The 56,591-nt window shown below is 57.0% G+C and carries 56 protein-coding genes and 1 riboswitch (2 of these 57 cut by a window edge); of the genes, 20 read left to right on the top strand and 36 right to left on the bottom strand.

The features are described from left to right. The 18 genes from MWU60_RS06635 to MWU60_RS06720 all read right to left on the bottom strand — a co-directional run. A protein-coding gene (locus MWU60_RS06635; RefSeq protein ID WP_247226421.1) for a C4-dicarboxylate ABC transporter substrate-binding protein crosses the window boundary here: on the bottom strand, positions 1-524 show its 5' end (the start). The gene continues 685 nt to the left of window position 1, outside the view; only the first 524 of its 1,209 coding nucleotides appear in the window; the start codon lies at positions 522-524; its stop codon lies beyond the left edge, outside the window. A gap of 201 nt (positions 525-725) precedes the next feature. Then, the gene (ettA, locus tag MWU60_RS06640) at positions 726-2,381 is read right to left on the bottom strand and encodes an energy-dependent translational throttle protein EttA (protein WP_247226423.1); all 1,656 of its coding nucleotides are present in this window, start codon (positions 2,379-2,381) and stop codon (positions 726-728) included. Between the two features lie 87 nt (positions 2,382-2,468). Next, positions 2,469-2,840, bottom strand: a complete 372-nt coding sequence (locus MWU60_RS06645; RefSeq protein ID WP_247226424.1) for a VOC family protein — start codon at positions 2,838-2,840, stop codon at positions 2,469-2,471. 34 nt (positions 2,841-2,874) lie between these two features. Then, a complete protein-coding gene (locus MWU60_RS06650; RefSeq protein WP_247226425.1) occupies positions 2,875-3,723 on the bottom strand; it encodes an MBL fold metallo-hydrolase in 849 nt (282 codons plus the stop codon). A gap of 35 nt (positions 3,724-3,758) precedes the next feature. After that, a complete protein-coding gene (locus MWU60_RS06655; RefSeq protein WP_247226426.1) occupies positions 3,759-4,709 on the bottom strand; it encodes a type IV pili methyl-accepting chemotaxis transducer N-terminal domain-containing protein in 951 nt (316 codons plus the stop codon). Positions 4,710-5,077: 368 nt separating this feature from the next. After that, positions 5,078-6,016, bottom strand: a complete 939-nt coding sequence (locus MWU60_RS06660) for a type IV pili methyl-accepting chemotaxis transducer N-terminal domain-containing protein (protein ID WP_247226427.1) — start codon at positions 6,014-6,016, stop codon at positions 5,078-5,080. Positions 6,017-6,293: 277 nt separating this feature from the next. Then, positions 6,294-7,373: a BMP family ABC transporter substrate-binding protein gene (locus tag MWU60_RS06665; protein ID WP_247226428.1), complete on the bottom strand. Its 1,080-nt coding sequence runs from the start codon at positions 7,371-7,373 to the stop codon at positions 6,294-6,296. A gap of 31 nt (positions 7,374-7,404) precedes the next feature. Continuing rightward, a complete protein-coding gene (locus MWU60_RS06670) occupies positions 7,405-8,319 on the bottom strand; it encodes an ABC transporter permease (RefSeq protein ID WP_247226429.1) in 915 nt (304 codons plus the stop codon). A 13-nt stretch (positions 8,320-8,332) separates the two neighbouring features. Next, positions 8,333-8,683 (bottom strand): hypothetical protein, encoded by a 351-nt coding sequence (locus MWU60_RS06675; RefSeq protein ID WP_247226430.1) that lies wholly within the window; start codon positions 8,681-8,683, stop codon positions 8,333-8,335. Next, on the bottom strand, positions 8,680-9,759 hold the full coding sequence (locus MWU60_RS06680; RefSeq protein ID WP_247226431.1) for an ABC transporter permease: 1,080 nt from the start codon (positions 9,757-9,759) through the stop codon (positions 8,680-8,682). The genes MWU60_RS06675 and MWU60_RS06680 overlap by 4 nt, the downstream gene beginning before the upstream one ends. A 48-nt stretch (positions 9,760-9,807) precedes the next feature. Further along, the gene (locus MWU60_RS06685; protein WP_247226432.1) at positions 9,808-11,331 is read right to left on the bottom strand and encodes an ABC transporter ATP-binding protein; all 1,524 of its coding nucleotides are present in this window, start codon (positions 11,329-11,331) and stop codon (positions 9,808-9,810) included. Beyond that, entirely contained in the window at positions 11,328-12,065 is a 738-nt protein-coding gene (gene xdhC / locus MWU60_RS06690) for a xanthine dehydrogenase accessory protein XdhC (RefSeq protein ID WP_247226433.1), read from the bottom strand. Before xdhC ends, MWU60_RS06685 begins: the two co-directional genes overlap by 4 nt. Further along, positions 12,062-14,449, bottom strand: coding sequence for a xanthine dehydrogenase molybdopterin binding subunit (gene xdhB, locus MWU60_RS06695; RefSeq protein ID WP_247226434.1), 2,388 nt, complete (start codon positions 14,447-14,449; stop codon positions 12,062-12,064). The genes xdhC and xdhB overlap by 4 nt, the downstream gene beginning before the upstream one ends. After that, positions 14,446-15,801, bottom strand: coding sequence for a xanthine dehydrogenase small subunit (xdhA, locus tag MWU60_RS06700; protein WP_247226864.1), 1,356 nt, complete (start codon positions 15,799-15,801; stop codon positions 14,446-14,448). The genes xdhB and xdhA overlap by 4 nt, the downstream gene beginning before the upstream one ends. Positions 15,802-15,978: 177 nt before the next feature. Further along, entirely contained in the window at positions 15,979-16,143 is a 165-nt protein-coding gene (locus tag MWU60_RS06705) for a hypothetical protein (RefSeq protein ID WP_247226435.1), read from the bottom strand. Continuing rightward, on the bottom strand, positions 16,140-16,442 hold the full coding sequence (locus MWU60_RS06710; protein ID WP_247226436.1) for an SRPBCC domain-containing protein: 303 nt from the start codon (positions 16,440-16,442) through the stop codon (positions 16,140-16,142). Before MWU60_RS06710 ends, MWU60_RS06705 begins: the two co-directional genes overlap by 4 nt. Positions 16,443-16,488: 46 nt before the next feature. Continuing rightward, the gene (locus MWU60_RS06715; protein ID WP_247226438.1) at positions 16,489-16,965 is read right to left on the bottom strand and encodes an SRPBCC domain-containing protein; all 477 of its coding nucleotides are present in this window, start codon (positions 16,963-16,965) and stop codon (positions 16,489-16,491) included. Continuing rightward, positions 16,958-17,287: a metalloregulator ArsR/SmtB family transcription factor gene (locus tag MWU60_RS06720; RefSeq protein WP_247226439.1), complete on the bottom strand. Its 330-nt coding sequence runs from the start codon at positions 17,285-17,287 to the stop codon at positions 16,958-16,960. Before MWU60_RS06720 ends, MWU60_RS06715 begins: the two co-directional genes overlap by 8 nt. 106 nt (positions 17,288-17,393) lie before the next feature. Here MWU60_RS06720 and dnaE point away from each other — a divergent pair, with 106 nt between their 5' ends. Continuing rightward, the gene (dnaE, locus tag MWU60_RS06725; protein WP_247226441.1) at positions 17,394-20,891 is read left to right on the top strand and encodes a DNA polymerase III subunit alpha; all 3,498 of its coding nucleotides are present in this window, start codon (positions 17,394-17,396) and stop codon (positions 20,889-20,891) included. A gap of 27 nt (positions 20,892-20,918) precedes the next feature. Here the strand turns inward: dnaE and MWU60_RS06730 are convergent, their stop codons facing one another. Further along, the gene (locus MWU60_RS06730) at positions 20,919-23,201 is read right to left on the bottom strand and encodes an adenosylcobalamin-dependent ribonucleoside-diphosphate reductase (RefSeq protein WP_247226448.1); all 2,283 of its coding nucleotides are present in this window, start codon (positions 23,199-23,201) and stop codon (positions 20,919-20,921) included. Between the two features lie 214 nt (positions 23,202-23,415). Here MWU60_RS06730 and MWU60_RS06735 point away from each other — a divergent pair, with 214 nt between their 5' ends. The 3 genes from MWU60_RS06735 to MWU60_RS06745 are packed head-to-tail and all read left to right on the top strand — an operon-like array spanning position 23,416 to position 26,264. Continuing rightward, the gene (locus tag MWU60_RS06735) at positions 23,416-23,847 is read left to right on the top strand and encodes a DUF1489 domain-containing protein (RefSeq protein ID WP_247226449.1); all 432 of its coding nucleotides are present in this window, start codon (positions 23,416-23,418) and stop codon (positions 23,845-23,847) included. A 46-nt stretch (positions 23,848-23,893) separates the two neighbouring features. Beyond that, positions 23,894-25,426, top strand: a complete 1,533-nt coding sequence (locus tag MWU60_RS06740; RefSeq protein ID WP_247226451.1) for an AMP-binding protein — start codon at positions 23,894-23,896, stop codon at positions 25,424-25,426. A 55-nt stretch (positions 25,427-25,481) separates the two neighbouring features. Further along, a complete protein-coding gene (locus tag MWU60_RS06745; RefSeq protein WP_247226457.1) occupies positions 25,482-26,264 on the top strand; it encodes a YkgJ family cysteine cluster protein in 783 nt (260 codons plus the stop codon). A gap of 1 nt (position 26,265) precedes the next feature. Here MWU60_RS06745 and hisG read toward each other — a convergent pair whose 3' ends face one another. Genes hisG through MWU60_RS06765 form a run of 4 tightly spaced genes read right to left on the bottom strand, consistent with a single transcriptional unit; the run spans position 26,266 to position 30,105 of the window. Beyond that, positions 26,266-26,958: an ATP phosphoribosyltransferase gene (hisG, locus tag MWU60_RS06750; protein ID WP_247226865.1), complete on the bottom strand. Its 693-nt coding sequence runs from the start codon at positions 26,956-26,958 to the stop codon at positions 26,266-26,268. Beyond that, entirely contained in the window at positions 26,955-28,028 is a 1,074-nt protein-coding gene (locus tag MWU60_RS06755) for an ATP phosphoribosyltransferase regulatory subunit (protein ID WP_247226459.1), read from the bottom strand. Before MWU60_RS06755 ends, hisG begins: the two co-directional genes overlap by 4 nt. Then, positions 28,028-29,593, bottom strand: a complete 1,566-nt coding sequence (hisS, locus tag MWU60_RS06760) for a histidine--tRNA ligase (protein ID WP_247226460.1) — start codon at positions 29,591-29,593, stop codon at positions 28,028-28,030. The genes MWU60_RS06755 and hisS overlap by 1 nt, the downstream gene beginning before the upstream one ends. 53 nt (positions 29,594-29,646) lie before the next feature. Further along, a complete protein-coding gene (locus tag MWU60_RS06765) occupies positions 29,647-30,105 on the bottom strand; it encodes an Lrp/AsnC family transcriptional regulator (protein WP_247226462.1) in 459 nt (152 codons plus the stop codon). A 108-nt stretch (positions 30,106-30,213) separates the two neighbouring features. On the opposite strand from MWU60_RS06765, the gene MWU60_RS06770 reads away from it, so the two are divergent. Both MWU60_RS06770 and MWU60_RS06775 read left to right on the top strand, forming a co-directional pair. Beyond that, complete coding sequence (locus MWU60_RS06770; RefSeq protein ID WP_247226463.1) at positions 30,214-31,005, top strand: phenylalanine 4-monooxygenase; 792 nt, start codon at positions 30,214-30,216, stop codon at positions 31,003-31,005. A gap of 9 nt (positions 31,006-31,014) precedes the next feature. Beyond that, positions 31,015-31,218 carry a SlyX family protein gene (locus MWU60_RS06775; RefSeq protein ID WP_247226464.1) on the top strand — a complete coding sequence of 68 codons (204 nt, stop codon included), beginning with the start codon at positions 31,015-31,017 and terminating at the stop codon, positions 31,216-31,218. 386 nt (positions 31,219-31,604) lie between these two features. Here MWU60_RS06775 and MWU60_RS06780 read toward each other — a convergent pair whose 3' ends face one another. Then, positions 31,605-32,408: an isoprenylcysteine carboxylmethyltransferase family protein gene (locus MWU60_RS06780; RefSeq protein WP_247226465.1), complete on the bottom strand. Its 804-nt coding sequence runs from the start codon at positions 32,406-32,408 to the stop codon at positions 31,605-31,607. 120 nt (positions 32,409-32,528) lie between these two features. Between MWU60_RS06780 and MWU60_RS06785 the strand changes: the two genes are divergently transcribed. Together MWU60_RS06785 and MWU60_RS06790 are read left to right on the top strand one after the other, a co-directional pair. After that, positions 32,529-32,744, top strand: coding sequence for a DUF2805 domain-containing protein (locus tag MWU60_RS06785; protein WP_247226466.1), 216 nt, complete (start codon positions 32,529-32,531; stop codon positions 32,742-32,744). Positions 32,745-32,784: 40 nt separating this feature from the next. Beyond that, positions 32,785-34,113: an AarF/ABC1/UbiB kinase family protein gene (locus MWU60_RS06790; RefSeq protein ID WP_247226468.1), complete on the top strand. Its 1,329-nt coding sequence runs from the start codon at positions 32,785-32,787 to the stop codon at positions 34,111-34,113. Here MWU60_RS06790 and MWU60_RS06795 read toward each other — a convergent pair. The 6 genes from MWU60_RS06795 to MWU60_RS06820 all read right to left on the bottom strand — a co-directional run bounded on the left by MWU60_RS06795 (position 34,110) and on the right by MWU60_RS06820 (position 39,692). After that, positions 34,110-35,165 (bottom strand): iron ABC transporter permease, encoded by a 1,056-nt coding sequence (locus MWU60_RS06795; RefSeq protein WP_247226470.1) that lies wholly within the window; start codon positions 35,163-35,165, stop codon positions 34,110-34,112. The genes MWU60_RS06790 and MWU60_RS06795 overlap by 4 nt on opposite strands. 3 nt (positions 35,166-35,168) lie before the next feature. Further along, positions 35,169-36,113 carry an ABC transporter substrate-binding protein gene (locus tag MWU60_RS06800; RefSeq protein WP_247226473.1) on the bottom strand — a complete coding sequence of 315 codons (945 nt, stop codon included), beginning with the start codon at positions 36,111-36,113 and terminating at the stop codon, positions 35,169-35,171. 11 nt (positions 36,114-36,124) lie between these two features. Then, a complete protein-coding gene (locus MWU60_RS06805) occupies positions 36,125-36,904 on the bottom strand; it encodes an ABC transporter ATP-binding protein (RefSeq protein ID WP_247226475.1) in 780 nt (259 codons plus the stop codon). Next, complete coding sequence (locus tag MWU60_RS06810) at positions 36,901-37,308, bottom strand: DUF1636 domain-containing protein (RefSeq protein WP_247226476.1); 408 nt, start codon at positions 37,306-37,308, stop codon at positions 36,901-36,903. The genes MWU60_RS06805 and MWU60_RS06810 overlap by 4 nt, the downstream gene beginning before the upstream one ends. 119 nt (positions 37,309-37,427) lie before the next feature. After that, positions 37,428-37,647, bottom strand: a riboswitch (cobalamin riboswitch). Between the two features lie 84 nt (positions 37,648-37,731). Beyond that, positions 37,732-38,070 (bottom strand): hypothetical protein, encoded by a 339-nt coding sequence (locus MWU60_RS06815; protein WP_247226478.1) that lies wholly within the window; start codon positions 38,068-38,070, stop codon positions 37,732-37,734. A gap of 11 nt (positions 38,071-38,081) precedes the next feature. Beyond that, positions 38,082-39,692 (bottom strand): choline dehydrogenase, encoded by a 1,611-nt coding sequence (locus MWU60_RS06820; RefSeq protein WP_247226481.1) that lies wholly within the window; start codon positions 39,690-39,692, stop codon positions 38,082-38,084. 90 nt (positions 39,693-39,782) lie between these two features. Between MWU60_RS06820 and MWU60_RS06825 the strand changes: the two genes are divergently transcribed. From MWU60_RS06825 to MWU60_RS06840, 4 genes are all read left to right on the top strand, one after another. Continuing rightward, complete coding sequence (locus MWU60_RS06825) at positions 39,783-41,015, top strand: TRAP transporter substrate-binding protein (protein WP_247226483.1); 1,233 nt, start codon at positions 39,783-39,785, stop codon at positions 41,013-41,015. Between the two features lie 120 nt (positions 41,016-41,135). Beyond that, complete coding sequence (locus MWU60_RS06830; RefSeq protein WP_247226485.1) at positions 41,136-41,804, top strand: TRAP transporter small permease subunit; 669 nt, start codon at positions 41,136-41,138, stop codon at positions 41,802-41,804. Further along, positions 41,804-43,162, top strand: coding sequence for a TRAP transporter large permease (locus MWU60_RS06835; protein ID WP_247226487.1), 1,359 nt, complete (start codon positions 41,804-41,806; stop codon positions 43,160-43,162). The genes MWU60_RS06830 and MWU60_RS06835 overlap by 1 nt, the downstream gene beginning before the upstream one ends. Positions 43,163-43,172: 10 nt before the next feature. Further along, positions 43,173-43,952, top strand: coding sequence for an IclR family transcriptional regulator (locus tag MWU60_RS06840; protein ID WP_247226488.1), 780 nt, complete (start codon positions 43,173-43,175; stop codon positions 43,950-43,952). Here MWU60_RS06840 and MWU60_RS06845 read toward each other — a convergent pair. Together MWU60_RS06845 and MWU60_RS06850 are read right to left on the bottom strand one after the other, a co-directional pair. After that, positions 43,949-44,614, bottom strand: coding sequence for a hypothetical protein (locus tag MWU60_RS06845; RefSeq protein ID WP_247226489.1), 666 nt, complete (start codon positions 44,612-44,614; stop codon positions 43,949-43,951). The genes MWU60_RS06840 and MWU60_RS06845 overlap by 4 nt on opposite strands. Positions 44,615-44,626: 12 nt before the next feature. After that, positions 44,627-46,027: a selenium-binding family protein gene (locus MWU60_RS06850; RefSeq protein WP_247226490.1), complete on the bottom strand. Its 1,401-nt coding sequence runs from the start codon at positions 46,025-46,027 to the stop codon at positions 44,627-44,629. Positions 46,028-46,273: 246 nt separating this feature from the next. Between MWU60_RS06850 and MWU60_RS06855 the strand changes: the two genes are divergently transcribed. After that, positions 46,274-46,996, top strand: coding sequence for a transcriptional regulator FnrL (locus MWU60_RS06855; RefSeq protein WP_247226491.1), 723 nt, complete (start codon positions 46,274-46,276; stop codon positions 46,994-46,996). A 104-nt stretch (positions 46,997-47,100) separates the two neighbouring features. Here MWU60_RS06855 and MWU60_RS06860 read toward each other — a convergent pair whose 3' ends face one another. Beyond that, a complete protein-coding gene (locus MWU60_RS06860; protein WP_247226492.1) occupies positions 47,101-48,126 on the bottom strand; it encodes a serine hydrolase domain-containing protein in 1,026 nt (341 codons plus the stop codon). A 117-nt stretch (positions 48,127-48,243) separates the two neighbouring features. Beyond that, positions 48,244-49,077 (bottom strand): universal stress protein, encoded by an 834-nt coding sequence (locus MWU60_RS06865; RefSeq protein WP_247226493.1) that lies wholly within the window; start codon positions 49,075-49,077, stop codon positions 48,244-48,246. A 221-nt stretch (positions 49,078-49,298) separates the two neighbouring features. On the opposite strand from MWU60_RS06865, the gene ccoN reads away from it, so the two are divergent. Genes ccoN through ccoP form a run of 4 tightly spaced genes read left to right on the top strand, consistent with a single transcriptional unit; the run spans position 49,299 to position 52,742 of the window. After that, positions 49,299-50,894: a cytochrome-c oxidase, cbb3-type subunit I gene (gene ccoN / locus MWU60_RS06870; protein ID WP_247226496.1), complete on the top strand. Its 1,596-nt coding sequence runs from the start codon at positions 49,299-49,301 to the stop codon at positions 50,892-50,894. A gap of 13 nt (positions 50,895-50,907) precedes the next feature. After that, the gene (gene ccoO / locus MWU60_RS06875) at positions 50,908-51,669 is read left to right on the top strand and encodes a cytochrome-c oxidase, cbb3-type subunit II (RefSeq protein WP_247226501.1); all 762 of its coding nucleotides are present in this window, start codon (positions 50,908-50,910) and stop codon (positions 51,667-51,669) included. Positions 51,670-51,681: 12 nt separating this feature from the next. After that, positions 51,682-51,873 (top strand): cbb3-type cytochrome c oxidase subunit 3, encoded by a 192-nt coding sequence (locus tag MWU60_RS06880; RefSeq protein ID WP_247226502.1) that lies wholly within the window; start codon positions 51,682-51,684, stop codon positions 51,871-51,873. Continuing rightward, positions 51,870-52,742 (top strand): cytochrome-c oxidase, cbb3-type subunit III, encoded by an 873-nt coding sequence (gene ccoP / locus MWU60_RS06885; RefSeq protein ID WP_247226504.1) that lies wholly within the window; start codon positions 51,870-51,872, stop codon positions 52,740-52,742. The genes MWU60_RS06880 and ccoP overlap by 4 nt, the downstream gene beginning before the upstream one ends. Before the next feature lie 155 nt (positions 52,743-52,897). On the opposite strand, the gene MWU60_RS06890 is transcribed toward ccoP, so the two are convergent. Beyond that, positions 52,898-53,476, bottom strand: a complete 579-nt coding sequence (locus MWU60_RS06890) for an outer membrane beta-barrel protein (RefSeq protein ID WP_247226506.1) — start codon at positions 53,474-53,476, stop codon at positions 52,898-52,900. Between the two features lie 306 nt (positions 53,477-53,782). After that, complete coding sequence (locus MWU60_RS06895; protein ID WP_247226507.1) at positions 53,783-54,283, bottom strand: Lrp/AsnC family transcriptional regulator; 501 nt, start codon at positions 54,281-54,283, stop codon at positions 53,783-53,785. A gap of 165 nt (positions 54,284-54,448) precedes the next feature. Here MWU60_RS06895 and trxB point away from each other — a divergent pair, with 165 nt between their 5' ends. The 3 genes from trxB to MWU60_RS06910 form a co-directional block, all read left to right on the top strand. Further along, complete coding sequence (trxB, locus tag MWU60_RS06900; RefSeq protein WP_247226508.1) at positions 54,449-55,414, top strand: thioredoxin-disulfide reductase; 966 nt, start codon at positions 54,449-54,451, stop codon at positions 55,412-55,414. Positions 55,415-55,417: 3 nt separating this feature from the next. After that, entirely contained in the window at positions 55,418-55,867 is a 450-nt protein-coding gene (locus MWU60_RS06905) for an RES domain-containing protein (RefSeq protein WP_247226509.1), read from the top strand. A 222-nt stretch (positions 55,868-56,089) separates the two neighbouring features. After that, positions 56,090-56,591, top strand: partial view of a bifunctional sulfate adenylyltransferase/adenylylsulfate kinase gene (locus tag MWU60_RS06910; RefSeq protein WP_247226510.1) — the 5' portion only. Its footprint extends 1,208 nt past the window's final position; the window shows 502 of its 1,710 coding nt (coding positions 1-502); it begins with the start codon at positions 56,090-56,092; the stop codon falls past the right edge of the window.

A 56,591-nucleotide genomic window follows, 5' to 3' on the forward strand; every position in this document is an offset into this window, starting at 1 on the left:
GAATCTACGCCTAAAAAAGGCAACTCCATAACCGTGATCGAAGGGTTCTTCTCTGGGTGATAGCCCGCACAGAACTGTGCCATCTCAAACGTACCGGCGGCAATTCCATCAAGGTTTTCCCGGCTTGGTGAGAGACCACCGTAGGAAAGCGCCAGCGTGAACTCACCACCGGTTTTGTCGTCTATAAGCTCAGCGATCCGTTCAACATGCTCAGTGAATGCACGCCGTGAACCCCACAATGAGACGTCCCAGACAACAGGTCCATCTGTTTCAGCTTGGACATTGGGACAACCGTCGCCGGTGCAAACGAACCCTTCTGCTGTCACACGTAACGGGCCGATGTTTGTTTCGATGATGTAGGTGTCACCGGTGAAATCAAGCAACTCTCCAGTCACTGTGAGAGAACTATCAACAGAAGTCAGGGTAACTTCCTGCGCTACGCCGGGGACGGCTGCCACACACAATGAAGCAGTGAGCACGCCAGCCTTCCAGGATCCTGGGAACAGAATTTTCATATTTTCCATCTCGATTACCTATGCCTCCCAAAAGCTTGGAGGACTTATGTTCTAAAATTTCATTATTGAAATCATGGTAAATTCGAAAAATGGCAAAAAAGCGAACATAGTGGCACTTTTTTGGTGATGATTTTTGACTGCCGTTTTTCCTTTGGTTTTGGGCTTTTAAAGAAGCGATCCAGCGCCAGCATGTACTGTTTCGTCCCAGTATTACCGCACGAATTTCTTGTGCTTCATCCGCTTCGGCTCCAACGCATCGGCACCTAGCCGTGCCTTCTTGTCCTCTTCATAATCCGTGAAAGCCCCTTGAAACCACTCCACATGCGCGTCCCCTTCAAAGGCGAGGATGTGTGTGCAGATACGGTCGAGGAAGAAACGGTCGTGACTGATGACCACGGCACAGCCGGCGAAGCTGACCAATGCGTCTTCCAGCGCGCGCAGCGTTTCCACGTCGAGGTCGTTGGTCGGTTCGTCAAGCAACAACACATTGCCGCCAGATTTCAGCAGTTTCGCCATATGTACCCGGTTGCGTTCACCACCTGATAGCAGGCCGACTTTCTTTTGCTGGTCGCCGCCTTTGAAATTAAACGCCGAGCAATAGGCGCGGCTGTTCATTTGTGCATCCCCCAGTGGAATGATTTCAGCCCCGCCGGTGATTTCTTCCCAGACTGTTGCGTCTGCGGAAAGAGCGTCACGGGATTGGTCGACGTAGGACAGCTTGACGGTGTCGCCATACTCTACGCTGCCTTCATCGGGTTCGGCTTGGCCTGTCAGCATGGAAAACAGCGTCGACTTACCCGCGCCGTTCGGTCCGATCACGCCAACGATGCCGCCGGGGGGCAGGTCGAATGTCAGGTTTTCGATCAACAGCTTGTCACCCATGGCCTTTTTCAGCCCGTCGACTTCGATCACTTTGGAGCCCAGTCGCGGACCATTTGGGATAATGATCTGGGCGCGGCCCATCTTTTCGCGCTCGGACTGGTTCGCCAGATCGTTGTAGGCGCTGATACGGGCTTTGGATTTGGCTTGCCGCGCTTTGGCGCCCTGCTGCATCCATTCGAGTTCGCGTTGCAGCGTGCGTTGTTTGGATTTGTCGTCTTTCGCTTCGCGCTCCAGCCGTTTGGCCTTCGCCTCCAACCAGCTGGAGTAGTTACCTTCATGCGGGATGCCGGAGCCACGGTCGAGTTCCAGGATCCAACCTGTGATGGCATCAAGGAAGTAACGGTCGTGGGTGACGATCAGAATGGTGCCTTTGTAGTCAATCAGGTGCTGTTGCAGCCACGCGATTGTTTCCGCGTCAAGGTGGTTGGTTGGTTCGTCAAGCAGCAACATATCGGGGGCATCAAGCAGCAGTTGGCAAAGCGCCACGCGGCGCTTTTCACCGCCCGAAAGCGTGGTGACATTGGCATCGTCCGGTGGGCAGCGCAGGGCCTCCATCGAGATGTCGATTTGTGCGTCGAGGTCCCAGAGGTTCTGTGCATCAATCTGGTCTTGCAACTGCGCCATCTCGTCGGCGGTTTCTTCGGAATAGTTCATCGCCACTTCGTTGTAGCGATCAAGGATCGCCTTTTTGTCGGCCACACCCAGCATGACGTTTTCACGGACCGTCAGGTTTGCATCCAGTTCGGGTTCCTGCGGCAGATAACCCACGCGCGCGCCTTCGGCGGCCCATGCTTCGCCTGCGAAGTCCTTGTCCTGGCCTGCCATGATCCGCATCAGCGTGGATTTACCGGTGCCGTTTACACCGACGACACCAATTTTCACGCCGGGCAGGAAGTTCAGGCGGATGTTTTCAAAGACCTTTTTCCCACCAGGATAGGTTTTGGACACGCCGTCCATGAAATAGACGAATTGATTGGCAGCCATTGGGGACGCTCCGATAAGATCAGGGTTTTGCCTTAGATAGCGATGGTGCAGGGCGGGGGCAATGCGTAGTCGCGCGTGAAGGCGCGATTACGGTTTCGGCATTTCCTGCCACAGCTCGATGGGGTTTCCTTCTGGGTCACTCAGATGGGCAAAGCGCCCATTAGGATGGCGTTCCGTGTCGACCGCCACTGTGATCCCAGCCTCGCGCAGAGCAGCCACTGTCGCGTCCAGATCAGCGACGCGGAAGTTGATCATCCACTGCTGCTCGGGGCGGCCGAAATAGGTGGTGTCCTGTTTGAACGGGGCGAAGACGGTTGTCCCGCCCTCTTGCGTCCAGGCCGGATCATCGTAGCTCTCGGTGACCTTGGTGATCCCGAAGGTTTCATCGTACCAACGGCCAAGCGCGTCTGGGTCTTTCGCCCGAAAGAAGATGCCGCCGATGCCCAGAACCTTGATCATTCATGCCTCCGCGCGCGTTGGTGCCATGCTATGTTCAAATATGGATCACCATGCCGTCTTTGCCCAGCCATAACGACCCGTCCCAGTGTTTACGCACTTCTGCTTCCCAATGTTGGTCGGTGAAGTCAGGGTCGCCATCGGGGACGAAGTGGTTGAGTGCGAGTTGCTTTACACCAGCATCCTTTGCAATGCGGCCGACGTCTGCGGCATCCGTATGGCTGCGCAGGATGTGAGTGCGGAGGCGCTCATCACCGTTCGTCATCCGCGCGCAGAGCGCTTCGACCCCATCGCGCAGCATGGCTTCATGGACCAGCAGGTCGGCCCCTTTCGCAAAGGCGGCCATTTCGGGTATGTAGGCTGTGTCGCCGGACAGGACGACTGCCTTGTCGCCCGCTTCAAAGCGCAGCGCAAAGGTGTCGGTGATGGGGGGATGGACGTTGCGCATGGTGTGCAACGTGATGTTTCCAAACGTCGTGGTGTTTTGGATGATTTGAATATCAGCGAGGCTATTGAAATCGCAGCGCCCTTCGTCGCGGATGCGCAGGTCGATATCGAAACCCATGCTGTCCTGAAAGCCCGTCCAGTAACGGTCCAAGCCCTTGGGCCCGATGACCGGGATCGTGCGGTTCAGACCCGCAGTCCAGGCCGTGTGGAAGAACGGGCCGAGTTCGAGGTAGTGATCGGAATGCAGATGCGTGATGACAATCAGGTCGATATCCGTCAGGGCAACACCCTGATCACAAATGCCGCGCGTGACGCCGAGGCCCGCATCCACCAGAATAGTCATACCGCCAAGCTGTAGCAGCATTGAGGTTGGCATGTTTGACCCCGGCCTGATGGCAGGGCCACCTTTGACCCCCATCAAAGCGAGGCTATCAGGCATGGCAACGTTCCTCGTGAGGCTTAACGCACTCTGCGTCAAAGCCCCATTTTGGACGCCTCTGCATAAAGCGCAACCGCTTCATTCATGCCTGCCGTCAAATTGTTGGCCTCGTCAAACAGAACCCCAAGCTGATCGGGATTCAAAGCCTGTCCCGCCAGGACGATATCGACTTTGCTTTGAACAAGCCGCCAACTCATGATGTCGTCATCGAGATGGGCCGCGATTTCCGGGGTTGGCGGCGGGCGCACGCCGGCTGCAGGTAATCCATCACGCAAGGCCATGATGGACGTGTCAAACATTTTTGCTGTCTTGGCCAGGTCCTCAAGCGTCCCTTCGACCTCAATACCGGCACTGAGCATGCAGATATCTTTCGATGTGCGCTGCGCCAGCATCCGCTGTCGACCCGCGATATCAATTACAACCGCGTCCGCGAAGAGCAAAGCGGCGGGGTTGGCGTATTCTGAAGTGATTTGACTGACCAGAAGTTTCGCCATCTCCAAAACGGGTTCGGACTGTTGCTGTAACAGCAGAAGGCTTTCCTCACTGTGATCCCCTACAGCAATTTGTTGTGCAAGGTCACTGAAAGGGGTCCATAGGTCGTTAAGGCGGTCGATCACTGCATTCGTGCGCGCGTTCTCTTCCGGGCCGATGATGCCAATATCTGGGTTGCCGTTTTGCAAGGCACCAATGATCAACGCGAATTCATCCATCGCCGCGTTCAACATGGCTGTTGTGGTTTCGGTTTTGATGCCTGCGTCAACATAGCAAGCTGCTGCAGGAATGCGCTGGCTTAACATGCGCAGTTTTCCAGACAAGTTAATGCGCTCGCTGCCGCCGACGTCGTCGACGAAGTTGTCGCCCAATGCTGTCTGATTGCTATCTGCGCTTGCGAAAGACGCGATGCCGACGGTTAGAACTGCAAAAATGGTTGCGCGCATCGGGCGCGAAAGCAAGGCCCAGTACTCACTGGTTGGCGAATACTTCATATGCATTGTCCTTGCTTGGGGCCAGCGAATGCGCCGGCGGAAAAATTTTACTCGTTACCCAAGAACAACCGACCCTGGCAGTTCCTGAACAATACTCAAACGTTTGCGATGTTACTCGCTGCACTTGTTACCTTCACTCAATACAACTTTGCATTGACCAAGGGTCATATAAATCCCTTACGCGCGTAAAATATACAAAAGTACAGTACAAACAGTATGTTAGCCATATTTTCGACGGATAATTGCCATTTTAACGACATAAAACTACAGCGGATGACATAGTTTTTGCACTTTCTCCTCCGTCCGATGATAAACGCTATCTCGCGCTGCAGTTGCGGCTTTTTGCGCGGGGGGACGCAGCAATCGGTTCAAAGATCAAGTTTTGACGCTTCAGAATATGATCCGACGACAGTGTTCATCTCGCCCGTCATCGCATTTGCACCATTGAACATGATCTCGAGCTGCTCTTCATCAAGCGTACCGCCTTCCAGGGCCATATCAACGATGGGTTGCAGTGTCGCCCAACGGGCGATCACGACATCAAGTTCATCAGCGATCTGTTGGGTGGGCGGTGCCTTGATGCCGACGCTCGCCTCGCCCATCCGCAAAATCGTTAAAGAGGTGTCGAACATGTCACGCGCGGCTTGCAGTTCAGCCCGCGCAGTATCTGTGTTCAGTCCATTCGCCAGCAGGCAAGCGTTCTTTGACATGCGCTGGGACAACATGCGCTGACGGCCTGCAATGTCGATGGCTATGGCATCGGCAAACAGCAATTCTGCCGGGTTTGAGTATTCCGTTGAAATGATGCCGACGACCAGTTTGGCCATTTCAAGCAGCGGGCCGCTTAGCTCCGCCATTTTCGCGACGTCGGCTGTTGTACCATCGCCCGCCGCCACCCGATCCGCCAGCGCCCCAACAGGTGTCCACAGATTGGTCAACCGTTCCAGGCCCGCCAATGTCCGGGCGCGTTCTTCAGGCCCAATGATCCCCAGATCAGGGTTGCCGACCTCCAATGCCTCCTTGATGACAACGAACTCAGCCGCTGCTGCGTTGAGCACGGCAAGGCTGTCTTCGCGGTCAATACCTGCGTCCGCATAACAGGCCGCCGCCACAACGCGCTGGCTAAGCATGCGCAGTTTTCCTGCAAAATCGACCCGCTGACTTGCGCCGATATCTTCTATGAAGTTGCCTGAAGTAGACGCGGCTTGCCCTGTGGCGGGATTGTTTGCAAATGCAGTGGTACTCAATACACTGGCTGCGAAGACAAGCGCCATTGATGGAAACGTCTTGGAATTGCGAATTTTCATGGGGGACTTTCTCGTCGCAGACAGGCCGTGCTTCATGCATTTGAACGGTTGTCCTGCGCTCACTTTCACTGGTTACTGCCTTCGGGCCCCACCCGCCGAGGACAAAGGTTACGATTACTTTAACGCGATTTTAGAGTGGTCACCGTACCGATCAAGATGCAAGCCACTAACCTGTACAAAAGAACAGGCTTCGACTGCCAATACGCGCCATTCGCCCGAATAAACAAAAAAGGCCCTGCAAAACGCAGGGCCTTCACGCTGACATCGATCAAATGTCTTATTGCGGAATATCGCCGGTGAGGCCTTCAACATAGAAGTTCATGCCAGCCAAAGTGCCATCGTCGGCCACTTCGCCATCTGCCAACCAGACAGAGCCATCCTGCTTGTTGATCGGACCGGTGAAGGCGTGGTATTCGCCGGTGCGCAGACGCTCGATCAAAGCTTCGGCAGAGGCCTTGATCTCGGCTGGAACCGCATCAGAGATTTCGCCGATAGCCACCATGCCCGGGCCGATCCCGTCCCATGTGTCTGTACTTTCCCATGTGCCATCAATGACCGCTTGTGTGCGCGCGATGTAGTAGGGCGCCCAGTCATCAATGATGGAGGACACGCGTGGGAATGGCCCAAATTCCGCCATGTCAGAGGCCTGACCGAATGTCACAACATTGCCCGCGGCCTGTGCTGCGGCTTGCGGTGCGGTCGAGTCTGTGTGCTGCAAGATAACGTCCGCGCCTTGTTCAATCAGAACGCTGGCAGCTTCGGCCTCTTTCGCCGGATCAAACCATGTGTAGGCCCAGATGATCTTGAACTCGACATCAGGGTTTACTTCCTGCGCGTGGATAAAGGCCGCGTTGATGCCCCGGATCACTTCCGGGATCGGGAAGGACGCGATATAGCCGATGATATTGCTTTCAGTCATTTGACCCGCGATGTGCCCTTGGACGGCGCGGCCTTCGTAGAAGCGGGCCGAATAGGTCGAGACGTTGTCGGCGCGTTTGTAACCTGTCGCGTGCTCGAACTTCACATCAGGGAACTTTTCAGCCACGGCGATGGTCTGGTCCATATAGCCAAAGGATGTGGTAAAGATCAGGTCAGCACCCTGCAACGCCATCTGTGTCATCACGCGCTCGGCGTCAGCACCCTCTGGGACGCTTTCGACAAAGACGGTCTCTACTGCATCCCCGAAATGCTCTTCCACGGCCAGACGACCTTTGTTGTGCTCATACGTCCAGCCGCCATCGCCGATTGGCCCGACGTAGACAAAGCCAACGGTTGTCGGCTCGTGACCGTCAGCAGTGGCCCCTGTTGCAAGGCCAAGCGCGAGCGTTGCTCCGGCCAGAAGTGTTTTCATTGTCATGTGTTTCCCCTTGGTGGTCTTAAGTGTCGCCTCAACGTGAGGCATGGAATGATTGGCCCAGTGACCCGGGCGCACGTCCGGCTCGCATAATAACAAGAACCGCGATGGTGGCCAGATAGGGTGCCATAGAAAGATACTCGACCCCAATGGCGGCCCCGGCTGCCTGTAGGTTCAACTGCAAAACAGTCACCCCGCCGAACAAATAGGCACCCAGCAAAAGCCGCCCCGGTCGCCAACTGGCAAAGACGACGATGGCCAGCGCGATCCAGCCCGCACCTGCCGTCATGCCTTCGGTCCATTGGGGTACGCGCACAAGGCTGAGGTACGCGCCGCCAAGCCCGGCGCAGGCCCCGCCGAACATGATGGCGAGCATCCGGACGCGCACCACATGATAGCCCAGCGCATGTGCCGCTTCGTGGTTTTCACCCACGGCGCGCAGGATCAACCCGGCGCGCGAATACTTCAGGAAAGCCCAGACGCCGCCGACGATTGCTAGGCCGACATAGACCATCGGGTCGTGCTGAAAGATGACGGGACCAATGACCGGAATGTCACCCAGCAACGGGATGTACCAGTCGGGAAACTCCGGCGCTTTGATCCCGATGTAGCCTTGGCCCATGAGTGCGGACAGCCCCAGACCAAAGAGCGTCAGCGCAAGACCTGTGGCCACTTGGTTCGACAGCAGAAACTGCGTCAGAAAGCCAAAGATCAGCGACAGGAGTGCACCGCCAATAGCGGCCCCCAGAAATCCCAGCCAGGGAGAGGTGGTCGCAACCGCGACCACAAACCCGCACACCGCCCCGGTAATCATCATGCCCTCAACACCAAGGTTCAGGACACCCGCGCGCTCCACCACCAATTCACCAATCGCGGCCAGCAGGATAGGCGTGGCCGCAACCATCAGAGAAGCGAGCAAAAGAACGGGATTGATAGAGGAGAGGTCCATCAGCGGCACCCCATTAAGATGAAAGCCATGAAAGCGCCTCTTTGGGCAGAATAAAGACAGCGGTGAAACCCAAGATCACCCCAAAGACCCAGCCAAAACGAACGAACCAATGCGGTTTGCCCGCTCTTGCTTTGTTCTTCGCGGCCATCACCCCGGTACCCCATCCAATGCGGTCAAAAAAGCGGCTCAAAGCAGTGTCAAACAGTAAGACGAGGCCAAAAAGACCAGCGATAAACGCAGAAGAACCCAGCGCAATCCACCAACCGGTCGACCCGGCCAATTCGACAGTATACCCAGCAGCGATACCCAAAAAGAACCCAATGGCAGGTCGTGCGATGCCATTGATGATATTGTCAAAGCTCATGCAATTTTCCTCGCCCAAGTTATCCGGTAGTTTGTCAGCACATCCACGGCCAACAAAAAGAATAGCAGCATGCCTTGCAATATCTGGATCGCTGCAATCGGCAGGCCAAGGTTGGATTGGGCGATCTCGCCCCCGATGTATGTCAACGCCATCAGTCCACCGGCCAGCAAGATACCAACCGGATGCAAACGGCCAAGGAAAGCCACGATAATCGCGGTAAACCCATAGCCCACATTAAAGTCGATACTGATTTGCCCGGCGGGGCCGGCGACCTCAAACAGCCCAGCAAGACCTGCCAGCGCACCAGAAATCGCCATACAGATCAAGACCAGCAGACCGGGGTTCACCCCGGCAAACCGCGCAGCCCTCGGACTTTGCCCCGACAGCCGGACGTTGAAACCAAAGATATGCCGAGACAGGGCTACATAAGCGACGATCACCGCAAGAAACGCGGTAAGCACCCCCCAATGCATGCCGCTGCCTGCAATGATCTCAAGGTTCGCCGCACTTTCATATTGCGACAGGTTCCGGCTGCCCGGAAAACCCATGCCATCAGGATTACGCAGGGCACCAAGAGCCATCGAAGCAAGGAGCTGTTCGGCAACGTAGACCAGCATCAAGGAAACCAGAATTTCATTCGTACCGAACCGGACCCGCAAAAGCCCCGGGATCATGGCCCAAAGGAGGCCGCCGCTGGCACCGGCAATGACCATCAAAGGAAAGATGATGAAGCTTTCCATAGGATAGAAAGCCAACCCCACCGCCGCACCACAGATTGCGCCAACAATGTATTGCCCCTCAGCGCCGATGTTCCAAATACCGGCACGGAACCCAAACGACAGACCAATGGCAATCAGCACCAAAGGCGCGCCTTTGATGAGCAGTTGCGGGCGATAGAACCATGCAAATTCCGAAAACAAAGGATCAAGAAAGATCGTGCGGATCGTCACGAGCGGGTCCTGACCAAGGGCCGCAAACAACAGCCCGCCAAAAAACATCGTCAAAACAACAGCAACAACCGGGGTCGCAAAAGTCCAGCCCCGCGATGGCTGCGGACGCTTCTCAAGCATGATCATGCGCCGCCGCCCATCTTTCCATGTCCCTTTAAACTTCTGCCGGAGGCTCTACGCATCAACATGGGCCACCTCCATGTCATGGGCACCACCCAGCATCAGGCCGATCTCTTCTACCGTCAGACCCTTCGCGGGACGCGGGTTAGACAACCGCCCTTCATTCAAAGCGGCAAACCGGTCTGAGATTTCCATCAACTCATCCAAATCCTGACTGATTACGATCACAGCCGCCCCTTTTGCGGCCAAATCCAGCAAAGCCTGCCGGATCGCCGCCGCCGCTGATGCGTCAACACCCCATGTGGGTTGGTTCACAACCAATACTTCCGGCGCTTGCATGATTTCGCGTCCAATCACAAACTTCTGCAAATTTCCACCAGACAGCGACCGTGCCGCGTTCTGCGGCCCCGGCGTGCGCACATCAAAGGCGGCAATCACGCCTTCGGCAAATGTGCGGGCCTTACCCCAGTGCAGGAACCCCTTGGTGGTCAGTTTTTCCCGCGTCATGGCCGTCAGAATTGCATTCTCGGTCAGGCTCATATCAGGGGCTGCAGCATGCCCCATCCGTTCCTCAGGTGCTGCCAACAGACCCATCTTGCGGCGCGCATTAGGGGGCAGATGGCCAATAGCGTCGCCCTTGTAGCTGATCATTGTCTTGCCGGTCCGCATCTCACCCGAAAGGGCCGCGACCAATTCGTCCTGCCCGTTGCCAGCGACACCGCCAATGCCCAGTACCTCGCCTTTGCGTACTTCCAGAGTGATATCCCGCAAAGGGGTCCCAAACCGGTGCGGTGCCTTCGCACTCAGACCATTCAGCGCCAGCACAGTTTCTCCGGCTGGCTTATCCGCCTTTTCCGGCACATGCAGTACCGTGCCCACCATCAGTTCCGCCATATCACGGGCTGAGGTTTGGCGCGGATCGCACTCCCCCACAACCTCGCCCAAGCGCAGGACCGTGGCATTGTCACAAAGCGCGCGGATCTCTTCGAGCTTATGCGAGATGTAAAGGATCGCCGTCCCTTCGGCACTGAGCTGGCGCAGGGTTTCAAACAGGATATCAACTTCTTGCGGGGTCAGAACCGACGTGGGTTCGTCCATGATCAACAGCTTGGGGTCCTGCAAAAGGCAGCGGATGATTTCCACGCGTTGCCGTTCCCCGGCCGACAGTTCCCCGACGATCCGATCAGGATCGAGCGGCAACCCATATTGATCAGACACCGTGCGGACCTTTGCCGCAATCTCGGCCTGAGGCGGCGGGTTTTCCATCCCAAGGGCGATGTTTTCCGCCACATTCATCGCATCAAAGAGCGAGAAATGCTGGAATACCATCGCAACACCTGCCGCCCGTGCGGCCCGTGGCTCAGGCGGCTGAAACGGTTGACCCTCCAGCGTCATGGTCCCGCTGTCTGGTTTCACCAAACCATAAATTGTTTTCACCAATGTGGACTTGCCCGCACCGTTTTCCCCCAAAAGCGCATGCACCTCACCGCGTTCGATATTGAATGACACGTCCTTATTGGCGACCACCCCAGGATAGGCCTTGGTCAGGCCGGACAGGCGCAAAAGCGGTTCAGTCATGCAGTGCGGTCCTTCGTGGCGCGTTTCCCCGCGCTGATCATGGCAGTTGCGACGCCAAGCGCAATCTCTGCGGGGTGTTTTCCAAGGCGCGGATCGCCGATAGGACACGCGATGCGCGAGATTTGCGCGTGGCTATGCCCCAATGCCGCGAGCCGGGACCGGAAACGCGCCCATTTCGTTGCTGATCCGATCAATCCAACACTGTGAAAATCGTGGTTCAGCACAGCATGACAGAGTGCGAGGTCGATTTCATGGCTGTACGTCAGAATCAGGTGATCCGCGTCATTGGGTGCATGTTTGACCACCAACGTGGGATCGACAGCGACCAGAGTTGTCACGCCCGTCTGCGGAAAGCGATCGGCCGCCGTATCAACCCAGGTGATGTCATAATCCGGCAGGGGGGCCATCACGCCGACCAAAGCACGGCCCACATGCCCGGCCCCATAAATCCAAAGCGGGCGGGCAGGGGGCATGGTCATCGCCTCCGCCTCTTCCCAAAGCAAGCTCACTGATCCGCCGCAACATTGCCCCAGCGCTGGGCCAAGCGGCATCGTCGCCCGGTGTAGCCTGCGCCCATCGCGCAACATGCGCCGGGCCTCCGCCATCGCTTCCCATTCCAGTGTCCCACCGCCGATGGTGCCTTCGATGTGGTCTGCCCAGACGAGCATCTGAGTGCCCGCCTCACGCGGCACGGACCCTGCGGTCTTGGTCACGGTAATGCGGATGGCCGTCATGCGCGCGCCCGTTTCACAGCGCGCAGCACCTCTTCGGCGGTAGCGGGCGCTTGCAGATCAGGGTAGGCGGGGCCGCAGGCGGCGACGGCGTCTGAGAGTGCCAGAAACGCGGAGGTGCCCAGCATGAAGGGCGGCTCGCCCACCGCTTTGGACCGATAGATCGTCTGTGCCGGGTTGGGTTGATCCCAGAGGGTGACGTTGAAGATATCAGGACGATCCGAGCAGGCAGGGATCTTATAGGTCGCAGGCGCATGGGTGCGCAGGCGGCCCTTATCATCCCAGACCAGTTCTTCGGTAGTGAGCCAACCAGCCCCTTGCACATATCCGCCCTCAACCTGCCCGATGTCCAAGGACGGGTTCAGCGACGCCCCGGCATCATGCAGAATATCGGTGCGTAGGATGCGATTTTCACCGGTGAGCGTGTCGATGACCACCTCGGTCACGGCAGCCCCTTGGGCGAAGTAAAAGAACGGTGTGCCTTCGCCTTTGATACGATCCCACGCCAGATCGGGCGTTTTGTAAAACCCGGTAGCCGACAGGCTTACACGGTTGAGGTAGGCGGTCTGGACGGCCTCGGCAAAGGTCATCTGGGCATCACCGACAAAGACCTGCCCGTCTTCAAAACGGACATTTTCGGTGCGGGTCTGATGCAGTTCAGCCAAGCATTCCGCAATTCGTTCACGGATGATGTCGCAGGCATTGGCAACGGCCATGCCGTTTAAATCAGTACCAGAGGATGCGGCTGTCGCCGATGTATTGGGCACCTTGCCTGTATCAGTCGCAGTGATCTTGACCGCGCCCACTTCAATCCCGAACCGATGTGCCGCCACTTGGGCGACCTTCTGAAACAGACCTTGCCCCATCTCGGTCCCGCCGTGGTTCATATGGACAGAACCATCCTGATAGACATGCACCAAAGCACCGGCCTGATTGAGGTGGGTCAACGTAAAGGAAATGCCAAACTTCACAGGGCTGAAGGCGATACCCTTTTTCAGCACAGACTGCCCAGCGTTCCAGTCAGCAATCGCAATGCGGCGGGCATGATAGTCTGATGAGGCCAGCAACGCCTCTGTCATCTCATGCAGAATGAAATCCTTGACCTGCATGTGATAGGGCGTGGTCTGGACATCTGCTTTCGGCGAATACTGCCGTGTGTAGCGCGTGCCGCGCCCTACTTTCTCATGTTCCGAAATACCTTCGGGGGGGCGCGCAGCGCGGGGGGCAGACAGCCCCCCTCCCTCCATCGCGTCATAATAATTGCGCTGACGGATCAGCACCGGATCAAGCCCGAGTTCAGCGGCGATATGGTCCATTACCCGTTCAATCCCAAGCACCCCTTGCGGGCCGCCAAAACCGCGAAAGGCAGTGGCGGATTGCGTGTTGGTTTTGAACCGGTGCGAGGTGATCCGTGCGGTTGGTAGATGGTAGGCGTTGTCTGCATGCAGCATGGCCCGGTCCGCGACGGGCAGCGACAGGTCCAACGCCCAGCCGCAGCGCGTCATTTGCGTGAAATCGACACCTGTCAGGCACCCTTCGCCATCAAAGCCCGCGTCATAGCTGATCCGGAAATCATGCCGCTTGCCGGTGATCATCATGTCGTCATCGCGGTCATAACGCATTTTGCAAGGCCGACCGGTCGCGCGCGCGGCAACGGCACAACTGACAGCCAGTGCATTGCCTTGGCTTTCCTTGCCGCCAAAACCACCGCCCATGCGCCGTACTTCACAGCGGACGGCATGCATCGGTGCGCCCAGCGCTTCGGCGACCTTGTGCTGGATTTCGGTCGGATGCTGGGTTGAGCTATGGACCACCATATCCCCACCTTCCTGCGGCAAGGCAAGGGCGGCTTGGCCTTCCAGATAGAAGTGTTCCTGCCCGCCCATTTCAATGGTGCCTTGTACGCGATGCGTGGCCTCTGACAGTGCCTGATCCACGTCGCCTTTGGTCCAGATGCGCGGTCCGTCCTCAAACCGGCTATCGGCGGCGATGGCATCGTCGATGGTCAGGATGGGGGTGTCTTCGGCGTAGTCCACCGATGCCAAACGCGCGGCCTTGCGCGCGGCGAGGTGGGTTTTGGCGACCACAAGGAAAAGCGGCTGCCCAAGGTAGTGCACAGTGCCGGTTGCCAGCAGCGGCTCATCATGGATCGAGGGTGAGACATCGTTGGCAAAGGGCAGATCATCCGCTGTCAGCACCGCGACGACACCGGGCGCGCTTTTCACCTTTGCGAGGTTTATCGCGTTGATGGTGCCGCAGGCAATCTCGGCGGTGCCGAATGCCAGATGCAGGGTCCCTGTCGGCGTTGGAATATCGTCGATATACCGCGCAGCGCCTGTGACATGCAGGGCTGCGGCGTCATGGGGCAGGGCTTTGGCGACGCTCATGGTGTCACCTCCAACACGGATGTGGCCTGCCCGGTCATTTCGGCGAAGTAGCGGTGCAGCAGGTTCTGCGCGACCTCAAGCCGGTAGGCGGCACTGGCGCGCATGTCAGACATGGGGGTGTAGTCTTTGCTGAATTGCGCGGCGGTCTTGGCGATTGTTTCAGCCGTCCACGGCTGCCCGACTAATGCAGCTTCGACCTGATGCGCCCGGTGCGGGGTGCCGGCCATGCCACCAAAGGCGATGTGGGCTTCGGCCACGCTGCCGTCCGTGACTGTGATATTAAAACAGCCGCAAACGGCCGAGATGTCTTGATCAAACCGTTTTGAGATTTTGTAGCAACGCAGGTTTGGTGCGGACCTTGGGATCGTCACACCTGTCACCAGTTCGCCGGATGCGCGATCTTGCTTGCCGTAGGCGACAAAGAAATCCTCAACGGGCATGTCCCGCGTTTGCGTTCCATGACGCAGATGCAATGTCGCCCCGATCGCGATCAGCGCAGGCGGGTTATCCCCGATGGGCGATCCGTTCGCGATATTCCCGCCGATCGTGGCTGCGTTGCGGACCTGTTCAGATCCATAGCGCCGGATCATTTCGGCGTAGGAAGGGTGATCGTCACCTATGGCCGCCAAAACCTCGGTCATTGTCACGGCCGCGCCAAAGTGAATGGTATCGTCGGTCTGCGTGATCGCACGCAGTTCCTTGCAGCGGTTCAGAAACGCGACCTGCGGCAGGTCGCGCAGTTGTTTCGTCACCCAAAGCCCGACATCCGTTGCCCCGGCGATCAGCGTCGCATCAGGGTTGGCTGCATACCATTGCGCCAGTTCCTCCAGCGTTTCAGGTGCGTAGGACTGCGCATTCGCCTCAGGCACCTTATCATTCATCCATGTAGGCACCGGCGCATCTGCCGCTGCCTCCGCTGCGCGCACAATCGGCGCGTAGCCGGTGCAGCGGCACAGGTTTCCCGCCAGCACATCGTCGTGGTCACTGCGTCCTTGTAAATGCCCCGTCGCCATCGACGCAATAAATCCCGGCGTGCAAAATCCGCATTGCGATCCGTGATGGTCGATCATCGCTTGCTGCACGGGGTGCAGCGCACCATCGGGACCGCTGATCCCCTCAACCGTGCGCACAGCTTTGCCATGCAGCTGCGGCAGGAACAGAATGCAGGCATTGAGAGCTTTGGCCCCACCTTCATCTGTCACCATCACGGTGCAGGCTCCGCAATCGCCTTCGTTACAGCCTTCCTTGGTCCCGCACAGCGCACGATCCTCGCGCAGCCAATCGAGCAGGGTGCGCGTTGGCTCCGCCTCTACCTGCACGGTTTCCCCGTTGAGAAGAAACGTGACGTCCATGATATAAACCCGCCGCCTTACCAAATCCGTGCGAGGATGCTCAGGTGTCGATGCGACGTAGACACCTGCCTCTTTGCCGAAGCCCATGAAAACCGGGCTGAGGCAGTTTGGCAAGGGGTATCATGATGGCGCGCGCCTGCGCCGAGGGCAAATGCTGTTTCTTTAGGCGCAGCTTACTTAGGCGTCAGCAGATACTTTGGCTGCGTAGCGTTCAAGATTATCAAGTCCGCCGCCCCACCCTTGGCGGAACTCTTGCAGTGTTTCAGGACCGCTAAAGGATGAGGCTGCAACGGTGATGCCCAGCTTTGTCCCTTTGTCCGACGGATCAAGGCTGTAGGTCACCAAACTGGTGCAGGCAGCGGCTCCGCCAAAACCAGTGTCTCGGTAAAGACGGCGCGGGATGGTTCTGTCAGATCGTACCACCGGGTATCGACGATGAATTCAGGCGCATCGGCAGGCCCGCAACGATGGCGGTCCTGACCGCCGACGCGGACATCCGCCTTATCGACGACCAGAACCGTATCGGCATCAGGCCCGCCCCATTTTTCACGGTGCTTAGGATCAGTAAGCAGAACCCAGAGTTTCTCTGGCGGTAGATTGAATGTGCGGTGCAGGTCGAATGTGTCGGTATCAAGTGGCATGGTGAAATTCCTTTCTGTTGGGTTTTCACAAAGTGGTGCAGTGCGGTCAGGAGAGTGTCTCTGCTAAAGCGGCCATCTGGTCGGCAGCGGTGCCCCATCCTTCAAAGAACCCCATGTCCCGGTGGGCATCGGCCCCCGCCTTATTGAGGTGTCTGACCGTTACGGTATAGGTGCAGCCCGTGTCGTGCGCCTTAATGGTGATGTCTGCGGTAAACGGGAACTGGCCTTCGCCTGAAGTGTCCTGCGGCTGAAACGCGCCTTTCATCATATTGGTGAATGCGAAGCGTTTGCCAGGGTCCGCGGCCAGAACGCAGCCTTCCCCCATCATTGGCTTTGGCATGTCGGGGACAACCATTGTGGTGTTGAAGCAGCCTCCCGAATGCGGCTCAATCACCGCTTCTGTCGTTACAACCGGCTTGGGTGCGAACCACTGCTTCAACAGCTCAGGTTCGGTCCAGCAGCGCCAGATGCTGTGCGCAGATGCATTGATCTCACGGGTGAATTGCAGTGTTGTTTCAATCATCAAAATTCTCAATGCTTTTGGCCAGCGCATCCAGTCGCTCCAACCGACTTTCCCAGATCTCACGCTGCCAGGCGAGCCAGCCTTGCGCTTCGATCAGGGGTGCCGCCTCGATGTGACAGGTGCGCACGCGCCCTTTCTTGATGGATCGCACAATGCCGGTGTCCTCCAGCACACGCAGGTGCCGCATAAACGTGGGCAGCGCCATTTGGTGTGGTGCGTGCAGTTCGCTGACGCTGGCAGGGCCAGAGGCCAGCTGTTCAATCACTGCGCGCCGGGTGGGGTCGGCCATTGCGCCGAAAAAGGAATCAAGTTGGTTAGTCATAATGCTAAGTATTGATGTGTCTCGACCGTGTTGTCAATATAGTTAGCTGCATTGCTAACTAAATACATGCGCTTGCAGCCAGACCTGCTTTCGCTACCTTGCCGGTATGACCACTGATCCCCGATTCATCCACCTCCGCGTTCATACCGAATACTCTCTGCTTGAAGGGGCGATCCCGGTCAAAAAGCTGCCCGGTCTGGTGTCTGGTATGGGAATGCCAGCTGTCGCGGTGACCGATAGCAACAACATGTTTTGCGCGCTGGAGTTTTCCGAAGGTGCTGCCAAGGCAGGCGTGCAGCCCATCATCGGCTGTCAGGTCGATGTGACCTATCAGCCGCCCGAGCCCGGCAAACGCCCCGAGGCCCCGGCACCCATCGTCCTGCTGGCCCAGTCTGAGGCGGGCTATATGAACCTGATGAAACTGAATTCCTGCGCCTATCTGGACGCCGATGGGCAGTTGCCGCAGGTATCGGTAGAGGAGCTTGCGCAGTATCACGAGGGGCTGATCTGCCTGTCGGGCGGGCCGGATGGGCCAATTGGCCGTCTGTTGCGCCAAGGCCAGCGCCCCAAGGCCGAGGCTTTCGTGGATCGGTTGGCAGCGATTTATCCTGACCGGCTCTATGTGGAACTTCAGCGTCATCCGGGTGACGGATTGCCTGAGGCAGAGCGTCTGTCAGAACGTGGCCATATCGAGATGGCCTACGCCAAGAGTTTGCCGCTGGTGGCGACCAATGATGTCTACTTTCCGAAGTCTGAGCTCTATGAAGCGCATGACGCGCTGATCTGCATCGCCGAGGGCGCTTACGTCGATCAACAGGAGCCGCGCCGCCGGTTGACCCCGCAGCATTACATGAAGTCACCGCAGGAAATGGCGACCCTGTTTGCCGATCTGCCAGAGGCGATTGAGAACACGGTTGAGATCGCCAAACGCTGTGCGTTCAAAGCCTATAAGCGCGACCCTATTTTGCCGAAATTTGCCGATGATGAGGTTGCCGAATTGCGCCGTCAGGCCGAAGCGGGCTTGAAAGCGCGGCTGGCCGTTATCCCGCATGCAGCAGAGGTTGAAGAATACGAGAAGCGGCTGGAGTTTGAGTTGGGCATTATCGAAGGCATGGGTTTCCCCGGCTACTTCCTGATCGTTGCCGACTTTATCAAATGGGCCAAGGATGAGGGTATTCCGGTGGGGCCGGGGCGGGGGTCCGGTGCTGGGTCTTTGGTCGCTTACGCCCTGCTGATCACCGATCTGGACCCGCTGCGCTATTCGCTGCTGTTCGAACGCTTCCTGAATCCCGAACGTGTGTCGATGCCTGACTTCGACATCGACTTTTGCATGGACCGCCGGGAAGAGGTCATCCGCTATGTGCAGGATAAATACGGGCGCGATAAGGTCGGGCAGATCATCACCTTTGGTGCGCTCTTGTCCAAGGCCGCAGTGCGCGATGTGGGTCGGGTTTTGCAGATGCCCTACGGACAAGTGGACCGCCTGTCCAAGATGATCCCGGTCGAAGGGGTGAAACCCGTCTCGATTGAAAAGGCATTGGCGGATGAACCGCGCTTGCGCGAAGAAGCCAAAAACGAAGAGGTCGTGGACCGCCTGCTGACCTACGCCCAGCAGCTTGAAGGCCTGTTGCGCAACGCATCGACCCATGCCGCGGGTGTTGTGATTGGCGACCGTCCGCTGGACGAGCTGGTGCCACTTTATCAGGATCCCCGCTCTGATATGCCTGCCACCCAGTTCAACATGAAATGGGTGGAACAGGCCGGGTTGGTCAAGTTCGACTTTCTGGGTTTGAAAACGCTGACCGTCATCCAGAACGCTGTTGAGCTGATCCGCAAGGCAGGTCGCCCGCTGAATATCGCGGCGGATGGGACCAAGCTTTATGATGTGTTGGCGGGGTTCGAGTACGACATCGGGGCGATCCCGCTGGATGACGAAAAATCCTATGCGCTTTATTCCAGCGCCAAGACAACAGCCGTGTTTCAGGTGGAATCCAGCGGGATGATGGATGCGCTCAAGCGCATGAAGCCGACCTGTATCGAAGACATCGTGGCCTTGGTGGCGCTTTATCGTCCCGGCCCGATGGAGAACATTCCGACCTATTGCGAGGTGAAGAACGGGCAGAAAGATTTGGAATCGATCCACCCGTCGATTGATCACATCCTCAAGGAAACCCAAGGCATCATCGTCTACCAAGAACAGGTGATGGAGATCGCGCAGGTCATGGCGGGCTACTCGCTTGGTGGCGCTGACCTTTTGCGTCGGGCGATGGGTAAGAAAATCGCCGAGGAAATGGCCAAAGAACGCCCCAAATTCGAGGCAGGGGCGAAGGCCAACGGGGTGGAGCCCAAAAAGGCCCGCGAGGTTTTCGATCTACTGGAGAAATTCGCCAACTACGGTTTCAACAAGTCGCACGCGGCGGCCTATGCGGTGGTCAGCTATCAAACGGCGTGGCTGAAAGCGAACCACGCGGTCGAATTCATGGCCGGTGTGATGAACTGTGATATCCATCTGACCGATAAGCTGGGTGTCTACTTCCAGGAAGTGAAAAAGGGGCTGGGCATTGAATATACGCCGCCTTGCGTGAACCGGTCGATGGCGACGTTTGATGTGAAAGATCAAAAGCTGGTCTATGCGCTGGGCGCGCTCAAAAACGTTGGCGTCGAGGCGATGAAGCTGATTGTCGAAGGGCGGGGCGACAAAGAGTTCGTGAACCTCTTTGATTTCGCCCGCCGGGTGGACCTCAAACGGATCGGCAAGCGTCCTTTGGAGATGCTTGCGCGCGCGGGCGCATTTGATGTGCTGGACCCGAACCGGCGCCGGGCGATGATGAGTTTGGATGCTTTGACGGCGTATTCGGCAGCAATCCATGATCAGAAATCATCCAATCAGGTTTCGCTCTTTGGGGATGCCGGTGACGACCTGCAAGAGCCGCGTTTGATGGGTGGCGAAGATTGGTTGCCAGCAGAACGCTTGGCTGAAGAGTTCAAAGCCATTGGGTTCTATTTGTCGGGCCATCCGCTTGATGACTACATGGGGCCGCTTAAGCGCAAGCAGGTGCTGACGCTGGACGACGTGATCGTGCGGGCTGGCAAGGGGGCCGCGATTGTGAAAATGGCTGGCACCGTGTCGGGGCGTCAGGAACGGAAATCTGCGCGCGGCAATCGCTTTGCCTTTGTGCAACTGTCCGATCCGACCGGGCAATATGAGGTGACGATGTTTTCGGACACCTTGGAAGCGTCGCGCGAGTTTCTGGAAACCGGCAGTCAGATCGTTCTGCAATGCGAAGCGACGATGGAAGCGGATCAGTTGAAACTTTTGGGCCGTTCGGTGTCGCCGGTGGACGCGGTTGTTGCCGATGCCGGTGGTGCTGGTCTGCGCGTGTTTATTGACGGGCCAGAGGTGATTGGGTCGGTGGCAAGTGTTCTGGCAAATGCAGCAAGCGGCGCGGTCCGCGCAGGTCGGGGCCCCGTCTACTTTTGTCTGATGAACGATGATCTGCCCGGCGAGGTTGAGTTGGACCTTGGCGAGGAATTCCCGGTCAATCCACAGATCAAAGGCGCGTTGCGGTCTTTGGGCGGTGTGATCGAAGTGGAAGACGCGTAAACGCCTAACAATACAACCAGCCGCACCTCAGCCACATTTGGAATATCCACAGGATCCGCAGGTCATGCAGCCTTCGACCATCCGCAACTCATAGGATCCACAAGACGAGCAGGCCTTGCCGCGTGGTGCGCCGTTGATGGCGACTACGTCCGCTTGCGGATCGGCCTTCAGGCCCATCCCCTCACCAGCAAGGAAACCGGTTGAGATCATGTGTTTTTCGATCACGCCACCAATGGCTGCGAGAATAGACGGCACATATTTACCCTGCATCCATGCTCCACCGCGTGGGTCGAAAACAGCTTTTAACTCTTCGACCACAAATGACACATCGCCACCGCGCCGGAACACAGCAGAGATCATGCGCGTCAGCGCGACGGTCCAGGCGAAATGCTCCATGTTCTTGGAGTTGATGAACACTTCAAATGGCCTGCGATGCCCGGCAATAATCAGATCATTCACGGTGATATAGATCGCATGTTCGCTATCCGGCCACTTAAGCTTGTAGGTCGCACCCTCCAATTCCTGCGGGCGGTCCAGAGGTTCGGACATATAGACGACTTCGGCGCCCTCATCCCCGGTCCGGATTTGGGCAGGCACCTCTGCTGGCGCCGCCTCATCGGAAACTGACAGCACAGAGCCTGTCACATCATTTGGACGGTAGGTCGTGCAGCCTTTACAGCCTTGATCCCAGGCGGCCATGTAGACCTCTTTGAACGCATCAAAGCTGATATCCTCTGGGCAGTTGATCGTCTTGGAAATCGAACTGTCGATCCATTTCTGCGCCGCCGCCTGCATGCGGACGTGATCGAGCGGGGCGAGCGTCTGGGCGTTGACGAAATAATCGGGCAACGGCACGTCACCTTTCAGATCACGCCAAAGCTGCACCGCATAGTCGACCACCTCTTCTTCGGTGCGCGATCCGTCTTTTTGCAGCACCTTGCGGGTATAGGCATAGGCAAACACAGGCTCGATCCCGGATGATACATTACCCGCATAAAGGCTTATGGTGCCGGTCGGAGCGATAGAGGTCAAAAGCGCATTGCGGATACCGTGTTGTGCGATTGCATCGCGCACATCCGCGTCCATCTCTTGCATCGCGCCGCTGGCCAGAAACTTGTCGGCGTCAAACAGCGGGAATGCCCCTTTTTCTTTCGCCAGATTAACCGAGGCCAGATAGGCAGCCCGCGCAATCTGGTGCATCCACTTGTCGGTCTGCGCGGCAGCGTCTTCTGACCCATAGCGAAGACCAACCATCAGCAAAGCATCGGCCAGTCCGGTGACACCCAAACCTATCCGGCGCTTGGCTTTTGCCTCGGCCTGTTGTGCCTCAAGCGGAAAGCGCGAGGCATCCACAACGTTATCCATCATGCGCACCGCTGTGGCGACCAGATCGGTCAGCGCGACCTCATCCAGGGTGGCTGCATCCTCGAACGGATCGTTGACCAGACGGGCCATGTTGATCGACCCCAGCAAACACGCGCCATAAGGCGGCAAAGGTTGTTCACCACAGGGGTTCGTGGCCGCAATCGTCTCGCAGTAGTTCAGGTTGTTCATCTGATTGATGCGGTCGATGAAAATCACACCGGGTTCGGCGTAGTCATAGGTCGACTGCATGATCGCATCCCACAGATCGCGGGCCCTGACAGTACGGTGCACTTCACCATTGAATACTAAGTCCCAAGACCCATCCGCCTTGACTGCCTCCATAAAGGGATCAGTGATCAGCACGGACATATTGAACATGCGCAACCGGGCCGGGTCAGACTTTGCGGTGATGAAATCTTCTACATCCGGATGATCGCAGCGCATCGTCGCCATCATCGCCCCACGGCGTGATCCGGCAGACATGATCGTGCGGCACATCGCGTCCCAGACATCCATGAATGACAGCGGGCCCGAGGCATCCGCCGCCACGCCTTTCACACCCGCACCCTTGGGCCGAATGGTCGAAAAGTCATAGCCGATGCCGCCACCCTGCTGCATGGTCAGCGCGGCCTCTTTGAGCATATCAAAGATACCGCCCATGCTGTCAGGCACAGTGCCCATGACAAAACAGTTGAAAAGTGTCACCGACCGCGCCGTACCAGCCCCGGCCGTAATGCGCCCCGCAGGCAGGTATTTGAAATCGGCCAGCGCGTCGTAGAACTTGCCTTCCCAGGCTTTCGGATCGTCCTCTACTGCGGCCAAAGCGCCCGCGATCCGTTGCCAAGTATCTTCAACAGTTTCGTCAATCGGTGTACCGTCCGCCTCTTTGAACCGGTACTTCATGTCCCAGATTTGTTCGGCAATTGGGGCGGAAAACGCGGTCATGGCGGGGAATCTCCTAATGGCAGCAGGCAAGGCCTGCATCTTACGGGGTGGGGTTTCACATTGGAATGGCGAAATGGTGTCGATATCGCCGCAGGCATAATTTCTACCACATATAGTGGTTGATCTCAATACATACACCACATAAACCTTTCTCGCAGGTTCTGTTGATTAGTGATCTGCGCGCCTTATCTAAAGCGTATCCCGGGGGGGATTGATGTCGAACACTGTCCATATGCTAAAACTATCCGTCGGCACCGAAGACGTTGTCGGGCTGGAAACATGGCAAGCGACAAAGCGCGCGCAGACCGATGACGGGCTGCCGCGCCACATCACCCGGATGTGGCCCAAGCGGGGCGACGAAATCCTCAGTGGCGGGTCGATCTTTTGGGTGATCAAAGGCGTGATCCTGTGCCGCCAACCGATCCTGCGGCTTGATGAATACCTTTCTGCCGATGGTATCCGCCGCTGTGCCATCGTGTGCAAACCCGGTCTGATCCGGGTTGAGGCAACGCCCAAGCGCGCTTTCCAAGGCTGGCGTTACTTGCCTGTCGCAGATGCGCCGCGCGATTTGCCCGAAGGACGGCAAGGCGAAGAAGCACTTCCCCCTGAACTCTCCAAAGCACTGGCCAGCATCGGCGTCCGCTAGGCAGGCGGCATTCGCTGTGCCATGATCCGGCACAGGAGGAGCCAGCATGACCATTTTCACCAGTCCCTTTGCGGATGTCGCCGCATCCGATCTGACGATCACCCAGCGCATCTTTCAAGGCCTTGAGAACCGACCTGACGAAGTGGTCCTGACCGATGGTCCCTCTGGTCGCACCATGACTGCCGCTGCGTTCATGGATCAGGTCAAACGCATGGCAGGCGGGTTGGCGGCTGCCGGGTTTGGCGCAGGGCATACGGTTGCCATCATGGCCCCTAACATCCCTGAATACTGTGTTGTCTTTCACGCTGTCGCGTGGGGCGGTGGCACGATCACAACACTGAACCCAACCTACACCGCGCATGAAGTCGCGCATCAACTGGCCGACTCAGATGCAGAAATCCTGATTACGATTCCGGACTTCATGGACACCGCAAAAGAAGGCGCTGGCGACACACCCGTCGTCGCCATCGGCACGCCGGACTACGCCGCCCTCTTTGGCGATGAGGTCAGCGCACAGGTGCCGGTCGATCTGGATGAATTCACCGTCGTCTTGCCATACTCGTCGGGCACCACAGGCCTGCCAAAAGGCGTGATGCTTTCGCACCGCAATCTTGTGATCAATGTCGATCAGGTGATCGCCGCCGCACAGTTCCAGCCTGGCGAAGTGGCGGCCGGGTTCCTGCCATTCTTCCACATCTACGGCATGACCGTGCTGATGAATGTGCATTTGGCCGGAGGCGGTGCCATTGTGACCCTACCACGCTTTGATCTGCCGCTGTTTTTGCAGATCTGTCAGGATCATAAGTCGCGGCGCATGTGGATCGTTCCCCCCGTCGCGCTTGCGCTTGCCAAACACCCACTGGTCGAAAACTACGATTTGTCATCCATCGAACAGGTCTTTTCCGGGGCCGCACCTTTGGGGGCAGAACTATCCGAGGCGGTGGCGCAGCGGCTGGATTGCATTTCACTGCAAGGCTACGGCATGACTGAACTTGCCCCGGTGTCGCATGTCACGCCCGGCGCAGCCAATCGCCCGGGCGGAGCTGGTCTGGCGGTTCCCAATACGGCCTGCCGCATCGTGCATATCGAAACGGGTGCAGACCTTGCGGCGGGTGAAGAGGGCGAGCTTTGGATCAAAGGCCCGCAGGTTATGCAAGGCTACTTGAACAACGCGAAGGCGACCGCAGAAACAATCACCTCGGATGGCTGGTTGCGCACCGGTGACATCGGCAAGATTGACAGCGATGGCTACCTGTTCATCACCGATCGCCTGAAAGAACTGATCAAATACAAAGGTTTCCAAGTTGCCCCGGCCGAGTTGGAAGCCACGCTGGTCGCAATGGAAGGGATCACCGACGCCGCCGTCATCGGCCTGCCGGATGAGGACGCAGGCGAGTTGCCAATCGCCTTTGTTGTCGCCGGTGATCCGGCCCCAGACGAGGCGGCGATCAAAGCCCACCTCGATACGCAATTGGCCCACTACAAACAGGTGCATGAGGTCCATTTCGTCGATGAAATCCCCAAATCCGCCTCAGGAAAAATCCTGCGGCGTTTCCTGCGCGATGGCTTGAACGCCTGACTGGACGATGGGTGTTGCCCCTCTATAGTCAGCGCCAGACAAAAGGCAGCCACCGATGAAACCAACCTCCCCACGCGTAGCCCGCAGGCTGGCCCAAAAGGGTAGCAAGTCAGCCGCTTTGACAGTGGCTGATCTGGCAAACCGTGTGGCAAAGGCCAAGGTGAAGGGCGTGGACAAAGCGCTTGAGGAACGCGGCAAGCGTATCCTGACATCCTATCTGCAAACGGCTGCGACTTACGCAATGCCCGTCAAAGAGGTGGTTGGCGAAATGGCCAGCGGTCAGGCCGCATGGCGGTTGGGACATGCGGTGCGCGACGAAATCCTCAAAACGCCACCCGAGGCGGTGAAAAATGCTGCTTGCGTCCAAGGCTGCGCCTTCTGTTGCATCCTGTCAGGCGGCGAAGGGGGCGTGATCACGGGCTTTGAGGCCGAACAACTCCACACGGCTATCACACCTCTCAAAGGTCAACCCGACGGGCGCGATTGGCACCCAGAGGCGTGCCCCGCCCTTGATCCTGCAACGCGCAGTTGCCGCGCCTATGACGCCCGCCCGATGATCTGCCGGTCATTCCTGTCAACGGACGCCGGGGCCTGCGAACGCAACGCGGCAGGGGCCGAAGAACAGGGCGCGGGGCTTTTGGGCAGTCATCTGGATTATCTGGTGGTGCATGCATTGTGCCGCCAAGCGCTGAAAGGGATCACACAGGTCTATACCTACAGCATGGCCTCTACCGCAGCGGATGCTGTCGCAGGCACTGACGGAATTTCAACGGCCCGCCATGCGCCCAGCGCCCTCGAAAGAGCCTGCCGCGATGCAGCGCAGGCAGCAAAGGCCTGAATTAAACACCCAGCACCATCTGCAAAGCCTTGAGCTTGGCCCGTTGTGCATCCGTCCAGTTATGACGGCGGCCCCTGAACAGGGTCGCTTGGCTGGCATGAATCAGCCCGTCATCCAGAATCTTCAGGCCGTTCGCGCGCAGTGTTTCCCCGGTTGAGGTGATGTCGGCAATCGCCTCAGCCGTTTCGTTTTTTACCGTGCCCTCAGTGGCGCCCTGACTATCCACTAGCTGATAATCCGCCACGCCCTGATCCCGCAGAAAGTCCCGCACCAGCCGGTGATACTTGGTGGCGATCCGCAACCGGAAACCATGCGTGCGGCGGAACGCGGCAGCGGCCGCATCCAGATCATCCAGCGTTGTCACATCAACCCAGGCCTGCGGGACAGCGATGATCAGATCCGCGCCGCCAAACCCCATCGGGGCCAGTTCAGCGACCCGCATATCCCAATTGGCCAGCTTTTCCCGCACGAGGTCGGACCCCGTCACGCCGAGATGAATGTTGCCTGCCGCCAATTCACGCGGGATTTCACCGGCGGACAGCAAGACCAGTTCAACACCATCAATCCCATCAACGGCACCGGCATATTCGCGATCAGACCCGGACTTGCGCAGGCCAATGCCACGCGCGCCGAACCAATCAAATGTCTTTTCCATCAACCGGCCCTTGGAAGGCACACCAAGCTTCAACATCAGCGTAATCCCAAAGCCAGATCAGGGCGGATCACACCGCCCACCGCAGGCACGGCGCGACCTTGTCCCAGATGGGCAGTCAGCGCATCGTAGCGTCCACCCGTTGCAACAGGCGGTTGTTCAGGGCGATCCTTGGCATAAAAACCAAAGACAAAGCCGTCATAATACTCCAGAGATGTGCGGCCATAGCTACCTTCAAATTCAAGGCTGCCGACATCGACACCCTTGTCGGCCATCGCATCCAACCGCGCGTCCATCCCCGCAACCGCATCGCCAATTGCGGGCATATCCACTGCGATGTCACGCAAGGCACTCAGCACATTCGGTGCCGTTTCCCGCAGGCCTAGAATGGCATCAATCAACGCAATCTCTTCTGCCGCAATGGGGTCGGCAGCCGCATCAGCGCGCAAGGCTGCGATACGGTCGGCAACCTCGTTGCGGCTGCGCAAACCGATGTCGGGCCCTGCCTGCGCAAACGGGTCGTCCGCTGCCAAGAGCGCCTCTCGCGCTGGCGTCACCTTGCCCGATCCAAACCGTTTCATCAGTGCACGAAACCTGACGGGCCGCCATATGTGACGCAGCAGCGCTGCCTTGCGCGCGTCGGTCGTGCGCAGACCACGCACGGCAGCCATGAGTACGCCAATGTCGCCGGTTGCGGCCCGCACAGGCAAGCCCGCCAATCCTTCTGCAATCGCGGCGAACACCTCGGCATCGGCAGCGGCGGGGTTTTGGCCGTCGAACACTTCATAGCCCACCTGCACATATTCATTGGCGCGGGTTTCATCGGTTTCCTGTTTGCGGAACACCTTGCCCGCATAGGTGTAACGGGCCGGATCAGCATGCGTCTGCATGTGCATCTGCACGACGGGAACCGTGAAATCAGGGCGCAACACCATCTCACCGCGCAGCGGATCAGAGGTCAGATAAGCACGCGCACGAATATCTTCGCCATAAAGGTCCAGCAGTGTGTCGGCTGGTTGCAGCACATCCGCCTTGATCACCTGCGCGCCCTTGGCGGCAAAGAGATCGCGCAGACGGCGCGCTTCTTTCAATGTTTCGGGCGAAGTGGGCATCAGCTGTGCGTGTCCAGTATTTCACGGACCTTCGCGATCATCTGGTCGCGCGGCACTTCGTATTGACTGGGGCGGTCTTTCCATTCTTCCAAGGTGGCGTTCTTGGCAATCTCGGCCCCAAGGATCAGGTCCTTGATCTGGACGATGCCTTTGTCGAATTCATCACTGCCCGCAATAATGGCGATCGGGGACTGTCGCTTATCCGCATATTTCAACTGATTGCCAAAGTTCTTGGGGTTGCCCAGATAAACCTCGGCCCGGATACCCGCGTTGCGCAGGTCTGCAACCATCGTCTGATAATCCGCCATGCGGTCACGATCCATGACGGTGACAACCACCGGACCAACCGTCGCAGCACCGGTCTGGCCCTTGGCACGCAAAGCGGCCAGCAGCCGGTCCACACCAATCGACACACCCGTTGCCGGCACTTCCTGCCCGGTAAAGCGCTTGACGAGGTCGTCGTAGCGACCGCCGCCAGCGACAGAGCCAAAGTTTCGCGGACGGCCTTTGTCGTCGGTGATCTCAAAGGTGAGTTCGGCTTCGTAAACGGGACCGGTGTAGTAGCCGAGACCACGGACGACGGAAGGGTCGATAACGATGCGGTCGGGGCCGTAACCTTGGCTCCGACATAGAGTTGCTATTTCTTTCAACTCTAAAACGGCTTCCGAACCCGTCGCCGTGTCGCGTAGAATGTTGAAAAGGTTAAACAAGACCTTTCGATCCTGTTCTGTCAGGTGCTTATCGAGATCGATCCACTTTTCGTAGTCTTGTCTCTTATCTTCGTTGGCCAGATTAACTTCGTCGCTTCCAGCATCCAGAAAGCTTAGGACCACCTTTATTTGATCTTCACTTAGCTTTGCGCCTTCTGTAAAATCTCCACTTTCGTCCTTTCGCCCATCTCCCAAAAGGGCGCGAACACCGCCGAGTCCCAAACGGTCCAGCTTGTCGATGGCTCTGAGGACAATGCCCCTCTCTTTCTCGAATTTGGTAGGATCTACAGGGTCATGTAAACCAGCAGCTTCCATCACACCATTCAGCACCTTGCGGTTATTCACCCTTATCACATAGTCGCCGCGCGCGATCCCCACGGCTTCCAGCGTATCGGATAACATCGCGCAAATCTCGGCATCCGCGGCCACGGAACCCGACCCAACCGTATCCGCATCACATTGATAAAACTGACGAAAGCGCCCCGGCCCGGGCTTCTCATTCCGCCACACGGGCCCCATCGCATAGCGGCGATAAGGAAACGGCAAATCATTGCGATACTGGGCCGCAACACGAGCCAAAGGGGCGGTCAGGTCATAACGTAGTGCAAGCCAGTCGTTGTCCTCTTCCCAAGCGAACACACCCTCATTCGGGCGGTCCACGTCGGGCAGGAATTTGCCCAGCGCCTCGACGGTTTCGACCGCTGAGGTCTCTAGCGCATCAAACCCGTAACGATGATAGACCGCCGCGATCTTTGCCAGCATCTCGGTGCGCTGGGTGACTTCTGCACCGAAATAATCCTGAAACCCCTTGGGCGTCTGAGCCTTGGGGCGCGGTTGCTTTTTCATCTTGGCCATTGGATTGATCCTGCCGGTCGCATTTCATTCCCGCGCCGTTTAACCCGGCAATGTCACAGGGGCAATGCAGTCGTATATTTCAACTCTTTGAGGCTGAATGACGACACCACCGATTTCACGAACTTCGAGCGCAACAGCGTATGGGTCATAAACGCTTCGTAGGCTTCGACATCGCGGCATCGGATTTTCAGGATATAGTCGGCGGTCCCCGATACGGCATGCGCCTCCATGATCTGGGGGTGCGCATCAATGACGGTGGCGAACCCGGCAATCGAAGCCTCGCCGTGGTCAGACAGGCGGACAGTCGCGAAAACGCACAAACGGACGTCTGCTTTTGCGGGGTCCAAAAGGGCGACACGGCCTTTGATCAGCCCCAGCTTTTCAAACTCCTGCACTTTGCGCCAAACGGTCGAGGTCGCAATCCCCGCCTTGTCGGCCAGTTCCGCCAAGGAGGCCGCTGCATTCGCCTGCATCGCCACCAGCAATCTGCGTTCTTGATCAGAAAATTCCATATATCACGCGAATCCGCCTATCATCTTGCCATAAAGACTCAAAAATCAGGCATTTCAAAGGTATTATTCGACAATGGCGGTTCAAAATATCTGCAAAGGAGGACCGCTATGCCCAAAGATACCACCTATACTTCGCTTTTGCCCGATGCCGACGGCTATTACCCCTACACCGCGCAGGATGATGTGGTTTGGGCCACACTGTTTGACCGGCAGATGGCATCCTTACCCGATATCGTCGCCCCCGAATACATGGACGGAGTCGCCAAACTGGGCCTGAACGCCGACAAGACACCGCAGGTCAAGGACATCGACGCACGGCTGCATGCACTGACTGGCGCTGGCGCCTACGGCGTGCCCGCCATCATCCCGCCATCGCAATTCTACGACCTGCTGAGCCAACGCAAATTCCCCGTCGCCACCTTCCTGCGGCGACCCGAGCATATGGATTACATCGAAGAACCAGACCTGTTTCACGAGGTCTTCGGCCATTGCCCAATGCTGACCAACGCGGCCTACGCCGATTTCATCGAAGGGTTCGGTAAAAGGGCCAAGGCGCTGGGCAAAGGCTATTCGTGGCACATGTTCCGCCTGTTTTGGTTCACAGTGGAATTTGGAATGATCCGCACCGCCGCCGGGTTGCGCGCCTATGGGGCGGGCATTGTGTCCTCTCCGGCAGAGGCCGCCCATGCGATGTCAGACAAGCCACTGATGCAGGACTTTGATCTGCTGACCGTGTTCCGCACGCCTTACCGGATTGATATCGTGCAGCCGACGTATTTTGTCATCGACAGCTTTGATCAACTGGCTGGGATACTGGACGCCGATTTTGGCGGGCTGATTGATGAGGCGAAAGCGCTGGGTGATCTGCCCGCTCTTTTCGAAAGCAAACAAGCCGTGTAAAGACCGCGTATGGCAGACACGACACATCTTGAAGAACAAATCGCTCACCTGACCCGCGCGGTTGAGGAATTGTCAGATATTGTCGCACGGCAAGAGGGTGAACTGGCCCAAGCCACACGGCGGTTGGCTATGCTGATGGAGCGCGAGGCGACCCGCGATCTGGATGCTGGCGGCACCGTGCCACTGGCCGACCAGCGCCCACCGCATTGGTGAATACGCAGCACAAATAGCCCGGCAGCCCAGTGGTTGGGCGACCCGGCGCGGCTGCTTTGCGTTACATATGAACAGATCAAGAAGGGGGCGGGCCCGCCTGCACGGTTTCTGTAACCGACGGCTGCGTGATGCAGTCCATCGGAGCAATCGCTGGCTTTGCACCCTGATGGGGTGGTCTGTAAGCCCAAGCGAAACCTGATCTTGGTCGGGGCGTTGTGGTTGCCCCTTGGTTGGATATCCAAGCAAGACACTAGCGTCGGACAGCTTGCGGAAGGGTGAAGGGTGCGTGCGGTGGGCGAAAGCAAAGACATCTTTTGCCCGCACAGTGATTGGGCCCGTCAGACAGCCTTGCGCCTGACGCAACGACATGTGCCATCTGTTGCATGTCAGACGTCATCGCAAATCTTCGGGCGGTCCCGCGTCAGCCCCGGAACAGCGTAAGGCACTTGCGATTTGTAAGCCTCAAACCGGGGGCCATAGCGGCTTTGAAACCGCTTTTCTTTCATCTTTGGCGCGGCAAGACAGTAGATTGTCAGTATGATCGCTACGGCCAATTGATCAGGTGTCCAAACCGGGACTGTCCAAAGCGTAAGTGCGAAGGCGACATAGATCGGCTGACGAATGATCCTGAAAAGCCCACCGGTGGGCATATCCGGGAACACTGGTTTTATGTTCTGTGCCAATGACATCCAACCAAGCGCACCGGACTGCACTTCGGCCCCGGCGTCATAGCTGGCTTTGATCAGCAGCAGCCATGCGGTGGCGTAAAGCAGGCACAGCAGCACGAATGCGCCACCCTCGGCCTGCCACCAGATCACGCCGCTGGGTGTCCACATGGCAAAGAGCGCCAATAACTGAACCGATGCGATAATCGCATAGGTAGTGGTTGAAAGCGTGTCTGCGTGTTTGCCCGGTGCCAGACGTGTCAAAATCCGTCGGCCACGCCCCGTTAGCAGGACTGAGTGGGCAAGCGGGAATTGCAGGATCAATGCTGCATTTGCCAGATATGACCACGGGGCAGGGACCTGACCCAAGCTTGCGCTCATGCCAAAGAACATCGCGGTTATCATCGCAAGGACCGCCAGCGCAAAAATCGTGTGGCAGACTACGCCATATGTAAAGGCCAGCGCGATCCGCCCGCGTCCCCGAGGCGGGCGCAGGGTACCAAGAGCAAGACGGAAAAGCCGCATGAAAGGGGATGGCGTTTGCATTGTCATAGTCTGGAGCTAGCTGCCGTGACGCGTCTGACCACCACCAATGACCAAAGGTCGCAAGTTGCCTTGGCCGTTTTCGCCTCTAAGTCCCTTGATATGGCTAAGACACCCGCATTCCCACCCGAACAGATCAGCGAGATTGTGCAAATGGCACTGTCCGATCACGTCAGCTTTGCAGATATCACCCGGCAGTATGGGATCGCCGAAAAACAGGTGAAGGCCCTGATGCGCGCCAACCTGCGCCCCGGCAGCTATAAGGCATGGCGCAAGCGCGTGCGTAATTTCGGGGATCGTCGCGAACACTATAAGTAACCACCGTTGTAACGCGCACGCTTAGCGCTAGGTCTGGATCATGCCAGAGAAACAAAGCATCGCCCGGGCCATGCCCGTCCCCGCCAATCGCGCCGTGCGCTTTGGCAAGCTGGGGTCGATGACCGCGGGTATCGCCGGGAATATGGCGCTGAACGGGATTGCGCAGTTGGGGCGGGGCGAACGCCCTTCGATGCGCAACCTGCTTTTGACGCCGCGCAACATCACGCGTGTGGCGGATCAACTGGCCCAGATGCGGGGCGCTGCGATGAAGATCGGGCAGTTGATGTCGATGGATACCGGCGATGTGTTGCCGCCTGAGTTGGCGCAGATTATGGCGCGGCTGCGGGACGATGCGCATTTCATGCCGCCTGCCCAGCTAAAGCAGGTTTTGAATACGCAATGGCCGCAAGGGTGGCTGGGGCAGTTCAAGAAGTTTGATGTGCGTCCCATCGCAGCAGCCTCGATCGGGCAGGTGCATCGCGCACAGCTGAAAGACGGTCGCGATGTGGCAATCAAGGTGCAATACCCCGGTGTCGCAAAGAGCATTGATAGCGATGTCAGCAATGTCGGCGCGCTGATGCGCATGTCTGGCTTGCTGCCTAAAGGGTTTGAACTGGCCCCCTATCTGGAAGAAGCGCGCAAGCAGTTGCACGAGGAAACAGATTATCAGCGTGAGGCGGATCATTTGGTGCAGTTTGGCGCTTTGGTGGCTGAGTTGCCGCAATTTACGGTGCCTGAGTTTCATGCCGACTGGAGCACGGCCGATGTGCTGACCATGTCCTTTGTGTCGGGTCGTCCGATTGAACAAGCGACCGATTTACCACAGACCACCCGGAACCGGCTTGCTGCTGATCTGATTGATCTGACGTTGCGCGAACTCTTTGATTTTGGCGCGATGCAGACCGATCCGAATTTTGCCAACTATCTTTATGATGATCAGACAGGCCGCATTGTATTGCTGGATTTCGGGGCGGCGCGCGCGCTGCCTCGGGATTTGATCGGGCAGTATCGCCGTTTGCTGCAAGCAGGCGTGGCCGATGATGCGGATAGAATCCACACGATAGCGCTAGAAATCGGATTTATCAGCGCCGAGACGCAGCCCGAACACGCGGCGCAAATCGTGGCAATGATCCGGCTGGTCTTTGATGCGTTGCGTCTGGAACCGGTGTTTGATTTCCGTCAGCCTGATCTGTCGCGCCAGATGCAGGCCGCAGGGCAGGCGCTGGCCGAGGATGGGTTTGTGCCACCGCCCGTACCGATTGATGTGCTGCTGTTGCAACGCAAATTCGGCGGCATGTTCTTGTTGGCCAACAGGTTGTCGGCGCAGGTGCCGGTCTTGGATTTGCTGGCCAAATACCTTGCCGATTAGATCGGGTTGCGACGCAGAAGCCAGACGAAGAACACCCCGCCGATCAACCCGGTGACGATCCCGATAGGGATGTCGTCGGGGGCCATGACAGTGCGCGCAAAAATATCCGCCCAAAGCAGGAAGATCGCGCCGCAAAGCGCTGAGACAGGCAAGACCCGTCTGTAGTCGCCGCCGACGATCAGTCGCACGATATGCGGGATCATCAGTCCGACAAAACCGATGATGCCTGAAAAGGCGACCATGACGCCGGTGATCATCGCACCCACGACAAAAACGGTCAGCCGAAACCGTCCGACGGGGATGCCGAGGGTTGATGCTGTCTCGTCCCCGACCGTCATGGCATTCAGGTTGCTGGCGTTGGCCCAAAGATAGGCACCGCAGGCCAGCAGGATCACAAGCGGATAGATCAACTGGCTCCATTGCGCGAGGCCAAGGCCGCCAAGCATCCAGAAGACAACCGTGTGAACGGCGCGTGGATCGCCCAGAAAGATCAGGACGTTTGCACCTGACATGACGATGAAGGATACGGCAACGCCTGCCAGAACCAGCCGGTCGGCGCTGGTGGCCGAGGCGAATTGAGAAACACCAAGGACGATCAGGGTCGCACCCAATGCGCCGATGAAGGCCATGAATGGCACGGTCAAAAGCCCAATGAATAACCCGGTGTGTAGCAGCGCAAGGATCGCGCCGAATGCACCCCCTGCCGAGATACCCAGTAAATGCGGGTCAGCCAGCGGGTTGCGCGTCACAGCCTGTAGGCTGGCGCCCACGATGGCGAGGCCCGCACCGACCAGACAGGCCAGGATCGCGCGCGGAAACCGGATGTCCCAAACAATGGCTTCGCGCCCCGCCGACCAGTCGGCGGTGACGAGGCCGGGGGCGATTTTATTGGCAAGAATACCCCAGACTGTCGGAAGCGGCACAGAGACCGCGCCGACGCTTACCGCGACGGACAAAGACAAAAACAGCGCCACAAAACCCAGCCCGAAGGTCAGCCGCAGCCGTGCCTTATGCGGGCTGAGGGTCGTGATCTGTCTGTCGGCCTGATCCATGGCCTAGTCTGCGCGAAACGCAGCAGCGAGTGTTTTGACCGCCTGAATGTTGCGCGGGCCCGGTGTGGCCTCGACATATTCCAGCACCACGAAGCGGTCGTTCTTAACGGCGTCGAGATCGGCAAAGGCCGGGTTCGACATCATGAAATCGCGCTTTTGCGCGGCAGTGACTTCGCCATAGTTCACGATGACGATGATTTCCGGGTTGCGTTCCACCACGGCTTCCCAGCCGACGGTGGTCCAGCTTTTCTCGAAATTCTCCATGATGTTCACACCGCCCGCCGCCTCGATCAGCGCGTTGGGCATGGCGTAGCGACCCGCGGTAAAAGGCGCGTCCTCTCCGCTGTCGTAGACAAAGACGCGCGGGGCTTGGGGCAGGGGCGGCAGATCGGCCAGAAAAGCCGCAAGGTCGGTCTGATAGTCAGCGATAAGCGCCGCAGCGCGGTCTTGCACCCCGAAGATCGCACCCAGGTTGCGCAGATCTGTGTACATATCGTCCATAGACGCTGCGTCTTTGTCACCGACCTGCCCGATATGAATGCAGCTTTCGGTAAGCTCATAGACCTGAATACCGAAGGGTGCGAGCGTTTCAGGCGTGACATCGCCACCGACGCGCATGCCATAATTCCAGCCTGCGAAGTAGAAATCAGCGTCAGCACCGATCAACACCTCTTTGGAAGGATATTGCTCGGATAGTTCTGGCAGCGCCTCAACACCCGCCCGCATTGCAGCGTCCAGCTTGTTCCAGCCGGAAATACCGGTGTAGCCGACCATGTGGTCTGTCAGGCCGAGAACCAGCATCATTTCAGTGAGGTTGATGTCGTTTGACACAGCCGCTTGCGGTGGTGCGTCAAAGGTCACGTCGCGATCACAGCTTTGCACGGTGGTCTGGGCCAAGGCCGTGCTGGCCGCGAGGGTGAAAAATGCGGTTGTCAGTGCCAGTTTCATTATAACGATCTTTAATATGGAAGGTGGAAAGACAGGTGATTAGTGTCGCTTGGCGCCAGTTTTTCGCGCCGGGCATCGACGCGGAACGTGTCGGACACCAGCGCCTCGGTCAGCAGGCTGTCGGGCGTGCCGAAACCCCGCGGATGACCATCCTCAAGGACCAGAATGTTGTCGCAGATGTCCGCCGCCATATTGAGGTCATGCAAGGACACCACGATGGTCAGATCAAGCTTGCGGATCAGAGCGAGCACTTCAAGCTGATGGCGGATATCGAGGTGGTTGGTCGGCTCATCCAGAATGAGGATTTCAGGTTCCTGCGCCAACGCGCGGGCGACCGTTACCCGTTGCCGTTCACCGCCCGACAGCGTGCCAAAGTCACGATGCTCAAGGCCGGTCAGGTCCAGCATCTCTATTACATTGTTGATTACGGCGGTGTCATGGACATCGGCGCTGCCATAGCCGCGACGATGTGGGGTGCGCCCCAGCGAGATAATCTCGCGCACGCTCAGACCAAAGGCTGCCGCCTGTTCTTGCAAAACAGCAGCGATATGTTGGGCGGCTTTCCGGGCCGGCGTTTTCCAGATGTCGGCACCGTTGATTTTAACATGGCCCGTCGTGGGTGCCTGAAAGCGGTAGAGCAAGCGCAGCAAGGTTGATTTGCCCGCACCGTTGGGACCGACGATGCCAAGAACGTGGCCTTTTTGAACCTCAAAACTGGTCGTATGCAGCACCGGGGCGATGCGCTTGTGCGGGCGCCAGCTGACGTTTGAGACGGTAAGATGCGCGCTCATGACACCAGCGCTTTGCTGTCTTCCAGCGCGATCATCGCGGCGGGTACGCGGGCCAGCGTGGATTTGCGCAGCTTGCCGGGGCGATCAACCGAAGAACACCAGCCATCATGCAGGACGGCGTATTGCTTGGCGAAATCAACCAGATCGTCGATGTCGTCCTCGGGGGTCATATCGCCGAACAAATACGTCGCTTTTTGGGTGCCGTGATAGGCCACCGTGCAAGGGCGGTCGCAGCCCGCCATGCAAGCCACGCCGGAAATGGCGAAGTCTTCGGAAATACTGTCACCCGCCGCAGCAATGGCGCGGCGCAGCTTCTCGATAAGTTCATAGCCGGGGCGGCAATCCGTCCCCTTATGCCTACACGATGTGCAGACCGTAATACGGTGTTGTGTGGTCCGGTCCATGCAGCCCTCCGCGCATAAGCGGGGGGACGAAAGGGCATGTTTGTGCGGCCAAGTAAGCCTTGTTCACCATCATGATCTCCGCTCCGGACACCCCGCCCGGTTTGAGTTTTCGTTGGCACATCTCTGTACCCTTTGATGGCAGGTCTCCTGACTTCGCGGGTCGCTGCTTGCCCGATCCCTTCCCGAGCGCATTGCTCAGTGGTGATCATCGGGGTCGCTCGCCGCTCACAGTTGCGGGGGCAGTTACGGGTTTGGCGCGCTTTGGCTCTTCCTCACCGTATTCCCTTTTCATCCCGGACGCATTTTCGGCGGCCGGGAACCATCGCAAACACTGTTTGCGATTCCGCTGAAAGGGTCAAGGGCCGAGTTGACAGGACGTGGTGTCAGGTTGGGCGGATATGGTGAGGCTTTCCTGCCTAAGCGCTAGAGGATCAGATCAGCCAAACCAAATTGTGCTCCGATCAGGCCGATGATGATGCCGACAGGCAGGGCAAAATGAAGGGCCAGCGGCTTGCGCGGTTTTTGCAGTTGTTGCGGCTGCGAGAACCGCCCGATGGATATGAAGTTCATCACGCGCTCAACGAACAAGTAGAAAACCACACCCGCAGCAGACAGCCCCAGTAGCATCAGGATACTGCCCCATGCGCCTACGGTCGCAAGGTCCACAAAGCCGTCAATTACCAAGCCGAGAAAAACACCAATGGCAACAAGGGCAAGCCAGTTAAACCAGTCGAAGGTCTGCATTTTTTGTCGTTGTTTCATAGCGCTCCACCCTACGCATCTTCCAGGATCAGATCAGACGCTTTTTCTCCAATCATGATCGCCGGTGCATTCGTGTTACCTGACACGATTTCTGGCATGATCGAGCAATCAGCGACCCGCAGCCCGTCAATCCCGTGGACCCGCAGCTGTGCATCAACGACCGCATCCTTGCCATTACCCATCTTGCAGGTGCCCGTGGGGTGATAAATCGACGCGGTGTTGTTGCGCGCCCAATCCAGCGTGGCGTCGTAATCGTCCATCGGCAGGTCAGCATGCGGCCGGTACTCTTCGCTGATCTTCGAGGTCAGTGGCGCATGCCGTGCGATCTTGCGCGCGATATTGACGCCTGCAACGACCGTGCGGCAATCGGTTTCGGTCGACAGATAGTTGGGGATGATCTTGGGATAGGCCCTGGGATCATTGCCCTTTAACCTGATTTCGCCCTTGCTCTCGGGCCGTAGTTGACAGACCGACATCGTGAAGGCCGAGAATTTGTCGGCTCCTTTTCCAGGGTTTTCGGCTGACAGCGGTTGGACGTGGAACTGGATATCCGGCGTTTCCATGTCGTCTCGGGTTTTGAGGAAACCGGTGGCAAGGCTGGCCGCCATTGTCATGGGGCCTGCGCGGAACATCAGGTACTTCAGCCCGATCTTGGCCTGGCCGAAAAGCGAGCTGACCTCGTCATTCAACGTGGGTTCATTGCATTTATAAACCAGCCGCGCTTGCAGGTGGTCTTGCATGTTCTTACCCACACCGGGCAGGTCTTTGACAACCTCAATTCCGTTTTCGGCAAGTTGCTCTGCCTCGCCAATACCCGACAGCATCAACAACTGAGGTGAGTTGATCGCCCCACCGGATAGCACAATTTCCTTGCGTGCCTTGATGGTTTGCAGGTTGCCGCTGCGGTCGGTGTAGGTGACTGCGGTCGCACGTTTGCCTTCGATCACGACTTTCTCGACCTGCGCATGGGTGATGATTTGTAGGTTCTCGCGTGACTTAACTGGATTAAGGAAGGCCACTGCGGAACTGCATCGGCGTCCATTGCGCGCGGTCAGTTGGAAGAACCCCACGCCTTCCTGATCTGCGCCGTTGTAGTCTGGATTGAATTTATATCCCGCCGCTTGCGCGGCAGCCACCCATGCATCCGTGATGGGGCGCTGAATGCGCATGTTGGAGACAGAGAGGTTTCCTTGATTTCCGTGAAATTCATCAGCGCCGCGCTCGTTGTTCTCTGACCGCTTGAATAGCGGCAAAACGTCGTCCCAGCCCCAACCGGTGTTGCCCATTTGACGCCAGCGGTCGTAGTCTTGCGGTTGACCACGCACATAAAGGAGGCCGTTCAATGACGAAGATCCGCCCAAGACCTTACCGCGTGGCCATTCGATAGAGCGCCCGTTCAAGCCTGGATCAGGCTCTGTCTTGTAGCACCAGTCTACCTTGGGATTGTGGATCGTTTTGAAATATCCAACGGGGATGTGAATCCAAGGATTATTGTCTTTTCCGCCAGCCTCAAGCAGGATTACCTTATGCGCTGGATTTGCACTCAGACGGTTAGCAAGGACGCACCCGGCGGACCCTGCACCTACGATGATAAAATCGGCTTCCACGGCATCGTTCTCCATTTATTCGAAAAAACTCTATGCAGAACGATCAGACTATACTAGGCTTTTTTGAAACTATAAGTCTCAATAATCGACAACATGGGAGGAAACATGATGATTGGAGATAAACTAAGCGGCATTTCGCGCCGTGACCTGTTCAAACTGGCAGGGCAATACGGGATGAGCTCGACGCTGATGGCGGCGGGTACATTCGGGGGGGCAATGAGCCTTGCAAACCTGGCGTCCGCGGCAGAATCGACATACGAGCGTCGGTTCTCGAAAGAGGCAAAATATAACCTCAAGTTTGGTGCATCCGGCTTCAACGCCCGTAACCTGCTGATTGAGCGGGCTGGCGCTTTGGAATTTGCGCGTGACCTCGAAGCACGCACAGACGGCGAGATTCGCATCGAGTTTATCGGCGACAACCAGATTTGTGGTCAGACGTCCTGTGTTGAAAAGACACAGCAGGGTATCGTTGATATCTATGCGGCTTCCACACAAAACTCTGCCGGTGGTGCGCCTTACCTGAACGTTCTGGACTATGCGTATATGTTCCGTAACCGTGCGGATCAGTACCACTTCCTGTATTCGCCAGCGTCCATGCGTTTGCTGCGTGAACCCTATGAGCGCCGTCACGGCCTGAAGTTCCTGTTCAGCCACGCTGAATTGCGCGGTATCCAGATGGGCCTGAACTTTGAAGACAAGCCATTGGTGACATCTGTTGAAGACCTTGCCGGTACAAAGAACCGTGTCACAGGTACACAGCTGGGTCGCATCGCGATGGAAGCGCTGAACCTGAACCCGGTTCCGGTTGCATGGGAAGAAACGCTCGACGGTCTGAAGCAGGGCCTGATTGATGGCGCGGAAACATGGGCGTCTGCTGTTGCATATGCGAACATGGCACCTGTTGTGTCTCAGTCGGTTCACCTGAACTTCTTCTGCGGTACAGAGCATACAGCGATGTCTGCGTCTGTCTTTGATGGCCTTGAAGGTTATCTGCAGGATGCGGTTATGGAATCGTCCTACTGGGCCCAAACACACGTTCAGACAGCCAACGAAGTTGCCCTGATCAATACCGTTGGCCAGTCTGATCCACAGCTTCCAAACACGATCTTTGCTCAGAACGGTGTGCGTAACGCATTCTTGTCCCCAGAAGAGATCAAGAAAGCTGAAGAAATGTGCTCGCCTGAGTATCAGCCAGCACTTTGGGAAGATTGGCGCGAGCGCCTGAACGGGTGGTCCGGTGGTCTGGACACATATCAGGAGATCTATGACGAAGTGCGCACAATCAGCGCCGACACTCTGCCTGAGAATGTTGAGCCACGTCGTTGGTGGAAGGGCTAATACAGCCTTTTGCTAACTGAATGATTTGGGCCGGCCGGATGCGAGTTCGGTCGGCCCTTTTCAACTCAAAAAGACCGCTCCATAGTAGCGGCATTCTGACACATTAGGGGGGAGACCTAGATGTCGATACTCGCTGAAGCGGTGGCTGTTATCCCAGCCTTGTTCTCGGGCAGTTCGTGGGAAAAGCGGCAAGCATTTGATGCGGATGGCATGTGGCTATTCTGTTTTGTCTTTACGTTTGTTGGCGGCCTTGCTGCGCACTACTTTTATAAGTTCTTTCCGTTCATGGAGCGTCATTTAGAACGCACCACGGCCGTGGTGATGTACCTTATTATTGCGGGTATTATCTGCTGGGGCGTGATCGACCGGTTTGTGTTTTCAAATCAATGGTCTGGATCCACAACGATCCCACCTTTTCTGTTTATGGTCATGGCGTGGTTCGCCTGTTCCTATAACGTGAAGTTGCGCACGCACCTGAGCTTTAGTGAATTCCGCTCAAAAATGGCCCCTACCGGTCAAATGGCGACGCTGACACTGGATGCCGCCCTCTGGTTCGGTTTCTGCTGGATCGCGATCACGACATCGCTGCGGTTCACTGCACTCTCCGCTGACAACTTCCAATTGGTTGATGGTGTTGATGACGTGATGAAGTGGTGGTTCTACATCACTGTGCCAATCGCCTTTACCTTCATGTCAGGCCGTGTGATCGGTAACTGGGTTGAGGATTGGAACAACTACAAGTCCGGTGACCAGATCATCAAACAAGCTGTTATCGGAGGTGACGTCTAATGGAAGATAGTACATGGATTACACTTATCTCATTGGGCGTGACGATCTTTTTCATGCTGGGCACACCTGTCTTGCTGGTCATCTTTTACTGGGTCATCGGCATCAGCTTTGTGATTGACCTGCCTTTGGCAAACACGGGTAACGAACTGATCAACGTGTTCAGTAAAGGCTTTGCCTTGCTTGCGATGCCTCTCTTCATTCTGACGGGTGACTTGATTAACCAATCAGGGATTGCCCGACGATTATCAGATTTCGCCTATTCATGTCTGGGTTGGCTACGTGGCGGTCTGGCGATGGCATCCATCGCGGCTTGTGGTCTGTTTGCTGCGATCTCGGGCTCCAACTCGGCGACAACGGCGACTATTGGTTCGATGCTGCACCCAGAAATGGTGAAGGGTAACTACGATGAACGCTTTTCGGCGGCCACGGCTGCTGCGGGTGGTACGGTGGGCATCATTATCCCGCCTTCGATCATCTTCATCGTTTATGGCTTCTTGCTGAACCTGCCGATCTCTGACCTGTTTGTGGCGGGTATCATCCCGGGCGCGTTGATGGTTCTGGGTATGATGACTGCGGCGTTTATCGTCTGCACAATCAATGGTTGGGGCGTTCTGATTGGTCTGTCCATTTCGCGGATGATCAAAACAGGCATCGGCGCATGGTTAGGCTTCTTTGCCATCGGTCTGGTGCTTTGGGGCATCTACACCGGTCGCTTCTCACCAACCGAGGCTGCGGGCGTGACCGTTGGTTTCTGTGTGTTCATCGGCTTGGTGTCCTACCCATTGAACAAGATCATGGGCAGCTCGTCTGATCTGCCTGTCGAACAGAAGAGCTATGGGTCGATGTTCGTTGTCGAAGGCTTCACGGTTCCACAGATCCCGTCGATTGTATCGCGCTCTGCACAGATCTCGGGCATTCTTGTGCCGCTGATCGCGGTGTCTGTTGCGATGCAGCAGGTGATGTCATCACTGGGCGCCAAAGACTTTATTGGTGAGTTCGTGACCGGGATGGGCGGCTACTATGCGGTGCTGTTCACATCAATGGCGATTGTGTTTGTCACAGGGATGATCCTTGAATCCCTGCCAGTGACAATCATCCTTGCACCAATCCTCGCGCCAATCGCGGCGTCGGTCGGTATTGATCCGATCCACTTTGCGGTTGTGTTCCTGGTGGGTGCATCCATCGGCTTTGTGACACCGCCTTATGGTCTCAACCTCTATGTGGCCTCCGGTGTGACAGGCGTGCCGTACTTCCGTCTGCTGCGCTACATCATCCCTTACCTGATCGCACTGATCAGCGTGTGGTTCTTCGTAGCGCTTGTGCCTGAAACTGCATTGATGATCCTGCCGGAACGTTAATGTAGTGGCGATGGCTGATGACATAAATGAGGAGAGCTCCGGCCAAATCCCGACCAACCTTCGGCTGCTATTGCTGCTGGAGGAGGTCGCGAAGGTCGGGGTTCCTGTCACACCGTCGGTTGTGAATGAAACCTTGGGCCTGCCCAAGCCAACCATTCACCGCCTCTTTGCGACAGCCGAGGCGGAAGGGTTCTTGCAACGCGATATTGACGGTCGGTCCTATAGTCCGGGTCGGCGCATGCGGTTGCTGTCCATCAATACGCTGTCATCTGAACGGGTGCGAACGGTCCGCCTTGCCGTGTTGAAATCACTGGCTGTCGCGGTGGGCGAGACCTGCAATCTGGCCATCCCTGAACGCGAGGGTATGTTCTACCTTGACCGGGTTGAAACCCATTGGCCTTTGCGCATCCAACTGCCCGTGGGCACGCAGGTGCCGTTTCACTGTACGGCAAGCGGGAAGATGTATCTGTCCACGCTGCGCCTTGACTACCTTGAGCGGTTTTTGAAGAACTACATCCTTGAGCGGCAGACCGACAAAACCATCACGGACCCGGCTGCCCTGCAAAAGGAATTGGAAATCACCCGCGAGCGTGGGTATTCCACCGACAATGAGGAATTCATGGTCGGTATGACGGCGATTGCCGTGCCGATCCTAGACAACCGTGGGCGGCTTTTGTCGACCCTGTCGATCCATGCCCCCGAACAGCGCAGCCATCTTCCTGATCTGGTTGAATATCTTGGCCCGCTGCGCGCTGCGGCCTCAGAGCTAGCGGCGATTGTCGGGCGCTAAATCACGGTTGTATGCGAGGCGGTCATCACGCCAATGCCGCCGACGATGATCAGGCTGAGCGCCCAAACGACATCCAGATTGAACCATGTCCGCGACAGGAACTTCAGGCCAAGCCAGAAATACATGCCCGCGGCCAACGCACCGCCTGCCAAGGTCATCGCCGCAGTGTGAACGGCAGCCACAATGAAGGCCATGCCGACGTTGCTGGCCATAAGATCTTCGGCTGCACGGTGCCCGGCATCAAGGCTCTCAGGCGCACAAATCCCAAGGAAAATCGGCACCAGCATCAGCCCGGCGCCATGTGCCATCGCAGCCAAGAATGACCACAACGCAAGCTTGGACGGCGGCACGCGGACCAGGAAACGTGGATGCTTGCGGTTGATCAAAAGGTAGATGCCAAGTGCGATGACAAGCAGCCCGGCGCCCAATCTGATCTGCCCTTCCCAGTAAACCAGTGTCACCATCAGTGAAAACGGCAGCAGGATCGCGCACATGGCCAGAAAATGCCCGCCAGCAAGTGCCAACAGGGCACCTGGCAATGCGGATGTTTTCCGCTCCATCAAGGCTGCGGATACGGCCAGCGGCCAGCCCATTCCGGGATTGAGCCCATGATAAAGGCCCGAGGCGATGACGGCCCACCAAAGGGCCGCCTGCGTTGTCATTTCAAACAAGGTTCAGACCGATGGGTAGCAGAAACTGTCTGTCGAGCAGTCCCCACCTTCAAGCCTGATCTGGTGGCTGCGGTATCCTTCGGGGAACTCGACCCAGAAATCCTTGTTCAGCGTCAGGCCACCATCTTTGCCGACATCGGCGCAAACCATCGCTGCACCCCGTTCACCGGGATAGAACTGATCGTCCCATGTGGAGTAGAGCGAGTTGGTCCAGTAGACGCGTTTGCCGTCGCGACTGATCTCGACCATCTGCGGGCCATAGCCAAAGTCTTTGCCGTTGGGGTGTTTGGTCTTTTTGACGATCCCGCCAAGTTCGACCTTACCTGCCAAGACCGGGTTCATCGGGTCTGACACATCGTACTGATGCATCTCGCCCAAGCCCCAGCAGGCCACGTAGAGGAAGCGGTCATCAAGGCTGAGGTCGATGTCTGTCACCAGCGGCGGGCATGCACCAAAGCCTTTCAGCAGTTCCGGCAGGTCGTCTGCATCCGCAGGAACGGGATCAATCGTGATCGTTTTCTTCGCCTCAAACGTGCCGTCCTCTTTGCGCCACCATGTAAAGATCGCGCCTTGCAGGTTTGTGGTATCGACGACGACACCGCAGAAGCCATACTCCTTGGCCGGGTCATGGGCAGGGCGGATTTCCAAAGCCATCTGGTGGTTCTCACCCAGATCAATGCTTTGGACATTCTTACGTGCGCGCAAGTCCCAGAAGTGGATCGTGTGGCCATATTTGTTGGACAACAAATCTTCTGGCACGATCCCGTTTTCAAACTGTGGCGGCAGTCCCCACTCAGAACTGATCATGTAGTCGCGGGGCAGATTCCACCAGAAATCATAGTGTTTGTCCTGAATGCCGCGGTCCATTTCATAGCGACCGAGAATTTCGAAGGTTTCGCAATCCATGATGAAGATACCCGGAGGGCCGTCAGTGCCATCCTTGCCGCCGCCACCGAGGGTAGAGACATAAATGCCTTCGGGCCCGCAGTGGATCGTGTGCGGACGGGAATAGCCGGTTTTCGCAAACAGCTCTTCGGGTTCGATGATCTTGTGGATTTTCGCCTTCAACGGCTCTTTGACATCAATGATGTAGATACGGCTGGAACGGATGCCGGGGATGATCAGGTAGCGGCGCTCAAGGAACGCGTGGCCGGTCAGGGGCGACAGCGCCGAGGAACAGGCATTCCAGCCAAAGTGGTGAAATTCATCGCCAAGGTTCGGCATAAACAGGCTATGCACAATCTCGCCATAGGTGTCAGAGGTTGGGTCAACATCAACCACGGCAAGGCCATCAGGTTTGCTGCCATCAGGGCTGAGCATCACGGTGAACGCAACCGTTTCGGTCGGTGCTTCCATCGCGATTTTCGCGGTGGGATAAAATGTTGGATCAGGTCTTAGGTTCATAAATCGTCCTCCCATTTTCAAAAGAAATTGCCAGTTCTGGCTTATTGGGCCGCAAAGGCCGGACTTCCGACGATCACGGATGTCAATTGTCTTACATTTGATTTGAGTATGCGATCAGCAACGCCGCTTGAGTCAAGAAAAAACTGTCATCACTGCTAGACACCATGCTGCGTCAGAATTACCCCTTGGCGACATGAGCCATGCTGCGCCATAGTGTGAGCAGCCAGACAGACCGGGGATTTTTTCATGACGCTCGCCGTCCCAAAACTGCGCTCCTGCGCGGACTGCCCGATACGCTACAACGCTGTGTGCTCAAAGTGCGAGCCTGATGAGTTAGATCAGCTTGAGGAAATCAAGTACTATCGGACCTATTCCGCCGGGCAGACGATATTCTTTGGGGGTGACCCTTTGGAATTTGTAGGCTCAGTTGTCTCCGGCGTGTCCAGCCTGACCCGCACGCTGCCAGATGGGCGGGTGCAAATGGTTGGCCTTCTACTTCCCGGTGATTTCATGGGCCGTCCAAACCGCGATACGATTGATTGCGATGTGATTGCAGAGACGGATGTGATGCTGTGTTGCTTCCGCCGTAAGCCATTTGAAAACATGATCGAAGACACGCCGCATGTTGGTCAGCGTTTGCTTGAAATGACACTTGATGAACTGGATGCGGCGCGCGAATGGATGCTGGTCCTGGGTCGCAAAACGGCGCGCGAAAAGATCGCGTCACTGTTGCATATGATCGCCACCCGCATGGCGTCGTTGAAGCCGGGTGAGACAGCAGCAGCGACCTTCACCCTGCCAATCACCCGCGAAACGATGGCGAACTATCTGGGTCTGACAATTGAAACGGTCAGCCGCCAGATGTCGGCGCTGAAGAAAGAAGGCCTGATCGCCTTTGATGAGCGCCGCGACATTCGGGTGCCGGACTTGGAAGCGCTGAAGGCGGAGACGGGTGAGGATGTGTTTTAGCGAGAACGGCTGCTTTGAGCCCGAAGTGACTGATGCTGCGCGGGGCGCGAACCTCTGCTCTCGTGACTCTAATCTCCAAGATAGGTGATCTACCAAGACTATCTTCAATTCTCAGCACTGATCAGGATCATAGACATCGCGTCAAAAGCCGCTTCGCCACGTCCCGCTGAAAAGAAGGTGACGTCTGATCCGGTTAGGTGACGCCACTCCGCAGAGAAAATGTCATTGCCGCCATCGTGCCAGAGCATTTCTGTTCCGTCATTGAGAGGTTCAATGACTATCCCGTACCCATAGAATGTATCTCCGGAACCCTCGTCGACATGCGGCGTGGTTGCTTCGGCTACTAGCGTCTCATCCACGATGTCGCCGTTCAAGAACGCGGCCCAGAATGCCAAAAAACCTTCAGCCGTCGTCACAAGGCCACCATTGCCGATCAAATTCCAACCCGGCTCAGAAGATCCCCAGCTAGCATCTGCCAAACCACGGCGTTGAAAACCTGTCAGCCACATTCTGTCGCTCGTAATCGCTCGTTTGGCATCATAGGCTCGTGCGTAGCCAATGGCAGAGGAACCTTCCGGAATGACGCGGTCAATCAGATAGTCTTCATACTCCTGACCGCTCTGGACTTCTATGATTGCCGCCAAAACGGAGTAGCCTGCATTCGAGTAGGAATGGAGCGTGCCAGGAGCGGCATCCAACGGGGCATCAAACACGCGTTCGAGAAATTCCGAGCGAGAGAGCGCTTCGCCGTCGTCGCCCGTGGACTCCACGATACCAGACGTATGCGTCAAAAGCTGATGCAACGTGATCTGTGCCTTGTCCTGAGGAACGTCGGGCAGAAGCTCCGCCATGGTTGTTTCAAGCGTTAGACCTTGATTTTCGATGAGATAGAGAATTGCTACCGCTGTCACGGTCTTGGTAATCGAACCGATATCGATGATTTCATCGGCACCCTGAGCGGCAACATCTATTGCGCTTTCAACATCTATGTCTCCGACGCTGTTGCGTGACGCCACGATAACGGGAAGGTCGCGAGCGAGAGCGCCTGCTAGAGCTTCACGGGCCGGCACCTCTGCAAACAAGGGGCCGGCCAGTAGGGAGGCTGACATTGTGAGAGCCATGACTTTCATTGATTTTCTCCAACTATTCCCGATTAATAGTGATGTACAGGCTGAACCCATGCAAGCCTGAGCGGACATTCACATCGCCAGCGCGAACGGCAACTATGTCACGCAAAGCTGCCAGTCTCACCGCGACATCAAAATCGGCACGTCCGCCATTTCCAGCAGACTGCGTGTTGCCCCACCAAAGACCGCTTCGCGCAGGCGCGAATGGCCATATGCACCGCTGACGATCATTTGCGCACCAACCTCCTTGGCGCGCCGTAACAGAATATCGCCCACATGCGGTTCTGTTTTGGCCAGAACGGCGACTTCGGATTTCGTGCCGTGGCGCATCAGGTATTGCGCCATCGCCCCACCCGGATCAGACCGGTCAGGGGCGTGGGAGGGCGGATCAATGATGCAGATATCTGCAACCTCAGCCTGTTCCAGCAACGGTAAAGCGGCGCGGGCGGCGGCCAATGCCTCGGCCCCGTCGTTCCATCCCATCAGCACATGCCCGCCAACATCGGGGGCTTTGCAGCCTTTGGGGATCATCAAAACCGGACGCTCGGCGGTGAAAAGACATGCCTCGACCAAAGTCGCCGCCTCCGGGTTGTCCTGATAAGGCCGAGGGAGAACGACCAGATCAGAAAACCGCAATTTGCGGGCCAGATAGCCGGTCAGGGCAGGGCCCTGTACCGTGGCTGCCTGCGTGGACCAACGTACCATTTCGCCATGCATGCGGTCCTTGAGCCAAACCTCGATCCTTTCGCGCTGGGCCATCGCGTCCCGCGTTTGTTCGGCAAGCATGAGCGCCTCTGCGCCCATATAATAGTTGTTTGTTTCGGTATGGCTGATCGTGACGACATAGATGTCCAGATGGGCATCCATCCGATCGGCCAGTGAAATAGCCGCATCCAGCCCTTCGGTGGACTGGTCTGTATCTGTCAGAATCGTCGCAATGATCTTGTAAGTCATTGGTTCGGCCTTCCCCATATCGGTTCAACGTAGGGGGGCGATTGTTCGCGCAAACCGCTCCTTATCAGCACATTGCCGATGTCCGAAGTTGGCTGCCTTGATCCATATCAAGTGCGCCATTGATCCACATCAAAGACCCTGCCGCGCCCACATTCCATAAGCGAAAATACCAAGTAGCTGTCGGACCCGTTTCATGATCCGGCCAAAGAAGGGGATCTCTTATGGGGAACTACATTAAGTTGATCGCATTGGGGGGTGTTACGCTCTTTGCTGCGATTGCTGCAAATTGGGGGCGCGACGTTTCCTACATCGTACATGCCATGATTATCATGGCGGTTGGTGCCTTTATGTTTGTGCGCGTGTTGCGCAGCATGGATGCACCGGTGGCAGCAGCACCGACAGGCTATATGGACGACGTGGTCCGGGCCGGTGTCATCGCGACCAGTTTTTGGGGCGTCGTTGGCATGTTGGTTGGCGTGGTCATAGCCTTTCAGCTGGCGTTTCCGGTCCTGAACTTTGAAGTTCTCCAACCGTTCGGCAACTTTGGACGTCTGCGCCCACTGCACACAAGTGCGGTGATCTTTGCGTTTGGGGGCAATGCTCTGATTATGTCGTCGTTCTATATCGTGCAGCGCACCTGCGGTGCACGGCTTTGGGGCGGCAATCTGGCGTGGTTCGTTTTCTGGGGCTACAACCTGTTTATCGTTCTGGCGGCTACTGGTTATTTGCTGGGAGCAACACAATCCAAAGAATACGCAGAGCCTGAATGGTACGTCGATATCTGGCTGACCATCGTTTGGGTCGCGTTCTTGCTGGTGTTCCTTGGAACCCTGTTTAAGCGCAAGGAAAAGCACATTTATGTGGCCAACTGGTTCTTGCTGGCCTTCATCGTCACTGTCGCGATGCTGCATATCGTCAATAACATCAGCATCCCGGTCAGCATCTGGGGCAGCAAGTCCGTTCAGGTCTTCAGCGGCGTGCAAGATGCGATGGTACAATGGTGGTATGGCCACAACGCTGTAGGCTTCTTCCTGACGGCGGGCTTCCTTGGCATGATGTACTACTTCGTGCCCAAGCAGGCCGGGCGTCCGGTGTTTTCCTACAAGCTGTCGATCATTCACTTCTGGGCGCTGATCTTCCTGTATATCTGGGCAGGCCCACACCACTTGCACTACACAGCTTTGCCTGACTGGGCAGCAACCCTTGGCATGGTCTTTTCGATCATCCTGTGGATGCCAAGCTGGGGTGGGATGATCAACGGCCTGATGACGCTGCAGGGCGCATGGGACAAGCTGCGTACCGATCCGATCATTCGGATGATGGTGATCAGCCTTGCCTTCTACGGGATGTCCACATTTGAGGGTCCAATGATGTCGATCCGTGCGGTCAACAGCCTGTCACACTATACAGACTGGACCATCGGTCACGTACACTCTGGCGCACTTGGCTGGAACGGAATGATCACATTTGCCGCACTCTACTTCCTCACACCAAAGCTTTGGGGTCGTGCGCAGATGTATTCCATGTCTGCGATCAACTGGCACTTCTGGTTGGCCACGATCGGCATCATCCTATATGCGGCCTCAATGTGGGTCACCGGGATCATGGAAGGCCTGATGTGGCGCGAAGTCGACGCAAACGGGTTCCTTGTGAACAGCTTTGCCGACACCGTATCCGCTAAGTTTCCAATGTATGTGGTCCGTGGGCTGGGTGGGGTCCTTTACCTGACCGGTGCGATCATCATGTCCTGGAACATTTTCATGACCATCCGTGGTGGGGCGAGAGTCTCTGCACCGGTCGGCGTTCCAGCAGAATAAGGAGGGCTGAGATATGTCTGATACAACTCCAAGCGACGGACCTACCAAAGGCTTCCTTGCAAAACACGCGTTCCTCGAACGCAGTCCAACGTTGCTGCTTGTGGCCTCCCTTTTGGTGGTCAGCGTGGGCGGGATCGTGGAAATCGCACCTCTCTTCTATCTTGAGAACACCATCGAAGAGGTAGAAGGGGTGCGCCCCTATTCCCCGCTGGAACTGGCAGGGCGTGATGTCTACATCCGCGAAGGTTGCTATACATGCCACAGCCAGATGATCCGCCCTATGCGGGACGAGGTTGAACGCTACGGTCACTACTCACTGGCCGCGGAATCCATGTATGATCACCCTCACCAGTGGGGGTCCAAGCGGACGGGGCCTGACCTCGCCCGTGTTGGCGGCAAGTACTCTGACGCATGGCACCTTGATCACTTGATAGCACCTCGCTCTGTGGTGCCGGAATCGATCATGCCGGGCTATGCTTACTTGCTCGATGCGCCGGTGAACGCAGAATATAACGCCGATCTGGTCGCAACCCATAGTTTCATCGGGGTGCCATACACCGAAGAAATGGTCGAACTGGCCGCGTCGGACACCTTGGCGCAAGCCGACCCTGATACCGACGCCTATGACGATCTACTGGAACGGTATCCGGGTGCGCAAATCCGCAACTTTGACGGTGAACCGGGTGTTTCCGAAATGGATGCCTTGATCGCCTATCTGCAAATGCTGGGCACCACGGTCGACTTCTCGACCTTCACCCCAGACGCAAGCCGCTAGGAGGGACGACACATGGAAAACACTTCTTTGCTTGCTGAACTGGCAGACAACTGGATGCTTGTGGCGATGTTCACGCTGTTCGTGGGGGCTATTCTGTGGGCCCTGCGTCCGGGTGCCCGTGATGTGCACAATGAGACTGCCACCATTCCGTTCCGTAACGAGGACCACCCCGGTTCTTCCGAAACTGAGGAGCTGCAAAAATGAGCAGCAATGATCAAAAAGACATTGATGAAGTCACAGGGACCGACACAACCGGTCACTCATGGGACGGGATCAAGGAACTGAACAACCCGCTACCGCGCTGGTGGCTGTGGTCCTTTTATCTGACGATCATCTGGGGCATCGGGTATTCTGTTGCCTATCCCGCTTGGCCGATGGTCAGCAATGCGACAGCAGGGTTCTTAGGGTATTCAACACGCGGCGAAGTTGCGCAAGACATCGCCCGGTTTGAGGACGCCAATGCCGAAATTTCGGCACAGCTGGCATCCGCTGATCTGAATGTGCTGAACGAAAACCCAGAACTACTGCGCTACGCGAACTCTGCCGGTGGTGCGGTCTTCCGCAACAACTGTTCGCAGTGCCACGGGTCAGGTGCGGCCGGATTTACCGGTTATCCAAACCTGCTGGACGACGACTGGCTATGGGGCGGTGATTTTGAGAACATTGAATACACCATCCGCCACGGCATTCGAAACGAAGAGGATTGGGATGCCCGGTACTCTGAGATGAACGCCTATGACGAGATTTTCACCAACGACGAAGTTGATCAGGTCGTGCACTATGTCCGGCTGATCTCGGGCCAAGAGCACGACGCTGCTTTGGCGGCACCAGGCGAAGGCTTGTTCCTTGACAATTGCGCTGCATGTCACGGCGACAATGGCATGGGCAACCGCGATCTGGGGGCACCCAACCTGACAGATGCGATCTGGCTTTACGGTGGTGATCTGGCAAGCCTGGAAGAGACCGTGCGTTATGCCCGCTTTGGTGTAATGCCCCCATGGGGCGAACGCCTGACCGAGGCCGAAATCAAGGCCGTTACCGCCTACGTCCACCAATTGGGTGGCGGCGAATAAGCATCACCGACCCAAGGCCATCTGTTCGCGCTACGGTTTTGGGTCAATGTGAAGGGAAGGGCGTCCGCTGCAGTGGGCGCCCTTTTCTTTTGTTGATATGATCAGGAAAAAGGGCTGCACATAGCTGTGGGGCCCATGATCAACAACGCGCGGTCTTAGAATTTGAAGGACCCGCGAAATGATATCGAAGTCGCGTCCAGATCTCTCTCGCCCGAAGCAACACCTACATCTAGATCACCTGTCGTACTGCGCGAAAAGAGCTCTGCACCCACGATAAAGCTGTCCGAAACGGCGTAATCGGCACCAATGCCAAAGCCAATGCCGCTACCCGCGTATTCAATGCCGTCGCCGCTGTCGAAAGCAATCGTTGCAATGCCCACAACGCCATATCCCATCAGCTGATCGAACGCGTAACCTGCCTTTAGTTTGAGGTCACCGTAAGCAAATGCGAATTCCTCAGGATCATCCTCGAACGAAACATTTGGAGCAGCCGAAATCGCATATTCACCGCCAAATACAAAATCGCCGTTTTGGACTTGATACCCGACGAATAGGCCTACAGCGCCGTGTTGTTCGACATCTAAACCGGTAGAGTCTGTGGCGAGCGTTGCTGACAGCTCACCTGATGTCACGTTCGAGAGCCCGCCGCCCAAATAGAGGCCACTCCAATCCGCTAGGGATGCCGTCGGGACGAGAGCGGTGCAGGCCACCGCCATTGCTTTAAGAGTTTTCATATTCTCAGAGATCCTTACGTTGACTGCGTTGATATCGCTTAGGGCGATAAGTTTGCGGCGTGGCTAAATTATGGCGCGTATATTGCGTCGTAAAGTCATAGCATGTTTGACTGCATTCGCTGGAACGACGCAGCAATTGGTAGCTGAATAAGTCTAAACGGCCAGAATGAAGGACATGTCCGCTTCGCCAGTAGATGCCCATACTATCCAGATCATCCGAGCAAGAAATCAGCTGTCTTTATGTGCAAGCATAAATTTCAAACGGATCCTTCGCACCAAAACCTAACAAATGTGCTGCGCAGTCTATTATGCTTCCTGCGCCAGCCGCGCCTCAAGCACGTCAAATGGAACGCCCGGTTCATCCTTGGCCCCCCGGATCACCAGCGATGTTTTTACGGATGCGACGTTTTCTGCGCTTGTCAGTTCTTCGGTCAAGAACCGTTGAAATGTGCGTAAATCAGGGGCCACGCATTTGAGGATGAAATCGACCTCACCATTCAGCATGTGACATTCGCGCACAAGCGGCCAGCCTTGGCACCGGGCCTCGAATGCGCTTAGGTCCACCTCGGCCTGACTGACCAAACCGACCATGGCAAAGACCTGCACTTCGAACCCCAATTCGCGTGAATTGACATCGGCGTGGTAGCCTTGAATGAACCCTTGTTCTTCCAAGGTGCGTACCCGGCGCAGGCAAGGTGGCGCAGAGATTCCCACGCGCTTGGCCAGTTCGACGTTGGTCATACGTCCGTCCGCCTGCAACTCTGCCAGAATCATCCGGTCAATTTCGTCCAATTTCGTCCCTGGCATCGGATATTCCCTGATATTTTTGCAAATACTACGCGTATGCCGGTGGTCGCGCAAGATTATTTCAAGTGATCGCAACAAAAGATCGTGTTCAATTGGCGGCTTGTTGGTCTTTTATCATCCCGCCTGCGCCGCTATATCGGGACCGACACATCAAAAGAGGCTGCCATGACCGAGACGCGACATATCAAAGCACTGATCATTGGGTCTGGTCCTGCGGGCTATACTGCGGGCGTCTATGCAGCGCGCGCGATGCTGGAACCTGTGTTGATCCAGGGGATCGAACCCGGTGGTCAATTGACGACAACGACCGAGGTCGAAAACTGGCCTGGTGATACCGAGGTGCAGGGCCCCGATCTGATGGTGCGGATGGAAGCACATGCGCGTGCGATGGGCTGCGAAATTGTGGGCGACATCGTCACAAAGCTTGATCTGCAAAACCGTCCTTTCACGGCCACTTGCGATAGCGGCGCGGTTTACACGGCGGATGCTGTGATCTTGTGCACAGGTGCGCGGGCGAAATGGTTGGGGCTGCCATCAGAAGAGAAGTTCAAGGGCTTCGGCGTCAGCGCTTGTGCGACCTGCGATGGGTTCTTCTATCGCGGCCAAGAGATCGTTGTTGTGGGCGGTGGCAACACGGCTGTGGAAGAGGCGTTGTTCCTGACCAACTTTGCCTCAAAGGTCACATTGGTCCATCGCCGTGATGAGCTGCGGGCCGAGAAGATTTTGCAGAACAGGCTCTTTAACAACCCCAAGATCGAAACACTCTGGTTTCATGAGGTTGATGAAGTTTACGGGGCCGATACACCGTTGGGTGTGGAAGGTGTGCGCGTCAAGCACACGCAGACCGGCGCAATTACGGATATCCCGGCCAAGGGCGTCTTTGTCGCCATCGGCCATGCGCCGGCGACTGAGCTGGTCAAAGATCAGTTGGAAACCCACAACGGCGGCTATGTCAAAGTGACGCCAGGCACGACCAAAACCGAAATTCCCGGTGTTTTCGCCGCGGGTGATCTGACGGACCACGTGTACCGGCAGGCCGTCACCTCGGCCGGGATGGGGTGTATGGCCGCACTGGATGCCGAGAAATACATCGCAGAGATGGAAGATGATCAGGCTGTTGCGGCTGAGTAGGCCATGCCAGAGCAGTATGTTCTGACGCTGGACGGCATCTACTACCGTATGAAGGCCCTGACCGAGGCTGCCGATATTCTGGCACCTGCCCATGCGCCTGAAGGCCGGTCGCATCGGGAGGGGCAGCGTGCGCTTTATCTGTCCGCCTCGCCCGAAGGCTGCGTTGTCGCAACGGCGCGCTATACCGATGACGCGACACCTGGCCGCGGCATCTTTCCTTTGCGGGTTACCAATGCGCGGGTCGTTGATCTGCGCGATGATGCTGCAACCGCGGCCCTTGGGATCGACACGCGTCACCGCGCGATTGAGTGGCAAAGCCTGCGGGCCAAGGGGTTGCATGTCGCCGACATGGGATCTGGCGGATCGGGTGCGTGCGCTGGGGTTGGATGGTATGCTTTATGCTTCGCGCACAGACCCGCAAAAGACTCACCTGACGCTGTTTCAGTGGAATGAAGCCGGGACGAATGCGAAGGTTCGCGAGGCGGGTCCGGTTTTGGAAATAAACACCCGATAAACGGCCCTATTGTGCCGAAAATCTAGCCCGGCCGCGCGGTATGTCGCTGTGACAGGACACAGATGTGCAGATTGCTGTTTTTTTGCGCTGCGGCCTCTAGACATCGCATAGAAGCAAGGTCTATGCCGCGCGAAATATGATTTTTATGATGTGAGTTTAAAATGTCCCAAGACCTTGCCCCGATCCCGGAATTATTCGTCTCTTACGAGAGCGCACAGAAGATGAAGCTGGACGCCGCAGAGCTTCAAAGCCATGATCTGACGCCGCGCCAGATTTGTGATTTGGAACTGCTGATGAATGGCGGTTTCAATCCGCTGAAAGGGTTCCTGTCCGAGGCGGATTACAACAGCGTCGTGGACACGATGCGCCTGACCGACGGTGCACTTTGGCCAATGCCAATCACCCTTGATGTGTCAGAGGCTTTTGCTAAAACCGTTGAACTGGGCCAGGATATTGCCCTGCGCGACCAAGAGGGCGTGATCCTTGCAACCATGACCGTGACCGACAAATGGGTGCCCAACAAATCCCACGAGGCAGCACAGGTGTTTGGGGCCGACGACAGCGCACACCCTGCGGTCAACTATCTGCACAACCATGCGGGCCCGGTGTATCTGGGCGGCCCGATCACCGGCATCCAGCAGCCCGTGCACTATGATTTTCGGG

The organism is Yoonia sp. F2084L, from assembly GCF_023015625.1.
Lineage (GTDB): Bacteria > Pseudomonadota > Alphaproteobacteria > Rhodobacterales > Rhodobacteraceae > Yoonia.

Coding starts and splice junctions, on each gene's coding strand:
- ettA (WP_247226423.1), bottom strand. CDS start 2,381: ATGGCTGCCAATCAATTCGTCTATTTCATGGACGGCGTGTCCAAAACC.
- MWU60_RS06645 (WP_247226424.1), bottom strand. CDS start 2,840: ATGATCAAGGTTCTGGGCATCGGCGGCATCTTCTTTCGGGCGAAAGAC.
- MWU60_RS06650 (WP_247226425.1), bottom strand. CDS start 3,723: ATGCCTGATAGCCTCGCTTTGATGGGGGTCAAAGGTGGCCCTGCCATC.
- MWU60_RS06655 (WP_247226426.1), bottom strand. CDS start 4,709: ATGAAGTATTCGCCAACCAGTGAGTACTGGGCCTTGCTTTCGCGCCCG.
- MWU60_RS06660 (WP_247226427.1), bottom strand. CDS start 6,016: ATGAAAATTCGCAATTCCAAGACGTTTCCATCAATGGCGCTTGTCTTC.
- MWU60_RS06665 (WP_247226428.1), bottom strand. CDS start 7,373: ATGACAATGAAAACACTTCTGGCCGGAGCAACGCTCGCGCTTGGCCTT.
- MWU60_RS06670 (WP_247226429.1), bottom strand. CDS start 8,319: ATGGACCTCTCCTCTATCAATCCCGTTCTTTTGCTCGCTTCTCTGATG.
- MWU60_RS06675 (WP_247226430.1), bottom strand. CDS start 8,683: ATGAGCTTTGACAATATCATCAATGGCATCGCACGACCTGCCATTGGG.
- MWU60_RS06680 (WP_247226431.1), bottom strand. CDS start 9,759: ATGATCATGCTTGAGAAGCGTCCGCAGCCATCGCGGGGCTGGACTTTT.
- MWU60_RS06685 (WP_247226432.1), bottom strand. CDS start 11,331: ATGACTGAACCGCTTTTGCGCCTGTCCGGCCTGACCAAGGCCTATCCT.
- xdhC (WP_247226433.1), bottom strand. CDS start 12,065: ATGACGGCCATCCGCATTACCGTGACCAAGACCGCAGGGTCCGTGCCG.
- xdhB (WP_247226434.1), bottom strand. CDS start 14,449: ATGAGCGTCGCCAAAGCCCTGCCCCATGACGCCGCAGCCCTGCATGTC.
- xdhA (WP_247226864.1), bottom strand. CDS start 15,801: ATGGACGTCACGTTTCTTCTCAACGGGGAAACCGTGCAGGTAGAGGCG.
- MWU60_RS06710 (WP_247226436.1), bottom strand. CDS start 16,442: ATGCCACTTGATACCGACACATTCGACCTGCACCGCACATTCAATCTA.
- MWU60_RS06715 (WP_247226438.1), bottom strand. CDS start 16,965: ATGATTGAAACAACACTGCAATTCACCCGTGAGATCAATGCATCTGCG.
- MWU60_RS06720 (WP_247226439.1), bottom strand. CDS start 17,287: ATGACTAACCAACTTGATTCCTTTTTCGGCGCAATGGCCGACCCCACC.
- dnaE (WP_247226441.1), top strand. CDS start 17,394: ATGACCACTGATCCCCGATTCATCCACCTCCGCGTTCATACCGAATAC.
- MWU60_RS06730 (WP_247226448.1), bottom strand. CDS start 23,201: ATGACCGCGTTTTCCGCCCCAATTGCCGAACAAATCTGGGACATGAAG.
- MWU60_RS06735 (WP_247226449.1), top strand. CDS start 23,416: ATGTCGAACACTGTCCATATGCTAAAACTATCCGTCGGCACCGAAGAC.
- MWU60_RS06740 (WP_247226451.1), top strand. CDS start 23,894: ATGACCATTTTCACCAGTCCCTTTGCGGATGTCGCCGCATCCGATCTG.
- MWU60_RS06745 (WP_247226457.1), top strand. CDS start 25,482: ATGAAACCAACCTCCCCACGCGTAGCCCGCAGGCTGGCCCAAAAGGGT.
- MWU60_RS06755 (WP_247226459.1), bottom strand. CDS start 28,028: ATGCCCACTTCGCCCGAAACATTGAAAGAAGCGCGCCGTCTGCGCGAT.
- hisS (WP_247226460.1), bottom strand. CDS start 29,593: ATGGCCAAGATGAAAAAGCAACCGCGCCCCAAGGCTCAGACGCCCAAG.
- MWU60_RS06765 (WP_247226462.1), bottom strand. CDS start 30,105: ATGGAATTTTCTGATCAAGAACGCAGATTGCTGGTGGCGATGCAGGCG.
- MWU60_RS06770 (WP_247226463.1), top strand. CDS start 30,214: ATGCCCAAAGATACCACCTATACTTCGCTTTTGCCCGATGCCGACGGC.
- MWU60_RS06775 (WP_247226464.1), top strand. CDS start 31,015: ATGGCAGACACGACACATCTTGAAGAACAAATCGCTCACCTGACCCGC.
- MWU60_RS06780 (WP_247226465.1), bottom strand. CDS start 32,408: ATGCGGCTTTTCCGTCTTGCTCTTGGTACCCTGCGCCCGCCTCGGGGA.
- MWU60_RS06785 (WP_247226466.1), top strand. CDS start 32,529: ATGGCTAAGACACCCGCATTCCCACCCGAACAGATCAGCGAGATTGTG.
- MWU60_RS06790 (WP_247226468.1), top strand. CDS start 32,785: ATGCCAGAGAAACAAAGCATCGCCCGGGCCATGCCCGTCCCCGCCAAT.
- MWU60_RS06795 (WP_247226470.1), bottom strand. CDS start 35,165: ATGGATCAGGCCGACAGACAGATCACGACCCTCAGCCCGCATAAGGCA.
- MWU60_RS06800 (WP_247226473.1), bottom strand. CDS start 36,113: ATGAAACTGGCACTGACAACCGCATTTTTCACCCTCGCGGCCAGCACG.
- MWU60_RS06805 (WP_247226475.1), bottom strand. CDS start 36,904: ATGAGCGCGCATCTTACCGTCTCAAACGTCAGCTGGCGCCCGCACAAG.
- MWU60_RS06810 (WP_247226476.1), bottom strand. CDS start 37,308: ATGGACCGGACCACACAACACCGTATTACGGTCTGCACATCGTGTAGG.
- MWU60_RS06815 (WP_247226478.1), bottom strand. CDS start 38,070: ATGAAACAACGACAAAAAATGCAGACCTTCGACTGGTTTAACTGGCTT.
- MWU60_RS06820 (WP_247226481.1), bottom strand. CDS start 39,692: ATGGAGAACGATGCCGTGGAAGCCGATTTTATCATCGTAGGTGCAGGG.
- MWU60_RS06825 (WP_247226483.1), top strand. CDS start 39,783: ATGATGATTGGAGATAAACTAAGCGGCATTTCGCGCCGTGACCTGTTC.
- MWU60_RS06830 (WP_247226485.1), top strand. CDS start 41,136: ATGTCGATACTCGCTGAAGCGGTGGCTGTTATCCCAGCCTTGTTCTCG.
- MWU60_RS06835 (WP_247226487.1), top strand. CDS start 41,804: ATGGAAGATAGTACATGGATTACACTTATCTCATTGGGCGTGACGATC.
- MWU60_RS06840 (WP_247226488.1), top strand. CDS start 43,173: ATGGCTGATGACATAAATGAGGAGAGCTCCGGCCAAATCCCGACCAAC.
- MWU60_RS06845 (WP_247226489.1), bottom strand. CDS start 44,614: ATGACAACGCAGGCGGCCCTTTGGTGGGCCGTCATCGCCTCGGGCCTT.
- MWU60_RS06850 (WP_247226490.1), bottom strand. CDS start 46,027: ATGAACCTAAGACCTGATCCAACATTTTATCCCACCGCGAAAATCGCG.
- MWU60_RS06855 (WP_247226491.1), top strand. CDS start 46,274: ATGACGCTCGCCGTCCCAAAACTGCGCTCCTGCGCGGACTGCCCGATA.
- MWU60_RS06860 (WP_247226492.1), bottom strand. CDS start 48,126: ATGAAAGTCATGGCTCTCACAATGTCAGCCTCCCTACTGGCCGGCCCC.
- MWU60_RS06865 (WP_247226493.1), bottom strand. CDS start 49,077: ATGACTTACAAGATCATTGCGACGATTCTGACAGATACAGACCAGTCC.
- ccoN (WP_247226496.1), top strand. CDS start 49,299: ATGGGGAACTACATTAAGTTGATCGCATTGGGGGGTGTTACGCTCTTT.
- ccoO (WP_247226501.1), top strand. CDS start 50,908: ATGTCTGATACAACTCCAAGCGACGGACCTACCAAAGGCTTCCTTGCA.
- MWU60_RS06880 (WP_247226502.1), top strand. CDS start 51,682: ATGGAAAACACTTCTTTGCTTGCTGAACTGGCAGACAACTGGATGCTT.
- ccoP (WP_247226504.1), top strand. CDS start 51,870: ATGAGCAGCAATGATCAAAAAGACATTGATGAAGTCACAGGGACCGAC.
- MWU60_RS06890 (WP_247226506.1), bottom strand. CDS start 53,476: ATGAAAACTCTTAAAGCAATGGCGGTGGCCTGCACCGCTCTCGTCCCG.
- MWU60_RS06895 (WP_247226507.1), bottom strand. CDS start 54,283: ATGCCAGGGACGAAATTGGACGAAATTGACCGGATGATTCTGGCAGAG.
- trxB (WP_247226508.1), top strand. CDS start 54,449: ATGACCGAGACGCGACATATCAAAGCACTGATCATTGGGTCTGGTCCT.
- MWU60_RS06905 (WP_247226509.1), top strand. CDS start 55,418: ATGCCAGAGCAGTATGTTCTGACGCTGGACGGCATCTACTACCGTATG.